At 71.7% G+C, this 56,567-nt stretch carries 49 protein-coding genes and 1 pseudogene (1 of these 50 running past the window's edge); 26 read left to right on the top strand and 24 right to left on the bottom strand.

What is annotated here, in order from left to right; genetic code table 11:
* Positions 1–13 precede the first annotated feature (13 nt).
* Positions 14–550, top strand: coding sequence for an MFS transporter (locus ABGB18_RS03350; RefSeq protein WP_347693803.1), 537 nt, complete (start codon positions 14–16; stop codon positions 548–550).
* 45 nt (positions 551–595) lie between these two features.
* Positions 596–1,321 (top strand): YcnI family protein, encoded by a 726-nt coding sequence (locus ABGB18_RS03345; RefSeq protein WP_347693802.1) that lies wholly within the window; start codon positions 596–598, stop codon positions 1,319–1,321.
* Between the two features lie 30 nt (positions 1,322–1,351).
* Here the strand turns inward: ABGB18_RS03345 and ABGB18_RS03340 are convergent, their stop codons facing one another.
* From ABGB18_RS03340 to ABGB18_RS03330, 3 genes are read right to left on the bottom strand one after another with little or no spacing between them, the layout of a single operon-like run.
* Positions 1,352–2,347, bottom strand: a complete 996-nt coding sequence (locus ABGB18_RS03340) for an ABC transporter permease (RefSeq protein ID WP_347693801.1) — start codon at positions 2,345–2,347, stop codon at positions 1,352–1,354.
* The gene (locus tag ABGB18_RS03335; RefSeq protein WP_347693800.1) at positions 2,334–3,320 is read right to left on the bottom strand and encodes an ABC transporter ATP-binding protein; all 987 of its coding nucleotides are present in this window, start codon (positions 3,318–3,320) and stop codon (positions 2,334–2,336) included. The genes ABGB18_RS03340 and ABGB18_RS03335 overlap by 14 nt, the downstream gene beginning before the upstream one ends.
* Positions 3,317–4,492 carry a DUF2092 domain-containing protein gene (locus tag ABGB18_RS03330; RefSeq protein WP_347693799.1) on the bottom strand — a complete coding sequence of 392 codons (1,176 nt, stop codon included), beginning with the start codon at positions 4,490–4,492 and terminating at the stop codon, positions 3,317–3,319. Before ABGB18_RS03330 ends, ABGB18_RS03335 begins: the two co-directional genes overlap by 4 nt.
* 153 nt (positions 4,493–4,645) lie before the next feature.
* Between ABGB18_RS03330 and ABGB18_RS03325 the strand changes: the two genes are divergently transcribed.
* Positions 4,646–5,320: a response regulator transcription factor gene (locus ABGB18_RS03325; RefSeq protein ID WP_347693798.1), complete on the top strand. Its 675-nt coding sequence runs from the start codon at positions 4,646–4,648 to the stop codon at positions 5,318–5,320.
* Positions 5,313–6,659 carry an ATP-binding protein gene (locus ABGB18_RS03320; RefSeq protein WP_347693797.1) on the top strand — a complete coding sequence of 449 codons (1,347 nt, stop codon included), beginning with the start codon at positions 5,313–5,315 and terminating at the stop codon, positions 6,657–6,659. Before ABGB18_RS03325 ends, ABGB18_RS03320 begins: the two co-directional genes overlap by 8 nt.
* 219 nt (positions 6,660–6,878) lie before the next feature.
* Here the strand turns inward: ABGB18_RS03320 and ABGB18_RS03315 are convergent, their stop codons facing one another.
* Positions 6,879–7,748 (bottom strand): LysR family transcriptional regulator, encoded by an 870-nt coding sequence (locus ABGB18_RS03315; RefSeq protein ID WP_347693796.1) that lies wholly within the window; start codon positions 7,746–7,748, stop codon positions 6,879–6,881.
* Between the two features lie 564 nt (positions 7,749–8,312).
* Here ABGB18_RS03315 and ABGB18_RS03310 point away from each other — a divergent pair.
* Together ABGB18_RS03310 and ABGB18_RS03305 are read left to right on the top strand one after the other, a co-directional pair.
* Positions 8,313–9,371, top strand: a complete 1,059-nt coding sequence (locus ABGB18_RS03310) for a neutral zinc metallopeptidase (protein ID WP_347693795.1) — start codon at positions 8,313–8,315, stop codon at positions 9,369–9,371.
* A gap of 445 nt (positions 9,372–9,816) precedes the next feature.
* Positions 9,817–11,259 carry an LCP family protein gene (locus tag ABGB18_RS03305; RefSeq protein ID WP_347693794.1) on the top strand — a complete coding sequence of 481 codons (1,443 nt, stop codon included), beginning with the start codon at positions 9,817–9,819 and terminating at the stop codon, positions 11,257–11,259.
* Between the two features lie 122 nt (positions 11,260–11,381).
* Here the strand turns inward: ABGB18_RS03305 and ABGB18_RS03300 are convergent, their stop codons facing one another.
* Positions 11,382–13,331: a spermidine synthase gene (locus ABGB18_RS03300; RefSeq protein ID WP_347693793.1), complete on the bottom strand. Its 1,950-nt coding sequence runs from the start codon at positions 13,329–13,331 to the stop codon at positions 11,382–11,384.
* Positions 13,332–13,605: 274 nt separating this feature from the next.
* Between ABGB18_RS03300 and ABGB18_RS03295 the strand changes: the two genes are divergently transcribed.
* On the top strand, positions 13,606–14,964 hold the full coding sequence (locus ABGB18_RS03295) for a S8 family serine peptidase (protein ID WP_347693792.1): 1,359 nt from the start codon (positions 13,606–13,608) through the stop codon (positions 14,962–14,964).
* Between the two features lie 36 nt (positions 14,965–15,000).
* Here the strand turns inward: ABGB18_RS03295 and ABGB18_RS03290 are convergent, their stop codons facing one another.
* Positions 15,001–15,726 carry an ABC transporter permease gene (locus ABGB18_RS03290; protein ID WP_347693791.1) on the bottom strand — a complete coding sequence of 242 codons (726 nt, stop codon included), beginning with the start codon at positions 15,724–15,726 and terminating at the stop codon, positions 15,001–15,003.
* Positions 15,726–16,481: an ATP-binding cassette domain-containing protein gene (locus ABGB18_RS03285; protein WP_347693790.1), complete on the bottom strand. Its 756-nt coding sequence runs from the start codon at positions 16,479–16,481 to the stop codon at positions 15,726–15,728. Before ABGB18_RS03285 ends, ABGB18_RS03290 begins: the two co-directional genes overlap by 1 nt.
* Before the next feature lie 68 nt (positions 16,482–16,549).
* Between ABGB18_RS03285 and ABGB18_RS03280 the strand changes: the two genes are divergently transcribed.
* On the top strand, positions 16,550–17,326 hold the full coding sequence (locus ABGB18_RS03280; RefSeq protein WP_347693789.1) for a TetR/AcrR family transcriptional regulator: 777 nt from the start codon (positions 16,550–16,552) through the stop codon (positions 17,324–17,326).
* Here ABGB18_RS03280 and ABGB18_RS03275 read toward each other — a convergent pair.
* Entirely contained in the window at positions 17,243–17,560 is a 318-nt protein-coding gene (locus ABGB18_RS03275) for a DUF4190 domain-containing protein (RefSeq protein ID WP_347693788.1), read from the bottom strand. The two genes, ABGB18_RS03280 and ABGB18_RS03275, sit on opposite strands and share 84 nt — an antisense overlap.
* Before the next feature lie 117 nt (positions 17,561–17,677).
* Here ABGB18_RS03275 and ABGB18_RS03270 point away from each other — a divergent pair, with 117 nt between their 5' ends.
* From ABGB18_RS03270 to ABGB18_RS03260, 3 genes are all read left to right on the top strand, one after another.
* The gene (locus ABGB18_RS03270; protein ID WP_347693787.1) at positions 17,678–18,478 is read left to right on the top strand and encodes an ion transporter; all 801 of its coding nucleotides are present in this window, start codon (positions 17,678–17,680) and stop codon (positions 18,476–18,478) included.
* Positions 18,479–18,641: 163 nt separating this feature from the next.
* Positions 18,642–19,799, top strand: coding sequence for a galactonate dehydratase (gene dgoD, locus ABGB18_RS03265; protein WP_347693786.1), 1,158 nt, complete (start codon positions 18,642–18,644; stop codon positions 19,797–19,799).
* A gap of 151 nt (positions 19,800–19,950) precedes the next feature.
* Positions 19,951–20,670, top strand: a complete 720-nt coding sequence (locus ABGB18_RS03260; RefSeq protein WP_347693785.1) for a hypothetical protein — start codon at positions 19,951–19,953, stop codon at positions 20,668–20,670.
* Between the two features lie 24 nt (positions 20,671–20,694).
* Here ABGB18_RS03260 and ABGB18_RS03255 read toward each other — a convergent pair whose 3' ends face one another.
* Positions 20,695–21,891, bottom strand: coding sequence for an ROK family transcriptional regulator (locus tag ABGB18_RS03255; RefSeq protein ID WP_347693784.1), 1,197 nt, complete (start codon positions 21,889–21,891; stop codon positions 20,695–20,697).
* Positions 21,892–22,032: 141 nt separating this feature from the next.
* Here ABGB18_RS03255 and zwf point away from each other — a divergent pair, with 141 nt between their 5' ends.
* The 7 genes from zwf (at position 22,033) to ABGB18_RS03220 (ending at position 31,640) form a co-directional block, all read left to right on the top strand.
* Positions 22,033–23,514, top strand: coding sequence for a glucose-6-phosphate dehydrogenase (gene zwf / locus ABGB18_RS03250; RefSeq protein ID WP_347693783.1), 1,482 nt, complete (start codon positions 22,033–22,035; stop codon positions 23,512–23,514).
* Positions 23,511–25,442 carry a phosphogluconate dehydratase gene (gene edd / locus ABGB18_RS03245; RefSeq protein ID WP_347693782.1) on the top strand — a complete coding sequence of 644 codons (1,932 nt, stop codon included), beginning with the start codon at positions 23,511–23,513 and terminating at the stop codon, positions 25,440–25,442. Before zwf ends, edd begins: the two co-directional genes overlap by 4 nt.
* A gap of 113 nt (positions 25,443–25,555) precedes the next feature.
* A complete protein-coding gene (gene glk, locus ABGB18_RS03240; RefSeq protein WP_347693781.1) occupies positions 25,556–26,521 on the top strand; it encodes a glucokinase in 966 nt (321 codons plus the stop codon).
* 65 nt (positions 26,522–26,586) lie between these two features.
* Positions 26,587–27,198 (top strand): bifunctional 4-hydroxy-2-oxoglutarate aldolase/2-dehydro-3-deoxy-phosphogluconate aldolase, encoded by a 612-nt coding sequence (gene eda / locus ABGB18_RS03235; RefSeq protein WP_347693780.1) that lies wholly within the window; start codon positions 26,587–26,589, stop codon positions 27,196–27,198.
* 129 nt (positions 27,199–27,327) lie between these two features.
* The gene (locus ABGB18_RS03230) at positions 27,328–28,113 is read left to right on the top strand and encodes an IclR family transcriptional regulator (RefSeq protein ID WP_347693779.1); all 786 of its coding nucleotides are present in this window, start codon (positions 27,328–27,330) and stop codon (positions 28,111–28,113) included.
* Between the two features lie 171 nt (positions 28,114–28,284).
* Positions 28,285–29,439, top strand: a complete 1,155-nt coding sequence (locus tag ABGB18_RS03225; RefSeq protein WP_347693778.1) for a cytochrome P450 — start codon at positions 28,285–28,287, stop codon at positions 29,437–29,439.
* Positions 29,440–29,618: 179 nt separating this feature from the next.
* Positions 29,619–31,640: a protein kinase gene (locus ABGB18_RS03220; RefSeq protein ID WP_347693777.1), complete on the top strand. Its 2,022-nt coding sequence runs from the start codon at positions 29,619–29,621 to the stop codon at positions 31,638–31,640.
* A 46-nt stretch (positions 31,641–31,686) separates the two neighbouring features.
* On the opposite strand, the gene ABGB18_RS03215 is transcribed toward ABGB18_RS03220, so the two are convergent.
* Together ABGB18_RS03215 and ABGB18_RS03210 are read right to left on the bottom strand one after the other, a co-directional pair.
* Entirely contained in the window at positions 31,687–32,592 is a 906-nt protein-coding gene (locus ABGB18_RS03215; RefSeq protein ID WP_347693776.1) for a D-isomer specific 2-hydroxyacid dehydrogenase family protein, read from the bottom strand.
* A gap of 129 nt (positions 32,593–32,721) precedes the next feature.
* Positions 32,722–33,342, bottom strand: coding sequence for a bifunctional 4-hydroxy-2-oxoglutarate aldolase/2-dehydro-3-deoxy-phosphogluconate aldolase (locus ABGB18_RS03210; RefSeq protein WP_347693775.1), 621 nt, complete (start codon positions 33,340–33,342; stop codon positions 32,722–32,724).
* Between the two features lie 163 nt (positions 33,343–33,505).
* Between ABGB18_RS03210 and ABGB18_RS03205 the strand changes: the two are divergent.
* The 3 genes and pseudogenes from ABGB18_RS03205 to ABGB18_RS03195 all read left to right on the top strand — a co-directional run.
* A pseudogene (locus ABGB18_RS03205) lies at positions 33,506–33,715 on the top strand (transposase); the annotation flags it as partial.
* 181 nt (positions 33,716–33,896) lie between these two features.
* Positions 33,897–34,118, top strand: a complete 222-nt coding sequence (locus ABGB18_RS03200; protein WP_347693774.1) for a hypothetical protein — start codon at positions 33,897–33,899, stop codon at positions 34,116–34,118.
* Positions 34,119–34,169: 51 nt separating this feature from the next.
* Positions 34,170–34,655, top strand: coding sequence for an NUDIX domain-containing protein (locus tag ABGB18_RS03195; RefSeq protein WP_347693773.1), 486 nt, complete (start codon positions 34,170–34,172; stop codon positions 34,653–34,655).
* Positions 34,656–34,955: 300 nt separating this feature from the next.
* Here the strand turns inward: ABGB18_RS03195 and ABGB18_RS03190 are convergent, their stop codons facing one another.
* On the bottom strand, positions 34,956–35,828 hold the full coding sequence (locus ABGB18_RS03190) for a PfkB family carbohydrate kinase (RefSeq protein WP_347693771.1): 873 nt from the start codon (positions 35,826–35,828) through the stop codon (positions 34,956–34,958).
* The gene (locus ABGB18_RS03185) at positions 35,825–36,850 is read right to left on the bottom strand and encodes a LacI family DNA-binding transcriptional regulator (protein ID WP_347693770.1); all 1,026 of its coding nucleotides are present in this window, start codon (positions 36,848–36,850) and stop codon (positions 35,825–35,827) included. The genes ABGB18_RS03190 and ABGB18_RS03185 overlap by 4 nt, the downstream gene beginning before the upstream one ends.
* Positions 36,851–37,517: 667 nt before the next feature.
* On the opposite strand from ABGB18_RS03185, the gene ABGB18_RS03180 reads away from it, so the two are divergent.
* Entirely contained in the window at positions 37,518–38,801 is a 1,284-nt protein-coding gene (locus tag ABGB18_RS03180; protein WP_347693769.1) for an ATP-binding cassette domain-containing protein, read from the top strand.
* 42 nt (positions 38,802–38,843) lie between these two features.
* Here the strand turns inward: ABGB18_RS03180 and ABGB18_RS03175 are convergent, their stop codons facing one another.
* From ABGB18_RS03175 to ABGB18_RS03140, 8 genes are all read right to left on the bottom strand, one after another.
* Positions 38,844–39,488, bottom strand: a complete 645-nt coding sequence (locus tag ABGB18_RS03175) for a Uma2 family endonuclease (RefSeq protein ID WP_347693768.1) — start codon at positions 39,486–39,488, stop codon at positions 38,844–38,846.
* 125 nt (positions 39,489–39,613) lie between these two features.
* Positions 39,614–40,801, bottom strand: coding sequence for a hypothetical protein (locus tag ABGB18_RS03170; RefSeq protein ID WP_347693767.1), 1,188 nt, complete (start codon positions 40,799–40,801; stop codon positions 39,614–39,616).
* A gap of 425 nt (positions 40,802–41,226) precedes the next feature.
* On the bottom strand, positions 41,227–42,522 hold the full coding sequence (locus ABGB18_RS03165; protein WP_347693766.1) for an acyltransferase: 1,296 nt from the start codon (positions 42,520–42,522) through the stop codon (positions 41,227–41,229).
* Between the two features lie 145 nt (positions 42,523–42,667).
* A complete protein-coding gene (locus tag ABGB18_RS03160; protein WP_347693765.1) occupies positions 42,668–42,916 on the bottom strand; it encodes a cation transporter dimerization domain-containing protein in 249 nt (82 codons plus the stop codon).
* A 76-nt stretch (positions 42,917–42,992) separates the two neighbouring features.
* Complete coding sequence (locus tag ABGB18_RS03155) at positions 42,993–44,156, bottom strand: acyl-CoA dehydrogenase family protein (RefSeq protein WP_347693764.1); 1,164 nt, start codon at positions 44,154–44,156, stop codon at positions 42,993–42,995.
* Positions 44,157–44,167: 11 nt separating this feature from the next.
* The gene (locus ABGB18_RS03150) at positions 44,168–44,680 is read right to left on the bottom strand and encodes a MaoC family dehydratase (protein ID WP_347693763.1); all 513 of its coding nucleotides are present in this window, start codon (positions 44,678–44,680) and stop codon (positions 44,168–44,170) included.
* A gap of 65 nt (positions 44,681–44,745) precedes the next feature.
* A complete protein-coding gene (locus ABGB18_RS03145) occupies positions 44,746–45,348 on the bottom strand; it encodes an amino acid-binding protein (protein ID WP_347693762.1) in 603 nt (200 codons plus the stop codon).
* Positions 45,349–45,618: 270 nt separating this feature from the next.
* Positions 45,619–48,729: a cytochrome P450 gene (locus tag ABGB18_RS03140; RefSeq protein ID WP_347693761.1), complete on the bottom strand. Its 3,111-nt coding sequence runs from the start codon at positions 48,727–48,729 to the stop codon at positions 45,619–45,621.
* A 54-nt stretch (positions 48,730–48,783) separates the two neighbouring features.
* On the opposite strand from ABGB18_RS03140, the gene ABGB18_RS03135 reads away from it, so the two are divergent.
* Positions 48,784–49,353, top strand: a complete 570-nt coding sequence (locus ABGB18_RS03135; protein ID WP_347693760.1) for a TetR/AcrR family transcriptional regulator — start codon at positions 48,784–48,786, stop codon at positions 49,351–49,353.
* 101 nt (positions 49,354–49,454) lie between these two features.
* On the opposite strand, the gene ABGB18_RS03130 is transcribed toward ABGB18_RS03135, so the two are convergent.
* Together ABGB18_RS03130 and ABGB18_RS03125 are read right to left on the bottom strand one after the other, a co-directional pair.
* A complete protein-coding gene (locus tag ABGB18_RS03130; RefSeq protein WP_347693759.1) occupies positions 49,455–49,757 on the bottom strand; it encodes a hypothetical protein in 303 nt (100 codons plus the stop codon).
* A 159-nt stretch (positions 49,758–49,916) separates the two neighbouring features.
* The gene (locus ABGB18_RS03125) at positions 49,917–51,167 is read right to left on the bottom strand and encodes a right-handed parallel beta-helix repeat-containing protein (RefSeq protein ID WP_347693758.1); all 1,251 of its coding nucleotides are present in this window, start codon (positions 51,165–51,167) and stop codon (positions 49,917–49,919) included.
* 332 nt (positions 51,168–51,499) lie between these two features.
* Between ABGB18_RS03125 and ABGB18_RS03120 the strand changes: the two genes are divergently transcribed.
* Positions 51,500–52,993, top strand: a complete 1,494-nt coding sequence (locus ABGB18_RS03120) for a glycoside hydrolase family 13 protein (protein ID WP_347693757.1) — start codon at positions 51,500–51,502, stop codon at positions 52,991–52,993.
* Between the two features lie 65 nt (positions 52,994–53,058).
* A complete protein-coding gene (locus tag ABGB18_RS03115; RefSeq protein WP_347693756.1) occupies positions 53,059–54,423 on the top strand; it encodes a HAMP domain-containing sensor histidine kinase in 1,365 nt (454 codons plus the stop codon).
* A 38-nt stretch (positions 54,424–54,461) separates the two neighbouring features.
* Here the strand turns inward: ABGB18_RS03115 and ABGB18_RS03110 are convergent, their stop codons facing one another.
* On the bottom strand, positions 54,462–55,799 hold the full coding sequence (locus tag ABGB18_RS03110) for a cation:dicarboxylase symporter family transporter (RefSeq protein WP_347693755.1): 1,338 nt from the start codon (positions 55,797–55,799) through the stop codon (positions 54,462–54,464).
* Between the two features lie 105 nt (positions 55,800–55,904).
* Here ABGB18_RS03110 and ABGB18_RS03105 point away from each other — a divergent pair, with 105 nt between their 5' ends.
* Positions 55,905–56,567, top strand: partial view of a sensor histidine kinase gene (locus ABGB18_RS03105; RefSeq protein WP_347693754.1) — the beginning only. 918 nt of this gene lie beyond the right edge of the window; 663 of the gene's 1,581 nt are visible here — the first part of the coding sequence; the start codon lies at positions 55,905–55,907; its stop codon lies off the right edge, out of view.

The following is a 56,567-nucleotide window of genomic DNA, read 5'->3' as shown; positions in this document are numbered from 1 at the left end:
CATGAGCACACCCATGCGTGCGCGACTCCCCCTCAGGCTCGCGCGGACGGCCGCCTTCGCCGCTGTCTGCGTGACGCTGGCGGCGCTGGCCCACGTGCTGGGCGGCGGCTCGGCGCCCGAGCCGTGGGTGGCCGGGCTGGGCCTCGCGGCGGTGTCCGGGCTGGGGCTGGCGCTGTCCGGCCGGGAGCGCTCGACGGCGACGATCAACGTGGTGCTGGTCGTGGCGCAGTTGGGGCTGCACGAGTTGTTCGCGGGCGAGGAGACGGCCTACGTCTCGGTGCACACGCACGGCCAGGGCGGCCTGGCCGTCAACCTCGGCATGCTGCTCACGCACCTGACGGCCACCGTGATCACGGGGCTGTGGGTGGCGCGCGGGGAGGCCGCGCTGTGGGCGCTGCTGCGCCGTCTCGGCCGCCGGTTCGAGCTGCTGCCGCCGGTCGTGGTGCCCGCCGTGGGGCCCGTCGCGCCGGTCGTCTTCACCAGGGTGGTCCCGCTGCCGCCGGCCTTCCGGCACAGCCTGGCCAGGCGTGGTCCTCCACTTCCCGCCTGACCACCTGACACCCCTTTTCCTTTTTCACCCAAGTGGAGATTTCGCATGTCCTTCATTCGCCGTGCCGCGACCGTGCTCGCCGCCGCCACCGCCATCACCGCCGGCCTCGCGCTGCCCGCACTGGCCCACGTCACCATCCAGCCGGGGAGCGCCGAGCAGGGCGCCTTCACCAAGGTCGCCTTCCGGGTGCCGAACGAGCGTGACGACGCCTCGACCGTCAAGATCGAGGTCTCCTTCCCCACCGACCACCCGCTGGCCTTCGTCTCCGTCAAGCCCCTGCCCGGATGGGACGTCAAGGTCACCGAGGGCAAGCTGCCCGCGCCGGTCAAGACCGAGTACGGCGAGCTGTCGGAGGCCGTCACCAAGATCGTGTGGTCGGGCGGCAAGATCGCGCCCGGGGAGTTCCAGGAGTTCGAGGTGTCCATGGGGCAGTTGCCCAAGGACACCGACAGCCTGCTGTTCCCCACCAAGCAGGAATACTCCGGCGGCGAGGTGGTCGACTGGGCCGACGCCCCGAAGACGGACGGCACGGAGGCCGAGCACCCGGCCCCGATGCTCAAGCTCGTCCCGGCGGCCGCGGACGGGGCCACCGTCTCCCCCGCCGCCACGACCGCCCCTGCCCAGGCCGCGCCGTCGGTGACACCGGTGGCGGCGTCCTCGTCGTCCTCCTCTGACGGGACGGCCCGGCTGCTGGGCGGCGCGGGCCTGGTGGTGGGCGTCGTCGGCGTCGTGATCGCCGCCCTGGCCCTGCGCCGCCGCCCGGCGGCCTGACCCCGGCGCGGGGAGGGGCGGGCCGCGGCGTCAGGACGTGATGTCCTTGCCGGAGAAGCGGGCCCAGGCGATCGAGCCGAACAGCGCGATGTAGGCCCCGAAGACCACCAGCCCCTCCCTCAGCGCCCCCAGGTCGATCGGGTCCCGCAGCACCGCGTCGAAGTTGGTGAACCAGGTCGGCAGCAGGTACGGAGTGATCGAGCCCAGCTCGGGGATCGCCCGGAGCACCTGGCAGATGATGACCAGCACCACGGTGCCCGCGATGGCCCCGATGGAGACCTCGGTGAACGTCGACAGCGCCAGCCCGATCGCGGCCAGGGCCGCCATGCCCGCGCCGACGTACCCGACGGCGATGAGGATGCGCAGCAGGCCCTCGGCCATCGGGATGGTGCTGCCGGACAGCAGCGTCACCGGGCCCGCAGGGAACAGCACCAGGCCCGTCGCCAGGGCCGACAGCGCCACCACGGCCGTGACCGCGTAGGCGTAGACCGCCGCGTTGAGATATTTGACCAGCAGCAGCCGGGTGCGGCCGGCCGGGGCGGCCAGCAGGTAGCGCAGGGTCCCCGCGCCGGCCTCGCCCGCCAGAGAGTCGCCCGCCACCACGCTGACGGCGACCGGCATCATCAGGAGCACCAGGAAGGAGAACGCGACGAACGTCAGCATCAGGCTGTTGCCCACCACGTCCTGGATGATCCCGCCCATGCCGTCCTGACCGCCCACGATCCGCAGCGTCACGCCGATGATCACCGGCACGGCCGCGATCGCGGCCAGCATCGCGAGGTTGCGCGGGCGGCGGAAGGTCAGGCCCAGCTCCGAGCCCAGCAGCCGCCAGAACGCCCACGGCTGGCGGCCGGGCGGCGCGGCCGGGGACGCGGGAGGCTCCGGCGGCGCGTGGCGTTCGGTGGTCTCGAGCGTCTCGGTCACCGGTACGAGCCCGGGCGTGCGCCGCGCCTCCCGCGCCCGGCCCCCCGCCTCCGAGATCCCGGAGCGCGCGCCGGGCGACGTCGAAGTGTCAACCGTCGACATCGAAGCCCTCCCCTGTCAGTCTCACGAACACGTCCTCCAGGCTCGGCCGCAGCACGGCCAGCCCCCGTACGGCCACGCCCTCCCCCACCAGCGCGGCGTTGATGCGCTCGGGCGCGTGCCCGCCCAGCTCCGCCGTGACCTGCCCGGCCTCGGAGAGCACGTCGGCCAGGCCGAGCGTGCCGAGCACCCGCGCGGCGCCGGCCGTGTCCGGGGTCTCGACCCTGACCCGGGTGGCCAGCCCGCTGCTCAGCGAGGCGATCGTGCCCTGGGCCACCAGAGTGCCGGTCCGCATGATGGCGGCGTGCGTGCACATCTGCTCGACCTCCGCCAGCAGGTGCGAGGAGACGAACACCGTGGTGCCGTCGGCGGCGATCTCCTTCACCAGCGCGCGCACCTCGCGGGTGCCCTGCGGGTCGAGGCCGTTGGTCGGCTCGTCCAGGATGAGCAGCTCGCGCGGCCCGAGCAGGGCGGCGGCGATGGCCAGCCGCTGGCGCATGCCGAGGGAGTAGTTGCGGTAGCGCTTGCCGGCGGCGGCCGACAGGCCCACGCGTTCGAGCGACTCGGCGACGCGCCGCCTGGCGCTGGCGCGCGGGGCGGTCGGGTCGGCGGCGTCGAAGCGCAGCAGGTTGGCCGTGCCCGACAGGTACGGGTAGAAGGCCGGCCCCTCGACCAGCGCCCCCACCCTCGGCAGGGCCTGCGCCGAGGGCAGCCCGAGCACGGAGTAGCCGCCGGCCGTGGGCGTGACCAGGCCGAGCAGCATGCGGATCGTGGTGGTCTTGCCCGAGCCGTTCGGGCCCAGGAAGCCGAACACCGAGCCGCGCGGCACGGCCAGGTCCAGCGCGTCCACGGCGACCTGGCCGCCGCGGAAGCGCTTGGTCAGCCCCTCGGTGACGATAGCGCTCTCCCCGGCGCCGTTCGCCGGGGGCGGGGCCGCCCCGAAGGGCGCCCCCGCTTCCTGCGTGACGGTGGTCACTTGGTGCCCGCCGCCTCGATGATCTCCTCCGGCGTGACCGCGCCGACCAGGAGGCGGCCGTCGTCGGTCACCAGGGCGGTGACGAGCTTGGACTTGATCAGCTTGCCGGAGCCCCACGTGCCGCTCACCGGGGTGGCGGACTTGAGCACGCTGTCCACCAGCGCGCCCGGGTCGGCGCCGCCGCCGCTGAACGGGTCGTCCGGGTCGTGCCCGGCGGGGGCGGACGTGGACGACGACGCGGCCGCCAGGTCGGACGGCGAGAACGGCAGGACCGCCACGCGCGTCCAGCCCTCACCGACCGTCTTCACCCGGGTCGCGACGTCCTTGGCGTGCTCGGCCCGCTCCTCGGCGTGCCGGTCGGCGGTCTCCGGGCCGAGCGTCCTCTCCTCCACCTTGGTGCCCGCGGGTGGGGTGAAGGTGAAGTTCTCCGGCGCCGGCGGCGTGAACGTCACCTGCGTGAAGCCGAGCTGGAACGCCGGCTCCGCCGAGCCCTTGGCATAGACCTGGACCTGCAGCGGGACGTAGTTCTCCCCGTCGAGCGCGATCCGGATCTCCTGCACCAGCGAGCCCGGGTCCTTGGGAGCCAGCACGAGCTGGTAGGCCGGGCGGCCCGCCACCTCCGCCGTGTTGATCACCCGGACGGCGGTGTGCTGGTCGACGTTGGCCAGCAGCCGCTCCGCCACCTGCTGCGGGGTCATGTCGGTCGGCTGCGGCGTGGGCATGTGGTGCTGCCCGCCGGCCTCGTCCTTGACCTTCACCTTGGTGGCGGTGTTGGAGCTGCTGTCGTAGTACCAGGCCTCACCGCCGTTCACGATCAGGTTGGTCTCGTTGAGCTGGGTCGGCATGGCCACCCGCAGCTTGTCGTGGGCGCCGTACCAGACCTTCACCTCGTGCGAGCCGGACAGCAGGCTCAGCGGCGACTCGACGCCGGTCTGCGGCAATGCGGGCAATCCCAGGGAGGCCGTCTGCTGCACGGTGCCGGACATCGGCGGCAGGCCGCCGTCCTTGCTCGTCGCCGCGGCGGCGTCGGCCAGCAACTGCTGGGCCGTGCGCTCCGGCAGTACGGGCTCTCCGCTCACTGCGGCGATGACTGGGCCGGCGCCGATCGCGGCTCCGATCACGGCCGCGGTCGCGATCGGGACACCCCACCTCACGAACGTGCCTTTTCGCATCTCACTCCTTTACGGTATGTCCTCGCCGACTCGGCGAAATTGGAAGTCGATGGTCAGAGCCTGCGTCATGCATCCTGTGGCAAGGCTGAGACTGTCTGAGACGGCTCTCAGGCTCTCAGCGTCGTCTCAGCGCCGGAACGGGAGAATCGCCACATGAGGGTACTTGTCGTCGAGGATGAGCGGCGGATGGCCGCCGCGCTCCAGCGGGGGCTCCAGGCCGAGGGCTTCGCCGTGGATCTCGCCCACGACGGCGAGGAGGGCCTCCACGCGGCCAGGAACGGCGACTACGACGTCGTGGTGCTGGACATCATGCTGCCGAAGCTCTCGGGCTACAACGTGTGCAAGCAGTTGCGCGCGGAGGAGAACTGGGTGCCGATCCTCATGCTCTCCGCCAAGGACGGCGAGTACGACATGGCCGACGGCCTGGATCTGGGGGCCGACGACTATCTGACGAAACCGTTCTCGTACGTGGTGCTGGTGGCCAGGTTGCGGGCGCTGATGAGGCGCGACTCCGGGCGGCGGCCGTCGGTGCTGACGGCGGGGGACCTGTCGCTGGATCCGGCGCGGCGCAGGGTGACCCGCGGCGAGCGGGCGGTGGAGCTGACGCCCAGGGAGTTCGCGCTGCTGGAATACCTGCTGCGGCGGCGTGACGAGGTGGTGTCGAAGTCGGAGATCCTGGAGCACGTCTGGGACACGTTCGACACCGACCCGAATGTGGTCGAGGTGTACGTCGGCTACCTGCGCCGGAAGATCGACGCGCCGTTCGGCCGGAACGCGCTGCAGACGGTGCGCGGCGCCGGATACCGGCTGGCGGGCGACGGTGGCTGACTCCCCGCTGGTCTGGTGGCGGCGGCAGGGGCTGCGGTTCCGGCTGACGGCGGCGGCGTCCGCCGTGCTCGCGCTGGCGCTGGCGCTGTCGGCGTGGGTGCTGCTCAGCGTGCTGGACCGGGCCCTCATGGACACCGTGGACGAGACCACGATCCAGCAGGCGCAGGCCGTGCGGGTGGCGGCCGACGCGAACACGCTGACGAGCCCGATCACCACGCATGACGGCACGATCGTGCAGGTCATCGACGCGCAGGGGCGGATCACGCACGTCACGTACGGCACCGACCGGCTGGTGCCGCTGCTGGACGCGCGGGCCCGGGCCGGGGTGCTGGCGCAGGGGCGGCCGACGACGCTGGACGGGCGGCCGTACGCGATCCCGGGTTTCCTGCGGGTGGTCGTGCTCAGCGCGGACCACGGGCAGACCGTGGTGGCGGCCCGGCCCATCGGCGAGATCCAGACCAGCCTGGCCACGGCGGCGCGCGTGCTGCTGATCGGCACGCCCGCGCTGGTGGTGCTGCTCGCGGTGGCGAGCTGGCTGATGATCGGCCGCACGCTGCGGCCGATCAGCGCGCTGCGCAAGGGCGCCGCGGACATCACGGACACGGCCCGGTCGCGCCGGTTGCCGGTCCCGCAGTCGCACGACGAGGTGCGCTCCCTCGCCACCACCCTCAACGGCATGCTGGCCCGGCTGGAGGAGGCCGAGCAGCGCCAGCGGGCGCTGGTCTCCGACGCCGCGCACGAGCTGCGCAGCCCGCTGGCCAGCATCCGGCTGCAGCTTGAGGTGGCGCTCGGGCATCCCGAGGGGCAGCAGTGGCCCGAGACCGCCGAGGGCGTGCTGGAGGACACGATGCGGCTGTCCCGGCTGGCCGAGGACCTGCTCGCGCTGGCCAGGCTGGACGAGCGCGGCGGCGTGCCGGCCCGGCGCGAGCCGGTCGAGCTGGACGACGTGGTGCGCCAGACCGTCGACCGGTACGGCGAGGCCCGCCTGACGGTCTGCGACCCGGTGGTGGTCCGCGGCGACGCGCTGGACCTGAGCCGGGTCCTGACGAACCTGATGGACAACGCGGTACGCCACACCTCCTCCAAGGTCGAGGTGGCCCTGACCGCCGACGGCGTCCTGACCGTCACAGACGACGGCCCCGGCATCCCCGAGCGGGACCGCGAGCGGGTGTTCAACCGCTTCACCCGGCTCGACTCCGGCCGCAGCCGCGACGAGGGCGGCGCCGGGCTGGGGCTGGCCATCGTGCGGGAGACCGTGCACGCCCACGGCGGCACGGTCGCGCTGGAGGACGCCGCGCCGGGGCTGCGGGTCGTGGTGAGTCTTCCGGTGTCCCGCTAGGGGACACAGGCTCCGATCCGGGTTCCTCGTCACGCCGAGGGGGTGACGGCGGTCCCTACGTGTCCGGCAGGAGGCACCGGCCGGTACGGGCGAGGTGGTGTGGATCAGGAGCCGAGGGTGGCCCTCAGGGGCACGGCGGCGTCGCCGGGCCCCCAGGGCGCGGTCATTTCCGGGCCCTGTGTGTGCGGTGGTGGTTGGACATGGAGCGTTCCGAGGAGGTCAGGCGGCGGTGCCCTTCTCGGCGGTGGCCAGGAAGTCCTGGGCGATGAGCGGCAGACGGCGACGGGCGTGCACAACGGCGATGACCCGGCGCACGGCCGGTTCGAGCGAGCGCACCACCAGGCCCGCGCGCGCGGCCTGCTCGGCCATGCCGCGGTACCACAACAGTGACGCCTGGCCCGCGCGGACCGCGTTGAGCCAGCCGTTGCGCTCGTCGGTCTCGAGTACGACGACGGGGGTGACCGCGTACTTGCCGAACATAGCGTCGAGCTCCCTGCGCCGCATGCTGCCACGGGCGGGCAGTGCCAGGCGCATGCCGTGCAGCTTGCCCATCGGCACGGGACTGGGCAGGTCGAGCCCGGGCGGGGAGATCAGCACGATCTCCTGGCGCTCGAGCGGGTGGGTGATGAGGTCGGTGGGCACGGGCAGATCGGTCAACCCGAGATCGGCTCGCTGATCCCGGATCGCGCTGACGACGCCGTCTCTGCCGTCGCAGCGCACGATGTGCACACGTACCCCCGGATGTTCGGCCGTGTAGGCGGGCAGAAGCCGCCCGGCCAGGCCGGGTTCGAGGCTGGGGGTGGAGGCTATGCGGAGCTCGGCCTCGGTGACGGGACCATGATTGGCCAGACCCTCGATCTCGTGAACCGCGTCGAGTGCCTCCCTTGCCAGCTTGACCACCCGGCGGCCCTGTGCGGTGACGACCACGCCACGGCCTGAACGAGCGAAGAGCGTCATGCCGAGCTCCCGCTCCAGATCACGGATCGCGCGTGACAGCGCAGGCTGCGCGATGTATAGCGATCTTGCCGCGTCGGTCATGGTGCGGTGCTCCGCAGTCGCGACCACATAGCGGAGCTGCTGGAGATTCATGCCAACGAAGCTAGGACACAGCCCGCCGCGCGGACCGGAAGATAGCGGAGATCACCTCGAATGATTTCGGACTGTAACCGAGCACCGCTACATCCGTGACGGGTGATAAATCAGTATGCTTTTGCCCCAAATTTGGCAAGGGTCCGGCAAGTCCTTCGACAAAGCCCCCAATGCCGACATTCGGGTGAACGGGGATACACGGTGACAGGGAACGGTCAATTTCCACCGCCGCCACAGGGGCCGGGGCAGCCTCACAGGCCACCCTCGTTGCCGTGGCCGCCGCCTGGCTACCGCCAGCCGCAGGCGCCGCCGGGGGGCGGGCCGGGGAACCCGCACCCGCCGCAGCCGTCGCCCGGCCACCCCCAGGCTCCCCCGCCGCAGAGCCGGCCGCCGTACGGCCCGCCGCCCCAGGCGCCACCACCCCAGGCACCGCAACAGGGACCACCACCCCAGGGACCACCGCCCCAGGGACCACCGCCGCAAGGGCGGCCCTACCCTCAGGGTGGGCCACCGCCGCCGCCTTTCGGGCAGCAGCAGTACCGGCAGCCGCCTCCGCCGCCTCCCATGCCGACGCGGCAGTGGCCGCAGCCGCCGCAGCGCAGGAAGTCCGGGGCCGGCGTCATCGGGGTGATCGGGGGCGTGCTCGGTGGCGTGGCGGCGCTGTTCGTGCTGCTCGTCATCGGGTCCGCGATGCTCAAGAGCTCGCCCAGATCGGACACGACCACGCCGGTCGCGATCCCGACGTACGAGCCGTCGGAGCGTGCCACCAGCGACACCGAGCCCTTCCCCACGGAGACCGGCACCCAGGAGCCGACGCGGGAGCCGACGAGCGAGCCGACCCAGGAGGACGAACCGGACACGAACGTGAACCCGCCCGCCCAGGTCAAGCTCAACACGTCGCTGAAGAGCAACACCATGTACCGGGCGGGAGTGCTGCCGAGGCTCAGCTGCCGCGCCGGCAACGCCAGCATCTTCAGCCACAGCCAGCTCAAGGCGCTGATCCTGAAGACCGGCCGGTGCATGGACCAGGCGTGGCGGCCGATCCTGGAGAAGCAGGGCATCCAGTTCAGCCCGCCCCACTACGCCATCGTGGCCTCCCGGGGCAGGGGCGCGTGCGGGGACTACCCGTCGGCGGGGAGCATGGTGCCGTACTATTGCCCGCAGAACAACACGATCTACGCCTCCACCGGGGCCATGGCCAGGGGCAACGGCAACGCCCGCGGGTACGGCCAGATCCTGTCCTGGCACGGCGGGATCATCAGTATGCTGGCCCACGAGTACGGTCACCACGTCCAGAACATCACCGGATTGATGGACTCCTGGTGGAGGTCCAGCCTGGACGCCTCCAGCCAGAGCGGCAAGCTGGCACTCAGCAGAAAGCTGGAGCTCCAGGCAACCTGCTTCGGCGGCATGTGGATGCGCTCGGTTGCGGCCTCCTATCCGGTGAGCACGTCGAACCGCAGCCGGCTGTTCTGGTTCTACGGCCAGGTGGGCGACTACCCGGGCTATCCGCGCGACCACGGCTCGCGGGCCAACAACAACCGGTGGTTCCGGCAGGGGTGGGAGCGGAACGCGGCCTATCAGTGCAATACGTGGATGGCGCCGTCCTCAACCACCTCGTGACGGACATACGGCGTTCATCTCAGGTTGGGCACATGTCTTTGATGTCCAGATAAGGGCACTAGAATCCTGGCAATCTTGTGCCCCGTCGGGGGCAAAATCCAGTTTGGCCTGGTAGGCGGGTAAGGAGCCGGGTGTGAGTGAGCGCGATGGGGTCGAGGCCGTTCCGGAAGGCAGGAAACGGGGCCCCATTCGCCGTCGCCCACGCCCCGGCTCCGGATCGGCCTCCGGCTCCGGATCGGCCTCCGGCTCGGGCTCCAGGTCCGGCTCGCGCTCAGGCGCCGGGTCCGGCTCGCGCTCAGGGTCCGGGTCCGGGTCCGGCTCGCGCTCCGGCTCCGGGTCCGGCTCAGCTCCCGGATCCGGCTCCGGCTCTGGCTCCGGGACACCGCGCTCCGCCGTACCACGCTCCGGCGCGCCACGCTTCGCCAAGCCGCTGACCACCGCCTCCGTGCTCGGCTGGACCGCCCTGTCCGCCGTCCTGCCCGGCGCCGCCCACCTGCGGGCCGGGCAGCGCCGTACCGGGCTGGCCCTCGTCGGGACGTACGCCGTGCTGCTGCTCGCGGTCCTGGCCTTCGTGCTGATCAACAGCGGCGACCTGCTGGCGAGCGCCACCTCGTTCGTCAGCGACGGGATGATGGTCGCGGTGGTCGTCGTCGCCTCGGTCCTCGCCCTGGCGTGGTTCGCGCTGCTGGTGAGCTCGTACGTGGCGCTCGGCCCCAACCGGCTGAACCAGCAGGGCCAGGTGGTGACCGGCATCGTGGTCGGAGTGCTGTGCGTGGCGGTGATGTCGCCGTTCGCCTTCGTCGGCAACACCGTGCTGACCGTGCGGGACACGATCCAGGACATCTTCCCCTCGGCGGCCGACCCGGACCTGCCCGCCGCGGCCGCGGACGGCGAGGACCCGTGGCACGGCAAGACCCGGGTGAACTTCCTGCTGATCGGCGGCGACGCGGCGGGCAACCGTACCGGCGTACGGACCGACAGCATGAACGTGGCCAGTATCGACCTCAAGACCGGCAGCACGGTCCTGTTCAGCCTCCCACGCAACCTGCAGCACGTGCGCTTCCCGCCGGCCTCGCCGCTGCACAAGCAGTTCCCCCATGGCTACATGGCCGAGCTGCCCAACGGCGGCCTGCTCAACGAGGTCTGGCAGTACGCCAACGACAACCCGCAGATCATGGGCGGCAAGAACAAGGGCCCCCGGGCGCTGATGGACGCCATCGGCTACACCCTGAACCTGAAGATCGACTACTACATGCTCATGAACATGTACGGATTCGCCGACCTCGTCGACGCCATCGGCGGGCTCAGGATCCGGGTCGAGCAGGACGTCAAGTGGGGCGGCCACTACGGCACGGCGGGCACCATCAAGGCGGGCTTCCGCAAGCTGACCGGCGAGCAGGCCCTCTGGTACGGCCGCTCCCGGGTCAACAGCGACGACTTCTCCCGGATGGCCCGGCAGCGCTGCGTCATCGGCGCCTTCGCCCAGCAGGCCACGCCCGCCAAGGTCCTGGCCAACTTCACCAAGATCGCCGGTGCGGCCAGGCGGCTGGCCGAGACGAACATCCCGCAGCACCTCGTGCAGCCGCTGGTGGAGCTGGCCGTCAAGGTCAAGGACGCCAAGATCACCAGCCTGCAGTTCGTGCCGCCGGACTTCTACTCGGGCCGCCCGGACTGGGCCAAGATCCGCCAGGCCACGCGGAAGGCGATCGCCAACTCGACCCGGCCGGTCCAGGCCAAGGCCGCCAACGTGAGCGCCGCGCCCAGCACCCCCGCCCGCCCGACGGCGTCCCCGACGCTGAAACTGCCCGTGACACCGACGCAGACGCCGACCAGGAACACGCAGAAGAACGACGACGCCAAGTCCCTCGACGAACTCTGCGGCCTCTGACCCCCGGGGGGCCCTGCCGGACCGGGGCAGCCCGGGGCCGGTCGGCGCGGCGCGGGGTCGGCGCGCATCGGTTAAGAAGGCTCGCTTATTCGGCCGCCGGAATTTCCGTTATCGGCCGCGATTCACATCGGCGCGACGGACTTGCGGGGCAGCAGCGCCAGCGCGCCGACGTAGAGCACCGCCGCCACGATGAGCAGTCCCTTGTAGCCGATCACCAGCGCCGCGTACTCCAGGCACCCGCCGACCATCGCGCCGAGCAGGTTGGCGCCGAAGGACGTGGTCGCGTCCGCCGTGTCGGCGAAACGCTTGGCGAAGACCACGTTGGCCACGAAGATCGGCAGGAACGCCACCGTCACGGCCGCCACGGCGCGCAGCGGCACGGGCAGCGACAGCAGCCACTCGTTGGGCACCAGCCAGGCCAGCAGCAGGCCCGCCAGCAGCACCGCGTACATGACCGGTAGTGGCGGCATCCTGAAGCGGCGGGTCACCTCGACGGCGGCGAGCACCGCGACCAGGACGCCCGCGAAGACGATCGCGTTGACCACCCAGGTGGTGCCGAACAGCAGCGCGAACCCGGTCACGCTCTTCGTCTCCAGCAGCATGAACCCCACGCCCAGCAGGAACAGGTCCGCGTAGGGGCGCATGCGGTCGTAGGGGCCTGCGACGACGCGGACGGCGAGCAGGCTGACGATGAGGATCAGGCCGAGCGTGATGATGTAGATCGGCGGGATCGTCGCGTCCTTGAGGTAGAGGAAGGGCCGGTCGTCGTCGGCGGGCGCCGGCGTGCCGGGGGCGGCGCCGGGCCATTCGCTCGCGCAGCGCTGGTCCGCGGCGGTCAGGCCCGCGGTTATCACGGCCTGCTGGCCCGCGGTGCTGACCACGTCGACACACGGCTTGTGGCCGAAGGCCCGCTGCATGGTCGAGGCCAGCCGGTCGACGAGCCAGCTCTCGCGGTAGTAGTTGTACATCGAGAAGGTGCCACCCGGATTGAGATGGGCGCGGGCGGCCCGCATGGCCTCCTCGGTGAACAGGTAGCTCTCCAGGCGCAGCGAGCTGGCTCCGGAGACGAGGGTGAGCGAGTCGGGCAGGGCGAAGAGGATCAGGTCGTACTTGTCGCCGGTGCGCTCCAGGAAGGCGCGGCCGTCGGTGATGTGGGTGACGACGCGCGGGTCGTCATAGGGCCGGTCGGGGTGGATCGAGGCGCCGAGCTCGTGCAGCTTGGGGTCGATCTCCACGGCGTCGACGCGGCCGGCGCCCTTGGACAGCGCGATGGCCACGTCGGTGCCGCTGCCCGCGCCGACGATGAGCACGTTCTTCGGCGGTTTCGTGGTCCGCTCGTACGGCAGGCCGTACTGGGCCTCCCACTGCAGCCGGGCGGCGGCGGGCACGGCCTGCTGGTGCGGGATGCCGTTGACCGCGATGTCGGTGACGGGGACGCCGAGCTGCGTGAGGTGCCGGAAGGTGACCTTGTAGTACGGCGACCAGATCGCCCCCGCCCCGAGCGTCTCGGTCAGCAGCAGCGCCACGACCGCGAGCGAGGGCACCGTCACCAGAGCCACGTACAGCGACTTCGGCCGGGGCATCAGCAGCAGTCCGTAGCAGACGGCGACGATCGCGCCCCAGAACACCGGCGGCGCGCTCAGGAACGACAGCGCCGTGAACGCCGCGATCCCACTGAGGCTGCCGATCAGGTCGTAGCGGTAGGCCTCCAGCCGCGGCAGCTCGGGGAAGCACCGGCCGACGAGCTCGGCGGGCCCCATGAGCACCAGCGCGGCGGCGCAGAAGATCACCGGCAGGATGAGCCAGGCGGGCGGGCCGGTGGTGCCGAGGCTCGTCCAGTACAGGATGCCCTCGGTGTTGCGGTCGACGGTCACCGGGAAGGTCAGCACGACGGCGACCAGGACGGCGAGCACGACGGGCGAGTAGTACGGTTGCCGCCGCGAGCGCCCCACCCGCAGAAAGCCGAGCCCGATGCCGAGGAACGAGCCGAGCAGCACGAAGTTCGTGAAATAGCTGAGATGGACGATGTTCGACCCGGTCCACCGGATCAGCGCCAGCTCGAGAAAGAGCATGAAAGCACTGGCGAGAACGAGCCTCGGCCGCACCGCCAGCCAATGGTCCTTCTCTCCGCCAGCGACCGGCGTCTGCGCCTGGAGCGTCATAAAGAATCACCGTAGTGAACTGATCGAAAACAAGGAAGTACGGGCACCCAGAACAAATGTCGTCCGCTTCGCCTGGATTGCGGCATTTTTGCAGGTCAAACCCTTAAAGAGGCCCTGGACGAGCACGCGTTGATGAGTGAATGTTGTGGCATTCGTTTTCCCTCCGATCCACCGGTGGTGACTCATGCGGGTCCTGATCCAGCTCCGTCCCTCCCCCGAACTCGTCGCGGCCGTCGCCGATCCCGGCCAGACCGCCACCACGGCCGACGTCGCCGACGGATTGCCCGGGGTCGAGCTCGACACGGCGTTTATCCCCGTGGCCGTGCCGCGGCCCCTTCCCCCGCCGGGCGGCGACCCGCTCTCCCTCAACCAGCCGCTCGACTTCTCGCTGGCCGCCGAGGACGCCTCCGTGCTGGTGCGCGGCACGATCTCGGACGACGAACTGGCCGCCAGGGTGACACTGCTGCCGGCGCTCAGGCCCGACGTGGTCGGCGTCTTCGCCGACCCGGTCATCCAGTCCACGCCGACGTGCGGCGGCGATCCGCCGGTCGGCACCTGGCACGACGTGGAGCGCCTGCTCAACGTGCCGGGGCTGCACGCGCAGGGCCTGGACGGCGCCGGGGTGGCGCTGGCGGTGCTCGACACCGGGATCAACACCGCCCACACGGCCCGGCAACTCGGCCGGGGCGTCACGCTCGACGCCGCGCGCTGCTGGAGCCCGGCGGGCGTGGCGGGCAAACCGGGCGAGTTCGAGGTGAACCATGGGACGATGTGCGCCTTCGACGCGCTCATCGCCGCTCCCCAGGCGACGCTGATCGACATCCCGCTGCTGCTGTCCACCCGGCCGGGCGGCTCGGTGATGGACGGGCTGCTGTCGGACGCGGTGTCGGCTTTCGCCCACCTGCGCACCGTGCTCGCCGCCCAGCCCGCCGAGTCCAGGGCGCTGGTGGTGAACAACTCCTGGGGGTCGTTCTCCCCCGAGTGGGACTTCCCGGTCGGGCACCCGGGCAACTACTCCGACAACGCGGCGCACCCGTTCAACCTGATGGTGGCCGAGCTCGACAAGGCGGGTGCCGACGTCCTGTTCGCGGCGGGCAACTGCGGGACCGAGTGCCCGGACGGCCGCTGCGCCTACCCCGACCGGCCCCTCCTGGGCGCCAACTCCCATCCCAAGGCCCTGTCGATCGGCGGCGTCGACGTCAACGGCGCGCGGGTGGGCTACTCCTCGCAGGGGCCGGGGCGGCTGACCGCGCGCAAGCCCGATCTGTGCGCCTACACGCACTTCTCCGGGTCCAGGGCGTTCGGGAGCCGGTCGCCGGACTCCGGCACCTCCGCGGCGACGCCGGTGGCCGCCGGGCTGGTGGCCGCCGTGCGCACCCGCTGGCCGGCCACCCGGCTGTCGCCGACGCAGTTGCGGGCACTGCTGCGGCGCACCGCGGAGGACCGCAGCGACGTGGGGTTCGACTACGACTACGGCTACGGGATCGTGGACCCCGCGGGCATCATCGCCGCGCTCCAGCGCCGGGCCAGGAGCGCGGCGTGAGTGGCCGCCTGCCCGGTCGACCGCCGAGCGGGTTTGTCAGGCGTTCTCCCGGTCGAACACCCGGGCCCCGATGGTGAGGGCGACCGCGGCGAAGACCACGGTCACCACCACGCCGGCCCCCACGGTGCTCGTCAGGTAGCGCCCCTGGAAAAGCTCGCGCAGCGCCTCCAGGACGTATCTGAACGGGCTGATGTGCGAGATGGCGTCGAGCCAGCCCGGCGCCATCGACATCGGCAGGAACGAGCCGGACAGCAGGATGAGCGGGACCACGGCCGTGCTCATCACCGGTGCGAAGAGGTGCTCGTTGATCGTCAGCGCGATGGCGTAGGACAGCGCGGCCAGGCTGATCCCGAGCACCACGACCAGCACGAACCCGGCCGCCAGCCCGGGCGCCGGAGCACGCAGGCCGAGGGCGAAGGCGACGGCCAGCAGCAGCACCGTCTGGACCACCAGCGTGACCGCGTTGTTGAGCACCCGGCCGAGCAGCAGTGCCAGCCGGCTGGCCGGGGTGACGCGCATCCGCTCCAGCGCGCCGGAGCGTTTCTCGAACACCACACCGAACCCGGCCAGCCCCATGCTCAGCAGCCCGAGCTGGACGATCAGCCCCGGCACCAGCGTCTCCCAGGTGCCGAACGTGGTGAAGATGGGCCCGAACAGCACCAGGAACAGCAGCGGCTGGACCGCGCCGAAGACGATGCCGACCTTCTGCCGCACGGTGGCGCGCACGCCGTGGCGGAACAGCACCCAGGTGTCGCGCAGCATCAGGCCCCCTTCCCGGAAAGCTCGCTCTCCTCGCGCAGTGACCTGCCGGTGATGTCGAGGAACACGTCGTCGAGCGTGCGGCCGCCGGTCTTGAGCTCGGCCGGGGCACCCTCGGCCACGATCCGGCCGTGGTCGATGATCAGCACCCGGTCGCAGAGCGCGTCGGCCTCGTCGAGGTAGTGGGTGGTGAGGAAGACCGTGATCCCCTTCTCCGCGCGCAGCGTGCGGATGTGGTCCCACAGGTTGGCCCGGCTCTGCGGGTCGAGGCCGGTCGTCGGCTCGTCGAGGAAGAGCAGGACCGGGTCGTGCAGCAGCGCGAAGGCCATGTCGAAGCGGCGGCGCTGACCGCCCGAGAGCGTCTCGCCGGATCGGGTGTCGAGCCCGGCGAGCCCCAGCCCGGCCACGACCTCGGCCGCCTTGGCCACGGCCGGCCCGCGGCCCAGGCCGTAGAGCATGCCCTGGAGCTCTAGCTCGTCCTTCAGCGGCGTCCCGAACGGGATCCCGCCGCTCTGGGAGACGTAGCCGATGCGGCGCCGGACCTCCCTGGCGTCGCCGAGCAGATCGCGGCCCGCCACCGTGGCGGTGCCCGCCGTGGGGCGGAGCAGGGTCGTCAGCATGCGCATGGTGGTGGTCTTGCCCGCGCCGTTGGGGCCGAGGAAGCCGACGATCTCGCCGGACTCGACCGTGATGTCCACGCCTTGGACGGCTTCCACACCGCCCTCGAAGGTCTTGCCCAGACCTGTGGTCTTGATCATTTTTCATCGCCTCCAAACTTAAAGTAGCTACAAACTTGGAGTCACTGCAAGTTTGGTAACATTAAAGCATGGAAGAGGGGCTCCGGGAGCGGAAGAAGCGGGAGACCAGGCAGCGCATCGCGGACATCGCGATGGGACTGTTCATGGCCAAGGGGTTCGACAACGTGACGGTGGCCGAGGTCGCGCGGACCGCCGACGTGTCGGTCAACACGGTCTTCAACTACTTCAGCACCAAGGAGGACCTGTTCGCCGACCGGCAGGACCTGGCCGTGGACTATCCCGTGCAGGTGGTGCGGGGACGCGCACCCGGCGAGAGCGTGGCCGCGGTCTTCCGCCGCGATGTCCTCGACGCGCTCGAGACGCGTCACTGGCGTTACGGCTTCAACGTGGGCGCCGACCTGTTCGCCAAGATCGTCGATGACAGCCCCTCGCTGGTGGCCCGGCTGCGCGAGGTCCACGAGTTGCGCCAGCAGTCGCTGGCGCGGGCGCTCGCCGACGAGGTCCGGGCCGAGCCGGACGACCTCACGCCGCTGCTGGTCGCCTCGCAGGTGCTCAACACGACGCGGCTGCTGAGCCACTCCTCGGTGCGCCGGGTGCTGGCGGGCGAGCCCTGGGAGAGCATCGGGCCCGACCTCAGGGCACAGGCGGAGCGGGCCTTCGACCTGCTGGAGTCGGGCATCGGCGACTACGGCGCGCGGCCACCCCTGGCAGACGGCGAGACCGGCCGCGCGGCCGGCACAGCCGGGAGCGCGCGGCCGCCGCTAGTAGCCGCTGGTGGTGGTGCTGAGACCGGAGAGCAGTCCGAACCCGAGCCCCAGGACCATGAATCCGGCGGTGATGATTAGCAGGACGGTGCCGATGATGCCGCAGATGCGACCGGCCTGCACGCTGCCGCGGTTGTCGAAGTAATAGCCGCTCTCGTCGATCTCACGCAGCGCCTTGTTGCCCATCGACCAGGCGAAGGGAGCGATGAAGGAGCAGACCACCAGGCCGAGGATGCCCAGCACGAGGATCGTGGTGCCGTTGGGGTGGCTCTGTGGCGGACCATAGGAAGAGGGACCGTAATTCGGATAGGACATGGCCGCTCCAACCCCCGTCGCCCGCTGATGTCAGGAGGGATTTATACCACAGACTGCGCGTTGATCACGTTGCGCCATCATGGGACCGCAGATGATCGACCTTAGGAGCCTGCCCCCGTGCGTGAACGCACTCGCGCCTTCCTCGCCCACCCGCGATTCCACCGCTTCATCATCGGTGTCATCCTGGTCAACTCGGGCGCCCTCGGCCTCGAGACGATGCCGGCCGTGGCCGAGCGGTACGACCACCTGCTCACCACGATCGACCATGTGGCGCTCTACATCTTCGTCGCCGAACTGCTGGCCAAGATCTACGCCGAGCGCGCGGCCTTCCTCCGCGACCCCTGGAACATCTTCGACACCGCCATCGTCGCCATCGCCCTCGCGCCGATGACGGGCAGCCTGTCGGTGCTGCGCTCGCTGCGCATCCTGCGCGCGCTGCGGCTGCTGTCGGTGGTGCCGAGCCTGCGCCGGGTGATCTCGGCGCTGCTGCGCGCGATGCCGGGGATGAGCTCGATCGTGGTGCTGCTCTCCCTGGTCCTGTACGTGGCCGCCGTCATGGCCACCAAGCTCTACGGCGGGACCGCCCCGGAACGCTTCGGCAGCCTGCCGACCTCGCTGTTCACCCTCTACCAGACGATGACGGGCGACGACTGGGGAAACATCGCCCGGGACGTGATGCGAACCCACCCAACGGCCTGGGTCTTCTTCACGATCTTCATCCTGGTGTGCACCTTCGTCGTGCTCAATCTCTTCATGGCCGTGGTCGTGAGCGCCATGGACGAGGAGAACGCCGAGGAGCGGGCCGCGCTGGAGGACACCTCGGCGCACACCCAGCAGATCCTCGACGAGCTCGCCGCGGTGCGCGAGGAGCTCGCCGAGCTGCGCCGCCAGGCACCCACCGGGCTGACCCCCCGCTGAGGGGAAGCGCCCCGGGGGCCCCGCTGACGGGAGTAGAACTCCACGACGAGCTGCTCGTCCACTTGTGCCTGGAGACGGCGCTGCGCGGCCTGCTGTGCACGTGCTGATCATCGGTGCCCCCCGCTGACGGAGCGGCCGTGACCGGGCTTTTATGCTGGACCGCATGCCCTCAAGCCTGAAGATCGTGGGATTCGACACCTTCCTCGTCCAGCCCCGCTGGTTGTTCCTGCGGATAGAGACCGACGAGGGGATCACCGGATGGGGCGAGCCGATCGTCGAAGGCCGCGCGGAGACCGTCAGGGAATGCGTGCACACCCTGATGGAGCGCCTCGTCGGCGCCGACCCCGCCCCGATCGAGGACCACTGGCAGCGCATGACCAAGGGCGGCTTCTACCGGGGCGGCCCCGTGCTGTCGAGCGCGGTGGCGGGGATCGACCAGGCGCTCTGGGACATCAAGGGCAAGGCGCTCGGTGTGCCGGTGCACGAGCTGCTCGGCGGCCCCATGCGGGATCGGGCGCGGGTCTACACCTGGATCGCCGGCGACTCCGCCGCGGAGCTGGCGGACGCGGCGGTGGCCAGGAAGGAGGCCGGGTTCACGGCGATGAAGTTCACGCCGTTCCAGGCCACGCCGCACGTGCCCAGCGCGGCGCACGTCAAGGAGGCCGTGGGCCGGGTCGCGGCGGTGCGCGCGGCCGTGGGCGACGACGTGGACCTGGCGATGGACTTCCACGGCCGGCTCTCGCCCGCGGCGGCGCGGCGGGTGCTGCCGCTGCTGGAGCCGTACCTGCCGATGTTCGTGGAGGAGCCGGTGGTGCCGGAGCTCTCGCGCGACCTGCGTACCGTGGTGGAGTCGACGTCCGTGCCGATCGCCACGGGCGAGCGGCTCTACTCCCGCTGGGACTTCCGCGAGGTGCTGGCCACCGGCATCGCCGTGGCCCAGCCGGACGTGTCGCACGCGGGGGGCATCTCCGAGCTGCGCAGGATCGCCGCGATGGCGGAGGCGCACGGGGTCGCGGTGGCGCCGCACTGCCCGCTCGGGCCGATCTCGCTGGCGGCGTCGCTGCAAATCGACTTCGCCACCCCGAACTTCCTCATCCAGGAGCAGTCCCTCGGGATCGGCTACCACGCGGGGACGCCGTTGCTGGACTATCTGGTGGATCCGTCGGTGTTCGCCTTCTCCGAGGGGTACGTCGAGCGTCCGGTGGCGCCGGGGCTGGGGATCGAGGTGGACGAGCGGGCCATACGGGAGGCGGCGGAGCGCGGGCACGCCTGGCGCAACGAGGTGTGGGAGCACCCGGACGGGTCGTTCGCCGAATGGTGATTATTCGGACATACCTTTACATCGGCCCATGGAGTGCGCGCGCATCCCTAACATGTGACTGGTGACTGGGACGCACCGACCCTCAGATCCGCCCTTACCTCATGACCCCGGCGCCCCGCCCCGGCAGAGGCCGGCGGCGGCCGATCACGAGGTGCCGCCTCGGCAGGCGCTGACGGCCGAGCGGGGGGAGCGGTGCCGGCGGGTGCTGATGGCGGGCGGGGTGGTGACCGGGACGCTGATGCTCGTCATGGCCGGGGTGCTGATGACCGGCGCGTTCGGCACGCGAACGCTGGACGCGGCCCACTGGCCGGGCCGCGAGGCGCCCACTTCCTGGCATTCCGGCCCGTTCGCCTTCGAACCGCTCGCCACCGCCCGCCGCAACACCCCGCCATCGACCTCCACCCCGCCGGCCTCGAACCCATCGGCGCCGGACCCCACGGCCTCCGGCCCACCGGCCTCGAACCCGTCGGCGTCAGGTGCGGCGACGTCGCCCGGCCGATCGATCCCGCCGTCCGGCTCGGTGCGGGCCGGCGGGGACGGGCCGGCCGCCTCCGGCGTGCCAGGCGGCGGTGGTGCGGGCAAGTATCACCCGCGCGGCCCCGCCGGTGCGCTGCCGGGCCGCGGGCCCGCCACGTCCCGAGCGCCCGTCGTCTCGCGCGGGCCCTCCGCCGGGGGTGGCCGCCTGCCGATCACCCGGACCCCGTCCGCCGGCACCCGCCCCGGCACCAGGCCCGGGGTCGGCGCCACGGCGTACGACTCGGCCTCCGCCACCGCGGAACCGGGCCGCACCCGGCCCGCCGGCACCCCGATCAGAGTCCTGGAGGCCGTGCCCGACCCCACCCCGGCCCGCACCCCCGAAGCCACCCGCTAGCCGAGCGCCTCACCGGAGCCACCTCTAGCCGGAGACCCCGCGCAGGACGGAGACCGTCATGGCCTCGTCCACCGTCTCGGGTGAGAGCACGTGGTCGAGCACCATCACCGCGCAGCCGCTGATGCCCGCCCCGGCGCCCAGCCGGCTCGGCTCGACGCGCAGCCGCCGGGTGGCCAGGGCCGTCGAGCGGCGGTAGACGACCTCGCGGATGCTCGACATCAGCGGCCCGAACGCCTCGGCCACGTCTCCCCCGAGCACCACCACGGACGGGTTGAGGATGTTGACCGCCCCGGCCAGCACCTCGCCGATCCTGCGCCCCGCCTCGCGCACGGTGGCCATCGTCTCGGCGTCGCCCGCCCGCACCAGCGCCGTCACGTCCGCGATGGTCTTGACGTCCTTGCCGTGCGCCCGCAGCTCGCGAAGGAGCGCGGTGCCGCTGGCCACGGAGTCCACGCAGCCGGTGTTGCCGCAGCGGCACAGCACGTCGCCGCCGTCCAGCACCGGGATGTGCCCGATCTCGCCCGCCGCGCCGAGCGCGCCGCGCAGGATCTCGCCGCCGGCGATCACGCCCGCGCCGATCCGCGTCGAGATCTTCACGAACATCAGGTCCTTGAGCTCGGGATAGATCCCCCGGTGCTCGCCGATGGCCAGCACGTTCACGTCGTTGTCGACGAGCACGGGGACGGGGAAGCGCTCCTGGATGATCGGCGGGATCACCACGCCGGTCCACGACGCCATCACACGGGCGCTCTCCGTACGGCCGTGCGCGAACTCCACCGTGGCCGGCACGCCCATCCCGACGCCCCTGATCATCGAGTGCGGCCGGTCGCCGAGCAGCTCGTCCCAGGTGTCCATGAGCAGCGGCAGCACCGTGTCGGGGCCCTGCTCCACGTCCATCGCGAACTCGCGGCCGGCCAGCTCCCGCCCGGCCAGGTCGCACACGGCCACCCTGGTGCGGCTGGCACCGAGCGCCGCCACCAGCACCACGCCGCCCGCGGCGTTGAACTCCAGCCGGACCGGCGGCCGCCCGCCGGTGGACGGGGCGTCGTCACGCTCCACGACCAGGCCGCGTTCCAGCAGCTCACCGACGCGCAACTGCACCGCGGGGCGCGACAGGCCGGTCACCCGGCCGAGGTCGGCCCGCGTCACGGCCTCTCCGGTGCGGATGAGGCGAAGGATCTCGCCACTCGTGGCGAGAGTCGCGGCGGTACGTCGTGGCATCGGCTAAGTGAACCACATGGGGTTAGGTAATGAAAAGTCCAGACTTTTTCATCTCGAATGCCAAAACTCGGCTTGTGTGCGACCCAAACTCCGGTTAGTGTCCGTTCTGTCCCTCTTGGCAGATCATCGGAGCGCTCAGCCGTGTCCCTCCCCACGACCTCACCCGACCCTGGCGTCCAGACCGCCGACCTCGTCGTCTTCGGCGGCACCGGCGACCTGTCCATGCGCAAGCTGCTGCCGGCGCTCTACCACAGCGACAGGGACGGCCGCCTTTCCCCGGAGACCCGGGTCATCGCCCTGTCCCGGGGCGGGCTGACCGACGACGACTTCCGCGGCAAGGTGGACGCCGAGGTACGCGACCGGGTCCCGGCCGGCGACCCCGCCGGATGGCGGCGCTTCCTGGAGCGGCTGCACCACGTGTCGGTCGACGTGGGCGGCGAGGACCGGGCCGGCTGGCACGCCCTGGCGGAGCTGCTGGCCGGATACGAGACGCGCGACCGGGTGTTCTACCTGGCCAGCCCGCCGCGTACGTTCGGGCCCTTCTGCCGGGAGCTGGAGCAGGCCGGGCTGGTGACGCCGCGCTCGCGGGTGGTGCTGGAGAAGCCGCTGGGCCACGACCTGCCGAGCGCGCAGCGGATCAACGACGAGGTCGGCGCCATCTTCGACGAGCGCCAGATCTTCCGCATCGACCACTACCTGGGCAAGGAGACCGTGCAGAACCTGCTGGTCCTGCGCTTCGCCAACGCCTTCCTGGAGCCGATCTGGAACTCCCTCTGGATCGACCACGTGCAGATCACGGCCGCCGAGACCGTCGGCACGCCCGGCCGGCGCGGCTACTACGACCACGCCGGCGCGCTGCGCGACATGGTGCAGAACCACCTGCTCCAGTTGCTCACCCTGACCGCGATGGAGCCGCCGGCCCGCAACGACCGCGAGGCCATCCGGGACGAGAAGGTCAAGGTGCTGCAGGCGCTGCGGCCGATCTCCGGCACCGAGGTGGACCGCTTCACCGTGCGCGGCCAGTACGTCGAGGCCGCCGGCATGCCCGGCTACCTGGACGAGCCCGCCTCCACGCCGCCGACCGAGGCCTCCCGGCGGGTGGAGACCTTCACCGCGATCCGGGCCGAGATCAGAAACTGGCGGTGGGCGGGGGTGCCGTTCTACCTGCGTACCGGCAAGCGCATGCCGCACCGGCGCTCGGAGATCGTGGTGCAGTTCAAGGACGTGCCGCACTCCATCTACCCCGGCGGCACGCCGAACCGCCTGGTGCTGCGGCTGCAGCCGGAGGAGGGCATCGAGCTGCACATCATGGCCAAGGAGCCGGGCGCCGGCGAGGTGGCGCTGAAGCCGGTGCCGCTGTCGCTGAGTTTCGGCAAGACGTTCACGGCGCGGGTGCCGGAGGCGTACGAGCGGCTGCTGACGGACGTGCTGGCCGGGAACCCGACCCTGTTCATGCGCCGCGACGAGGTGGAGGCGGCCTGGCGCTGGATCGACCCGATCCTGTCGGCCTGGGAGTCGTCCGGCGACCTGCCCGAGCCCTACCCCGCGGGCACCACCGGCCCCGTCGGGGCCCACGAGCTGCTCGGCCGCAGCGGTCGTGCCTGGCACGAGGAGGAAGTGTGAATTCGCTCATTCAGGACATCACCGATCGCATCGCCGAGCGCAGCGTGGCCAGCCGGGCCACGTACCTGGCGCGGATCCGCCGCGACGGCGAGGCCGCGCGGGCGAACGGCCCGGCGCGCTCCCACCTGGGGTGCGCGAACCTGGCGCACGGCTTCGCCGCCTCCGGCGCGGACAAGCCCGCCCTGATGGGCTCGGCCAAGCCGGGCGTGGCCATCGTGACGAGCTACAACGACATGCTGTCGGCCCACCAGCCCTTCGAGACCTACCCGGCCGAGCTGAAGACGGCCGTGCGCCGGGCCGGGGGCGTGGCGCAGGTCGCCGGCGGCGTGCCCGCGATGTGCGACGGCATCACGCAGGGGCGGGCCGGCATGGAGCTGTCGCTCTACAGCCGCGACGTGATCGCCATGTCAACCGCGATCGCGCTCTCGCACGACATGTTCGACGCGACGCTGCTGCTGGGCGTGTGCGACAAGATCGTGCCGGGGCTGTTCATCGGGGCGCTGCACTTCGGGCACCTGCCCGCGGTCTTCGTGCCCGCCGGCCCGATGACCTCCGGGCTGCCGAACAAGGTCAAGGCCCGCACCCGGCAGCTCTTCGCCGAGGGCAAGGTGGGCCGGGGCGAGCTGCTGGAGGCGGAGTCCAAGTCGTACCACTCCCCCGGCACCTGCACCTTCTACGGCACCGCGAACTCCAACCAGGCGCTGATGGAGGTCATGGGCCTGCACCTGCCCGGCTCGACGTTCGTCAACCCGCACACCGAGCTGCGCCACGCCCTGACCGGGGCGGCCGGGCGCCGGGCGGTGGAGATCACCGCGCACGGTGCCGAGTACACGCCGATCGGCGAGGTGGTGGACGAGAAGGCCATCGTGAACGCGTGCGTGGCGCTGCTGGCCACCGGCGGCTCCACCAATCACACGCTGCACCTGGTGGCCATGGCGGCGGCCGCGGGCATCGTGCTGACCTGGGACGACTTCGCCGCCCTGTCGCGGGTCGTGCCGTCGCTCACCAAGATCTACCCCAACGGCCAGGCGGACGTGAACCACTTCCGCGACGCCGGCGGCATGCAGGTGCTCATCGGCGACCTGCTCGACGCGGGGCTGCTGCACGGCGACGTGCTCACCGTGGCCGGGCCCGGCCTCGACCGCTACCGCGAGGCGCCCGCCCTGGTGGACGGCGAGCCGGTCTGGTCGCCGGTCACCGGCGGCAGCGGCGACCTGGACGTGCTGCGGCCGGTCGCGCGGCCGTTCTCGGCCGACGGCGGGATCCACATGGTCGAGGGCAACCTGGGCCGGGCCGTCAGCAAGGTCTCGGCGGTCAAGCCGGAGCACCTGGTGATCGAGGCGCCGGCGAAGGTGTTCGACGACCAGCTCGACCTGCTGCGCGCGTTCGAGGCGGGCGAGCTGGACGGGCAGGACTTCGTGGCGGTCATCCGCTACCAGGGGCCGAGCGCGAACGGCATGCCGGAGCTGCACAAGCTCACCCCGCCGCTGGCGGTGCTGCTGGACCGGGGTCAGCGGGTGGCGATCGTCACCGACGGGCGCATGTCCGGGGCGTCCGGAAAGGTGCCCGCGGCCATCCACCTGTCGCCGGAGGCGGCCGACGGCGGGCCGATCGCGCTGGTGCGCGAGGGCGACGTGATCAGGCTGGACTCGGCGGCCGGGACGCTGGAGCTGCTGGTGCCCGCGCCGGAGCTGGCCGCGCGCACGCCCGAGGGGCGCCCGCTCAGCGACGCGCAGTGGGTCGGGACGGGCCGCGAGCTGTTCGCGGCGTTCCGCCGGATGGCGGGCCACGCGGAGCAGGGCGCCGGGATCTTCGGGGTGAGCGGCGCCGAGTCGCCGGAGCACGGCCCGGGGCTCGGCTTCCCGGCCGAGGCCGGCTCCTCGCACCTGGAGACGGGCGGCACACCGGTCGCCGCGCTGGCCCGATGATCTGTTTTGAGGTCGTACGCGGCTTACGGGCCTGTATGGGATGGCGTGTTGGCCCATGGGATCCTTTGTACGGCGATCGATCTTGACGCCGTCCTGGACGCCGGAGGTGCGCCGTGAATGCCTTTGACCTTCCCTGGCTCGTCGCCGACATCGGCGGGACCAACGCCAGATTCGGCCTGGTCACCTCGCCGGGAGCGCGGCCGTCGAACGTCGCGGTCCTGCACGGGGCCGACTACGCGACCCTCCCCGAAGCCGTAGCCGCCTATCTCGCGGACCACGCGGGCGGAGTGCGACCGGGGGCGGCCTGCCTGGCCCTGGCGGGGCCGATCGACGGCGACCGATACCGGCTCACGAACTCGACGTGGGCCGGGTCCGTACGCGATCTCGACGTGCCGTACGCGGTGCTGCTCAACGACTTCGCCGCGCTGGCGGTGTCCCTGCCCCACCTGCACGCCGGCGACCTGGTGTCCCTCGGCGGCCCCGAGCCGGGCCATGGGGTGAAGGCCGTGCTGGGCCCGGGGACCGGGCTCGGCGTGGGCGGCCTGATGCCGACCGAGCACGGCTGGACGCCGATCCCGGGCGAGGGCGGGCACGTCACGATCCCGGCGGTGGAGCCGCGGGAGCGGGAGGTCGTCCGGGTCCTGCGGGAGCGGGGGCCCGGGCACGTGGTGGCCGAGCACGTGCTGTCCGGGCCCGGCCTGGTACGGCTGCACCGGGCGCTGGCCCTGGTGAACGGCGTCACCGCGCCCGACCTGACAGCCTCGGACATCGTGGCCAGGCTCGACGACTCGCTGTGCGCGGAGACGGTCGAGATGTTCTGCGGGATGCTGGGGTGTTTCGCCGGCAACGTCGCGCTCACCCTCGGCGCCCGGGGTGGGGTCTACCTGGGCGGCGGAGTGCTGCCCCGTATCGTGGAACGCGTGCGTACCAGCGGCTTCCGCGCCCGGTTCGCCGCCAACCCTGACATGCCCGCATACCTGGCGGCCATCGGCACCGCCCTGATCGTGGCGCCGCAACCGGCCCTGACCGGCGCGGCCGCCTGGCTGAGCCAGCTCGCCCGGACGAAACTGGTGGGCTGAAACCGGATAATCCTGAAGTGTTCAGGACAAGACGGCCCCTCGTGGGCCGGCGAGGAGACAGACCGATGAGCTTGCTCGATCTCGCTCCAGTGATCCCCGTCGTGGTGGTCGAGGACGTGGAGAGCGCCGTACCGATGGCCCGGGCGCTGGTCGCCGGGGGACTGCCGGTGATCGAGGTGACCCTGCGCACCCCGGCCGCCCGGGAGGCCATCGCCAGGATCGCGGCCGAGGTGCCGGAGGCGACCGTGGGGGCGGGGACCGTCCGCACCAGTGATGACATCGCGGCCGCGGTCTCGGCCGGGGCGGGGTTCCTGGTGTCCCCGGGGACGACCCTGGCGCTGGTCGAGGCGCTGGATTCGAGCGGGGTCCCGTACCTGCCGGGCGCGGGCACCGTGTCCGAGATCATGGCGCTGGCCGAGCGGGGCGTCAAGGAGCTCAAGTTCTTCCCCGCCGAGGCGGCGGGCGGCGTGCCCTACCTCAAGTCCCTGTACGGGCCGCTCCCCGACGTGCGGTTCTGCCCGACCGGCGGGATCAGGGCGGAGACCACGCCCGCCTATCTGGCGCTGCCCAACGTGGGGTGCGTCGGCGGCAGCTGGCTGACCCCCGCCGACGCGCTCGCCGCCGGCGACTGGGACCGGGTGGAGAAGCTCGCAGCCGAGGCCGCCGCACTCCGATAGGGGGCCGGCTCACGGGGAGATCATCGCTCTGCGCCGAGCATCGGAAACGCGCGGGCGGGTAGGCAAGGAACTGTAAAGCCGCAGTCCCGGGAGACCCCCTTCGCTCCCTGGAGAGGGAAAGGGGCGTGCATGCCGGGCACAACGGAGAGTCAGCAGGAGTCGCCCGACCGGGTCCGCGCGGTGGCGCAGCCGGGCAGCCTGGAGCGGGGCATCGACATCATGCTCGCGCTGGGCGCGGCCACCCGCCCGCTCACGCTGTCCCAGCTGTGCCGGAGCACGGGCCTGCCCAAGTCGACCGGGCACCGGATCCTGGGCGTGCTGTGCTCGCGCGAGCTGGCCCGGCGGGTGGGCAACGGCTACCTGCCGGGCGAGCTGCTGGAGACGATGGCCGGGGTCACCCGCGTGCCGGGCACCCGCCGTACGGTGCTGCCCTTCCTGCTCTACCTGCACGAGACCACCAGGCAGACGGTCAACCTGGCGGTGCCCTCGGGTCTGGAGGCGCGTTACGTCGAGCGGCTCTACGGCCACAACCGCGTCGTCTCCCGCTCCGACGACCTGGACCGGGCGCCGCTGCACTGCACGGCGACCGGCAAGGCGCTGCTGGCCTTCGATCCCTGGCTGCGCCAGGGGTTGCTGGCGCGCGGCACGTTCGAGCGCGCCACCCATCGCACGATCACCAACGCGGCCGCGCTGGAGCGGGAGCTGGCGCAGGTCCGCCGCAACGGCGTGGCCTACGCGCGGGACGAGTACACCGAGGGCGTGGCCTGCGTGGCCGCCCCCGTGTTCGGGCCGGGCGGCCGCGTCTGCATGTCGCTGGGGGTGGCCGCGCCCGCCGCCTCGGCGCCGCTGGCGAAGCTGGGCATCTCGGTACGCGGCGCCGCCCAGGCCATCTCGATGGCCCTGGCCTCCACCTAGCTGTTCCGGTCACCGGAACGCCGGGAGATCATGGGTCCGAAAACGTTCCATTGGCCGAAACCTCGATTGCGCCCACGGGCCCGCGGCGATCACATCGACCTATGACCTTCCCTCGCCGTCCGGCTTTCGTGAACCCCTACCGGGCGACGGCTGGATCGTGGACGGCCGCGCGTGCCTAGGGGGCTGCCCAGGGCCACCGTGCTGGAAAGCCTGCGACTGGCGGCCCTGCTCGCCCCGCAGGGCCCGCCGCACCTGCTGCGGCGGCGCGACCCGCTGCGTTCCCGCAGCCTGCTGGCCGACCTCGAGTCCCGCTACGGCGGCCGCCCCGTCCTGGTCCGCGGGCTGCGCGGCCCGGCGCTGCTGATCCTGTCCAAACGCGACGCGCTGCGGGTGGTGTCCGGGGACGACGACGCCTACGCGCCCGCCGTCGAGCCCCACCCCTCCGGCCTGACCTCGGACGTGCTGCGCCCGGCGTTCATCGAGATCGCCCGGGAGGAGGCCGGGCATCTCACCACCGGCGTGGTGGACCACGCGCGGCTGAGCGCCCGCTGGGAGCGGGTGGCCCGGCGCTGCGTCTACGGCGACGGCGCCGCCTCCGACAAGGAGCTCACCCGGCTGCTGACGGCCCTCACGCGGGCGGGCGGGCGGCGCCGGGGACGGCGGGCCCTGCGGCGCCAGGAGATCCTCTCGGGCCGCTACGACGCGCGGATCATCGACCACCTGCGCCGCGCCGAGCCCGGCAGCCTGGCCGGCCTGATCGCGGAGACACCGGAGGCCGAGTCGCGCAGGCTCATGCAGGCGGCCTTCTGGCTGATGGGGTTCGACGTGGCGGGGGCGGCGCTGACGCACACCCTGGCCCTGGTCGCCGCCCACCCCCGGCAGCGCAAGACGGCCCGCGCCGACCCCGGCTACCTGCGGGCGTGCCTGCGCGAGGGCCTGCGCCTGTGGCCGCCGGTGCCGGTGCTGGCCCGCGTCACCACCGCCGAGACCTCCTGGTACGGCACCACCCTGCCCGCCGGCCGTACCGTGCTCGTGCCGGTCGCGGCGCACCAGCGCAACCCGCGCCTGCCGTACGCGAACTCGTTCGCACCCGAGATCTGGCTGGACGGGACCGCGGCCGAGGAGTGGTGGGCCCGGCCGGGCTGCGACGGCGTGCACCTCACGCTCGCGATCGGCACGGCCTTCCTCGGCACCATCCTGCGTGAAGCCCGGCCCCGGCCGGTCGGGCGGGTGCTCTCGCCGCACCGACCGCTGCCCCACTCGCTCAACCTCTCGCGGCTGCGCGTCACCATGCGTCCCGTCCGGCGCAAGCCCTCCTCCGGTTGACCGCGAAGCATGCCTGCTCAAGCCTTGTGGCCAACGGGAAGTCCCGTCCTCCGTTAGAGTCTGGGGGTACAAACGGGATGCCGGGCGGCGGAAACGGTTCGGGTTGCTGCAGGCCGACGAGCCGGGTGGAGGAACGGTTCGGGTTGAGACAGGATCAGGACGGCGAGAGGACGGCGACGTTGGGGCGCTCCGCAGGCACTCCGCTCCAGCCGGATGATCCGCCGGCGATCGGCCCCTACGAGCTGATCAGCCGTCTCGGTTCCGGTGGCATGGGAGTGGTCTACCTCGCCAAGGCCGCCGACGGGCCGCGGGTGGCGCTCAAGGCGATCCGGCGCGACTTCACGGCCGACCCGGTCTACCGGGCGCGCTTCCACGAGGAGGTCTCCAACGCCCGCAAGGTGGCCTCGTTCTGCACGGCGCGGGTGCTCGACCACGGCGAGGACCGCGGGCGGCTCTACCTCGTCACCGAATACATCGACGGCATCTCACTGGAAGACCACCTGATCGAGCACGGGGCGCTGTCGCCGTCCGTGCTGCACGCGGCGGCCGTGGGCGTGGCCGCCGCGCTGACCGCGATCCACGCGGTGGGTCTGGTGCACCGCGACCTCAAGCCCGCGAACGTGATGCTGACACTGGCCGGGCCCAGAGTGATCGACTTCGGGCTGGCGCGGTCCACGCGGCACGTCGACTCCCGGCACACCAACGCCGGCATGGTGATGGGCACGCCCGGCTGGATCGCTCCCGAGCAGGTCTTCGAGGGTCGCACCAGCCCGGCCGGTGACGTGTTCGCGTGGGGGTCGCTGATCGCGTACGCGGGGCTCGGGGGGCATCCCTTCGGGGAGGGCGACGCCTACGTGATGGCGGCCAGGGCCCGCACCGCGCCGCCCGACCTGCGTGGGCTGCCGGCGCCGCTGGACCGGCTGGTCGCGGCGGCCATCCACCCCGACCCGGCGCGCCGGCCGGCCGCCCGGCAGCTCCTGCTGGAGCTGGTGGGAGCGGCCGACGAGCCGGCGGCGCAGCTCGCCGCCACCAAACACCTCACCAACGCGTGGAACCCGTCGGAGTTCGGGCCGCTGATGCCCGGGGCGCCGCACCCGGTGCCGTCTCCCGACCGCGCCGGCCCCGTCCCCGGCGCCGGCCACCCCCAGCCGCCCCGCCCGCCGGAGGGCCGCGGCCCCCAGCCACACCCCGAAACCTCGGGCCGCATCCCGCGACAGCCTCCGCACGCCGAGACCTCCGGCCGCATCCCCCCGCACGCGGAAACCTCCGGCCGCATCCCCCCGCACCCGGAGACCTCCGGGCGCGTCCCGCAGCAACCACCACACGCCGACGGCACCGCCGCGGCCCATGCTCCCGGCCCGGGCTCCGCTCCCGGCCCCGGCCATGCCCCTGGCCCGCCCCCAGCTCCCGGCTCGGGCCATGGTCCTGCTCCCGCTCCGGCTCCCGGCTCGGGTCACGTGCCTGGCCCCAACCCTGGTCCCGCTGCCGGAGCCGGGAGGGTGCCGCACGCCGAGCGCACGGGTCCGGCCAACCGGGGGCCGCAGCCGCCGCCGCTCGTGGAGCGGACCGGTCCGATGCCCGCCGTGCAGATGCCGCTGCCGCACCAGACGGGGCCGATGCCGGCCGTGCGCGCGCCGCTCCCGCACCAGACGGGGCAGGGGCCGCTGCCGCACCACTCGACCACCGGCCAGGGCCCTCTGCCCGGGCCCGGCTACCAGCGTTCCCGGCCCAGGCGGAGCGTGGTGACGGGCTGCCTGACCGCGCTGGTCATCGTCATCGTGCTGCTGGTGATCCTGATGGCCGCACTGATGTGGATCTTCCGCACCCCGCCTGCCGGGGCGGACGGGCCCGTGCAGGACGGCAGGCTGAAGTTCGCCGTCACGAGTACGAAGTGCCCCACACCCTCCAAGGCCGCCACCAACCGCACCTGCCGGATCGGGGTGCGGGTGGACAACCTGGGCCCCGAGGCCAGGGTGCTCTACCCGGGCCAGCAGAAGCTCATCGACGAGGACGACGACCCGCACAGCGGCACCGGTCTGCTGGACGGCGGCGGCAAGCAGATCACGCCGATCCGCATCGAGGCGGGCCGGTCGTTCGCCGGCACGCTGGTGTTCGAGTTCCCGAAGAACCGAGTGCCGTCCGGGCTGGAGGTCCACGACTCGGGGCTGAGCAATGGAGCCCGGCTCAATCTGGAGAGCTGAGGACGGCCCAGGACCCGGACAGGCGACCACCCCGCGGGAGTACCGGTCAGAAGCCCTGGGATGGGGAGACCAGGCCCTCCAGCGGGGTGCCGGTGCGGAAGTGGCGGACGTTCGAGGTGACGCGTTCGGCCAGGCCGCGCCAGTAGGCGGCGCGCGGGTTGGCGCAGTGTGGTGTGATCAGCACGTTGTCCAGCTCCCACAGCGGGTGGCCGGTCGGCAGCGGCTCGGGGTCGGTGACGTCCAGTGCCGCGCCGCCGATGCGGTCCGCGCGCAGGGCCGCCACCAGGTCGTCGGTCACGACGAGGCCGCCCCTGGCGACGTTCACCAGCCAGGCGTCCTCGCGCATGAGAGCGAACTCACCTGCGCCGAACATGCCCCGCGTCCCCGGCGTGGCGGGCGCGGAGACGACCACGTAGTCCGCCTCCGGCAGCGCCTCCCGATAGCGGGCGCGCGGGACGACCCGGGTCGCGCCCGGCACCCCGCCGCTGCCGGTGACCGCCACGATCGAGCACCCGAACGGCTCCAGCATCCGGATCAGCTCCCGCCCGATGCCACCGCAGCCCACGATGGCCACCGTCGAGCCCGCGAACTCCCGGGACTTGTTGGGCCCCCAGGAGGTGGCTCTGGCCAGCCGGTGCAGCCCGCGCGCCGCCGCCAGCATCAGGGCCAGCGCGTGTTCGGCCACGGGCGCGCCGTACGCGCCGGCGGCGGCGGTGAAGACCGGGCGCTCGGAGACGACCCCGGCGTCGGCCCACCGCTCGACGCCCGCGTGCGGGAGCTGCACCCAGCGGATGCCGCCGTGCAGCATCGACCGGATCTCCTCGGGGTCGTCGTTGCCGAAGTAGACGATGGCCTCGGCTTCCTCCAGCGGCACGACCTGCCCGCCGCCCCGGCGTACGGCGTCGATGAGGGCGGGGACCGGCTCGGGGCCCACGTGGATGGGGACGGTCATCGTTGGTTCTCCTGAAGGTCCGAGGTGCTGGGGGTGCCACACGCGGGGGCGATGGCGAGAGGCGTGCGGGGGCTGCCGCGCGCGGGCTGGAGGGCCGGCCGGTGGGCCGCGTCGACTCCTTCGCGGGTGTCAGCGCGCCTGCGCGAGCTTGGCGAGCAGGGCGGTGACCCGCTCGCCCGCCGCGCGAGGCCCGCCGGAGGTCAGCGCGGAGCCCATGCCGCAGGCCACGGCGCCGGCCGCGATCCAGTCCGGCGCGTTGTCGATCGTCACGCCTCCGGTGGGGATCGCGGGCACCTGCGGCAGCGCCGCCCGCACGTCCCGCAGCCAGGACGGCGACACCGCCGCCGCCGGGAAGATCTTCACCGCGTCCGCGCCCTCCTCCAGGGCCCGGACGATCTCGGTCGGGGTCGCCACGCCGGGGAAGACGGGCACGCCGTGGCGATGCCCGGTGCGGATCACCTCGGGGTGCAGGCTGGGCGAGACGAGGAAGCGCGCGCCCGCCTCGACCGCGGCGCGAGCGGCCGCCGCGTCGAGCACGGTGCCGGCCCCCACGAGCGCCCGCGGCCGGCTCTCGCTGAGCCGCGCGACAGCGGTGAGGGCGCGCGGCGTGGTGAGCGCCACCTCCACGGCCCTCAGCCCGGCCTCCAGCACGGCCTCGGCGGCGGCCACCGCCTCCTCCGGCCCTGTGCTCCTGACGATCCCGAACACCCGCTGCTCGGTGACGGCCTGGACGATCTCCCAGCGGTACATGACTCCCCTTCTGCCGGCGGATGCTCCTGCCCGGCCTCGGTGAACGCGTCCCCCGCGTTCGGGGTCGGTGTCCGACTGAGACATCCAATCATCTCCGTACGGCGCCCGAACTCAAGGCCGTCGCGGCCGGGCATGCGGATGTCGGCGAGGACCACGTCACAAGGAGATCCGCCGGCGCCCCGACGTGGTCGGCATCTTCCCCGGCCGCCCCTCGATCATCCGGCTGGTCGGTGCGGTGCTGGCCGAGCAGACCGACGAATGGGCCGAAGCCCGCCGCTACCTGGGCCTGGACGTGCCGGCCGAGACCCGTCTCCGGCTGATCGCCGGCGACCCACCGGCCCCGAACCCGCTCCAGCAGACATTTACCGCTTAACCCGCCGAAAAGGGATGACTCGGAGATCGATTCATACACCACGTCCGTGGACGTGACCGTTGCCGGCCCTGCGGTGCGGGATCCATGCGGGATGGTAAAAAGGGGCATGAGCGAATCCGCCGGGTATCCCTCGCGGCCGAACATGCCGTCGGCCCGGCGTGTCCACAGTCGGAGGTACCGTGTGTGGGCCCACGTGCTGCTGTGGACGCCGATCGCGCTCACGGTGGCCGGTGTCGTCCTCGGCCTGGGGCTGTTCGCGGCCGCCGACTCCGACCCGACGTACAGTTCGTCCGCGCTCGGCTATCTCGGCCTCGTCGTGTGGGGCGGCCTCGCGGTCCTTTCGCCGGTCCTGCTTGGGTCGTTCATCGCCGGGCTGGTCATGCTGATCCGCACGCGCAGCTGAGGTCACGGTGGGACATGGTGGCCACCTACACCGGCGAGTAGGCTCCTGGTCATGAGTTCCAGGATCGACTTCGACGACGACCCCAACGCCCCCAAGGTCAACAGCCTCGCCCCATCGGTCGCCGTCGTCGTCACCAACGACGACGGGGATATCCTGATGATCCGCCGCTCCGACGACGGCAAGTGGGTCATCCCCGGCGGCGACATCGGTCTCGGCGAGACGATCCCCGACGCAGCGATGAAAAGAACCTTGGAACAGACCGGGCACTGGTCCCAGATCACCGGCATCGTCGGCACCTACAGCGACTTTCGTCGCATCACTCTCTACACCAGCACTGGCGAGGTCCGGCGAGAATTCTCCATTGTCCTCCAGGCGTACGTCAACGGCGAGGCGACGCCGGCTGATGAGTCAGGCGATGTGCGCTGGATCGACTTCGGTGATCTCGACGACTACGACGTGGACCCCCGGATGCTCACGTGGATCGGGCAGGCTCACTTGCTCTCCCGCTTCCGCGAGGAGAAGCCGCACATCGGATAAGCCGTCACGATGACCTTGTTCGTCCACATCACCACAGGCCAAGAACCGGAGAGGAAACCGGACGTGGACCGCGCCAACTCCCCGCCGGCCGGGCGGGGGTGGGGGGTCGAGCGTTCGCCCAGTCGGCCAGGCGACCGAAGTTCCGGTCGCTGAACCACCGGTGTTGACGCGCTCCCCGGGCTGAACCGGCCGCTCTGCCTGCTCGGCGGCCTGCTGTGAACGGGCACGGCGCCGGCGTGGCAGCGGCGCACGGGCGGGGCGTGCGAGAGCTGCGGCCGCCCGGCCCGAGTGCCGCCGGTGTCAGGTGGCGGACCGGCTCAGCAGCAGGGCCTCGGTGATCGGGGACTCGTGAGTGCCGGCGACCGTGCAGGCGTGCGCCCCGGCCGTCGCCCCCAGGCGTACGCGCTCCTCCAGCGGCCTGCCGCGCAGGGTCCCGTACAGGAAGCCGGAGACGAACGCGTCGCCCGCGCCGTTGCTGTCGGCCACCGGTCCGGGCAGCGGCGCGGCCGGGAAGGCTCGTACGCCGGAGTCGCGCGTCAGGACGAGGCACCCATCGGCGCCGCGCGTGCACACGACCGTGTGGGCGCGGCCGCCGGACAGGATGCCGCGCATGGTGGCGACCGGGTCCGCGAGCCCGGCGGCCGACAGGAACACCAGGTCGGAGCGGTGGGCGAAGTCGCGGTGGTAGTCGGAGACACCGTCCCAGTCGTGCAGGTCGGTGGAGACGGGCACGCCGTCGAGGTCGGGGTAGACGTGGCGGCAGAAGTCCATGATCGACACGTGGACGTGCCGGGCGCGGACGCCCGCGTACAGCTCCCTGGGCAGGCGCTCGCCGGGCGTGGCCCTGGCATCGTGCAGCGAGGTGCGGCGGCCGTCGGGGCCGACGAGCAGGACGCTGCGCCGGGTGCCCGCCGCCGCGAGCCCCCAGGCGCAGTGCACGTCGCGCAGCGCGTGGCGGACGAGCGCGCCCTGCGGATCGTCACCGACCAGGTCGGCGAAGGCGACGTCCAGCCCGAGCGCGTGGCAGCCGAGCGCCACACCCGCGCCCGTGTTGCCGAGCCGGTCGGCGACCGGCGGCACGTGGTAGGTGTCGCGGTAGGCCAGCGGGAGCGCCGGAACGTAGACCGTCGTGTCCACCCCGGCGCCGCCGAGGACCAGGATGTCGCGGGTCACCGGTTGACCAGCGGGCCCGAGCCGGTGGAGCCGCGGACGACCAGCTCCGGCTGGAAGATCAGCTCGACGTGTTTGGCGGGGACGCCGTTGACCTCTTCGAGCAGCGTCTGCACGGCCGCCGAGGCCATCGCGCCGATCGGCTTGCGTACGGTGGTCAGGGGCGGGTCGGTGAACGCGATCAGCGGCGAGTCGTCGAACCCGACCACGGACACCTCCCCCGGCACCGACATGCCCTTCTGCCGGCAGGCGCGGATCGCGCCCAGCGCCATCAGGTCACTCGCGCACACGATGCCGGTGCAGCCGAGGGCCAGCAGTTGCGCGGCGGCGGCCTGCCCGCCCTCGACGGAGAACAGCGAGTGGGAGATCAGCTCGTCCACGTCCGTCGCGCCGAGCAACTGCGCCATCGCCTGCTTGTAGCCCTCGATCTTCCTGATCACCGGCACGAATCTGCGCGGCCCCAGCGCGATCCCGATCCGCTCGTGCCCGAGGTCGACCAGGTGCTGCACGGCCAGCCGCGCGGCCAGCCGGTCGTCGGGCGAGATGAACGGCGCGTCGATGTGCTCGCTGTAGCCGTCGACCAGCACGATCGGCAGCCCGCGGTCGGTGAGCCGGGTGTAGCGGTCCATGCGCGCCGTCGTGTCGGCGTGCAGGCCCGACACGAACACGATGCCGCTCACCCCGCGATCGACGAGCAGCTCGGTGAACTCGTCCTCCGGCGCGCCGCCGGGCAGTTGCGTGCACAGCACCGGCGTGTAGCCGTGCTGCGTCAGCGCCTTCTCGATGGCCTGGGCGAACGCCGGGAAGATCGGGTTGTCCAGCTCCGGCGTCACCAGGCCGACCAGCCCGTTGCTGCGCTGCCGCAGCCGGGGCGGGCGCTCGTAGCCCATCAGGTCGAGCGCGGTCATGACCGCCTGCCGGGTGGCGGCCGAGACGCCGGGTTTGCCGTTGAGAACCCGGCTGACCGTGGCCTCACTCACCCCGGCCTGGGCGGCGATGTCGGCAAGGCGAGCGTGACCGTTCATGCCACCCACTTTACTTTCCGCCGGCCCGCCGAATCCGCTGCTCCAGGGACATCCGAGACCGCCGCCGGCACCCCTTCGGCACCGGACCCGGCGGCTCCTTCCGCGTCTTCCGCGAACCCCACGGCTCGTTCCGCGAACCCGGTGGCACCCCGGCCCTCACCCACCCGCACCGGCACACGACCGGGCCGGGGCCGCGGTGCGCAGCCGGACCCACGCCCTGGCCGGGGCCGCGTCGCGGAGCCGGGCTCAGGCCCTGAGCCTGGCGCGCGGGCGGACCGGCGCCGAGGAGCGCGGGCGGGCACGCGCCGTAGTGCCCGTGCGGCCGTCTCCGCCGGGCGATCGCGATCGCCGATCGTCCCTCGGGCGCCGCCGCCGTCCCGGTCGCCGGACCCTCCGGCGCAGACCTGCCCCATCACGCTCCCGCCTACGTCGTCGTCATGTCCTCCCCGAGCGTCCCGAACCATGGAAGCTCTTGCTGCAACTTTACGCAAGCCCTTCCACAGATCCCATATCCGGAAATTTCGGCGTACGGATGCCCAAAAACCCCGACCGAAACAACCGCGAAAGAGATTCTTTATGGCAAGGGTGGACATGTAGCGTTACGGCGCGATGTACTACCTCTTCAATCAGCCTCGTCACTGGTGACACGCGCGCAAGGTGTGGGCCCATGAGCTCGGTCGTTCTCGATAAAGTGACCAAGGTGTATCCGGGCGACTACCTCGCAGTCGACCGGCTGAGCCTGCGGGCGGAAGACGGCGAGTTCCTCGTCCTCCTCGGCCCTTCAGGATGCGGGAAATCCACCTTGCTCCGCATGATCGCGGGATTGGAGGAGATCACCGAGGGTGATCTCTGGCTGGACGGCCAGATGGCCAACCATCTCGCCCCCCGCGACCGCGACGTCGCCATGGTGTTCCAGAACGGCGCCCTGTATCCGCACAGGACCGTACGCGGGAACATCGCCTTCCCCTTGGAGATCGCCAAATCCGACCCCGCACTGGTGCGTGAACGCGTCACCGAATTGTCCAAGGCGCTGCACATCGACGAGACGCTGGACCGCCGCCCCGGCACCCTGTCCGGCGGCCAGCGGCAGCGCGTCGCGATGGGGCGGGCGATCGTCCGGCAGCCCAAGTTGTTCCTCATGGACGAGCCGCTGTCCAATCTGGACGCCGGGATGCGTACCGAACTGCGCATGGAGATCTCGGCCCTGGTCAGGTCGCTCGGCGTCACCACGATCTACGTGACGCACGACCAGGTCGAGGCGCTGACCCTGGCCGACCGGATCGCCATTCTGAATCGCGGGGTCCTGCAGGACGTCGGAACTCCGGCCCAGATTTACAACGATCCAGCGACGGCGTTCGTGGCGGCGTTCCTCAACTCACAACAGTTGAACCTGTTGGCGGCCCAAGTCAGGACGCCGCAGAACCAGTACGTCATGCTCGATTTCGGCCCGCACCGGGTCATGCTGCCCTGGAGCGATCCCAGGGCGTACGCGATTTCTCAGCACACGGGCGGGCAGGTGCTGGTGGGGTTGCGGCCGGACGGGCTGGCGCCGGTGCCGGAGTCGTACGAGGGACCGTCGTTCTACGGGCGGGTGCGGACGCTGGAATACCACGGGCACGAGTGGCTGGCTTACCTGGAGTGCGGGATGCCCGCCGTGCCGGTGCCGGAGCCGCCGGACCCGCGCGGGCGGGTCAACGGGAAGGCGAACGGGTCGGGCAGGGTGACGGGCCTGATGCGGCGGCTCTTCGCAGGTCACCGCGAGGAGCGGCCGGAGCAGGAGCAGGTGGGCCAGAACCCGAACAGCGGCATCCACCGCCGCTCGGACCTGATCATCCGGCTGGGCAACCGCCCGGTCTGGCGCGCCGGCGACGCCGCCAAGGTGGCGGTGGACCTCTCCCGCGTCATGATCTTCACCCTCGACGGCGCCCGCATCGACGCCCCACGCCGCTAACCGCCCTCCCTCCTACCCGGCAGAGGCCGCCGGACGAGGCGGTCAGCGGGGGCCGGTGAGCACAGCGGGGTCGAAGGAGACAGGGAAGGGCCGGTCGAACGTAAGGACGCTGCCCGCCTTGCCGACCGCGACGAGTCCGTAACCCTGCTCCCCCAAGCTGAATACTTCGACCTGGGGCGTGTCATCGCCTTCCAGGTCCACCCGGATGAAAACGGGGATGCCCGCCGCAGCGTATTTGGGCGGCTTGATGGTGTAATCGCGGTCCCGATTCACCTTGCCGGGACTGACGACCTCAGCCACACACACGACGTCGAACGAGGAGAGCACAACTGGCCCCTTGTGCATCGCCTCGGCGTATCCGACCACCACGTCGGGAATCAATCCGTCGTCCCCGACTCGGAGGTTTCCCGTCTCGACCACCTCGAACTCCGCCGGTGCCGCGTCGAGCAGGATCCTCACGAGCCTCCCCGCGCAGAGCGCGTGATCGTATGCGGGCATGGGACTCACGACGAAGCTCCCGTCGATCAACTCGATCCGCTCCCCGGTTTCGGGCAGCTTGAGCCAGTCCTCGACGGTGTAGCCATCCGTGGTGGGCGGCATGGCGAAAAGCCTGGCACGCCGCGGTGGCGGATGAGCAACCAGCCAGCCGTCAGCCGACAGCGCAGACATCGCCTCATCGCCTTCCATGGATTCAAGTCTTGCACGCACATCAACGCATAGCCAAGCGTTGCCGAATAAACACGAATAGTGACGACTTCACGTTACCGTGTCTTTGCTCAACGTGCACGCCTGATCGCCAGGGACCCCCGAGCTCAAGGGGCGGGTGTCCAGCGAGGGCCGTCCGGGGTGTCCTCCACGACCACCCCGCCCGTCTGCATCGCCGCACGCAGGGCGTCCGCCACGTCGTAGCGGCCCTGCTCGCGCAGTTGTGCGCGGAGCTCCAGCAGTGGTTGGACCAGGACGGTCAGGCCCTGGGCGCGCAGGCCGGCCGTCGAGCCCAGCTCGCCGAGGCGGGCGATCAGCAGCCGTAGCAGCTCCCTGGCCTGGTCGACCCCGCCGGCGTCCTCCTCCGTGTCGGCGGCCCACTTGACGATCTCCGCCTCCAGGTCGAGCACGGTCTGCGCGGCCGCCACCAGGTCCGGCTTGGCCGCCGCCGCCTTGAACAGCTCCTCGCAGGAGTGGATCGCCTCCTCCAGGGTGACCTCGGCGGCGGGCGGCTCCGGCGCGGCCTGTGAGGGCGCGACCGGGCCCGTGCCGCCCTCGGCCAGGCGGCGCATGCCGGCGAGGTCGGTCACCGTGCCCGCGGGCAGGACCGTCACCGCGCCCGGCCGGCGCACGGTCAGGCCACCCCGGCCGGCCACCCGCACCGACTCGCTCTCCAGGTCGATGAGCAGGGCGGTGTGCTCGTCGAGCCCGAGGACCGTCGTGTCGGGCGGCAGCTCACGCTCCATGCGCGACAGCCGGCGCTCGCCGAGGTAGCAGAAGCGGGTGTCATGGGTGCCGCCCTCGGCGTTGTCGAAATGGGGGATCAGCACGGCCCGCAGGCCGAGCGGCTCCAGCACGTCGATGCCCTCGCGCCAGTGCGGCTCCGCGCCCACCTTGTAGATCTCGTAGACGGGCACGGTGGCCAGCCCCGCCGTGCAGGCCGCCGCCGAGGCCAGCACCGTCACCCCCGCGCGGGCGCGCACGCGGGCCCGCAGGTCACCGGCCACGCCCGAGCCGGCCCAGCGGTCGAGCGCGTAGGTGGGGCTGCCGGGGCCGGAGAACACCCAGTCGGCGCCCGCGATCCCCGAGGCCACCTCGACGTCCAGGCCGACGCTGTGGGCGAAATAGCGGCGGGCGCGGGCGGAGATGTCGGCGGAGTTTTCCTGGAAGGCGTAGGGAGTGTCGAGCAACACGGCACGCGCTCCGGGACGCAACGTCCGCGCCACGGCACGGTGGATCTCGACCATGGTCGGGCTCGTCTCCCCCGACCCCATCAGAACCAGCAAACCGGGCATGGCTGTGGGCCTCTCTCTCGCACGCCATCGACTACGGCTCTGCCCGCCGCGCCGTTCAAGAGCGAAGACAATGTGCGTGGGGCACGCACTTGCATACGATGGGCAGTAGGTTGTTGGCGGTGACGGGAAGACACGTGGTCTCGGTTGAGACGCTCATGCTACGGGTGGGGACCGACAATCGCTGGTCATACCGGCATGCCATGACCGAGCCAAGACGCGGCGAGAGCCCCGACGCGGCCGCGCGGCGGCTCAGCGGGGTCGCGACCGCCGACGAGGACACCGTCGTGCACTCCACGAGCTGGCGATCCGAGCCGGACGGGAAAGTCGTACTGACCTATGCGGTGTGTCCTGATCCGGCGCCGTGGCTGCCCGCGGTCGAGGTGCCCGTGCTGGAGATCGCCCGCGGCGAGGCGCCCGCCACGCCCTCACCCGACCACGTCGCCCTCGCGAACGTGGTCGCGCATGCCGTCCGGCACCTGGCGTTCCTGATGGCCGAGGATCCCGTCGTGGCGCGGGCGCTCGCCCGCCATCCCGGCCTCGCCCCGGCGTTGGAGCCCACGGGCGCTCCGGCCTGAGAGCCGGCGGCCCAGCTCCTGCATGGGCCGCTCGACGTACCGGTAGGTGAGCGCGCTGACGGCGAGGATCGCGGTCACGGCGAGTGCGGTCATCGCGATCTGGTACGGCACCGCCGACCACCGCAGGTCACCGCTGATCTCGACGAAGTACTTCAGCAGCGGATGATGCACCAGGTAGAGCGAGTAACTGATCAGCCCCAGCCAGACGAGCATCTTGGGCACCCGCCGCCCGCGCAACGCCATCCCGGCCGCGAACGTGGCACCCGCCAGCGCGATCGTCGTCCACCAGACGTCGGCCCGCACCCACCACCAGCCGCCCTCGATCGCCCACAGGGGCGCGATCCCGACCAGCGCCGTCGTGACCGCCACCGGCCACAACCGCCCGGTCCCGCGCTCCCACCGGTGGATCGCCGTGCCCGCGAACATCACCGCCACCACCGCCGTCCCCAGCCACGGCACCCGGCTGCTGAACAGCAGCGCCACCACCGCCATCAGGCCGAGCACGCAGGCCGCCGCCCCGCGGAACCGCCCCCACATCACGCAGATCATGCCGGCCACGAAGACCGCGCAGGTCACGTAGGCGGTCCAGCCGCCCACCAGCAGCGCCCCCGGCACCACCAGCCCGATGGCCACCGCCGCGACCCCGAACCCCATCGACAGCCACCCGCTCCGATCGTGCCACCCGGCCAGGAACAGCGTGGTGACCAGCAGGTAGAACACCATCTCGTACGACAGCGTCCACATCGTGTCGGCCACGCCGCCGACGCTCACGACGTCGAGCAGCATGGTCGCGTGCGCCGCCACCGCGCTTCCGTCGCGCGGCACCTGCACCCGCACCGGCACCCACCAGGCCACCGCCAGCATCGCGACGATCACGGTCAGGTAGAGCGGGTAGAGGCGGAAGAACCGGCTGATCCAGAACTTGCGCACGTCGCCGTGCCGCTCCAGAGAGGTGGGGATGATGTAGCCGCTGACCAGGAAGAAGACCAGGATGCCGTAGATACCCAGGTTGAACCAGTGCGGTCTGAGCGCGGGCAGGAACCACGGCAGGAGGTGCTCGCCCACCACCGCCATCGCGCCGATCCCCCTGAGGGCGTCCAGCCAGGCGAGCCTGGTGAGAGGTGCGGAATCCGGGGTCGCTGGCACTGCGGCGGCGGCTGACACTCGGCACAACTTACCCTTATCGCGGCAGGTAATGCGATGTATTACCAAGGATGGCCCGTGACCTGCCATGACGGCCTCGACCACCACGGACGCCGCGTCTGAGGCCGGGGCGTGTGGGGGTGCGGGGTCAGGTGGGGCGATGGGAAGCGAGGGTGGCGAGGGTGGCGTGGTGGCCGGCGCCGGCCGGGCCGTGCGGATCGGTGTGCACGGTGGCCGCCCGCGGCCGCGGAAGGTCTTGGATGAGGCGGTGCTCCGCTTCCACCGCCACCGCGTGGGCGTCCACGACCGACAGGTCATGATCGACCAGGATCTCCACCTCGGCATGGAGGGCGTGACCGATCCAGCGCGCACGGGACTCACCTGTGCGCGCGCTCATCGCCGAGGCCCTGTTCCACGCCGATCACGAGGTCTCGGGCCTCCCCCGCCACGACTGACGAGCTCCCGGGCCGCGGTTACCAGCCCACCTTGCCCTTGCCCGTGATGAGGGACCGGGCGATCACCATACGCTGCACGTCGTTGGTGCCCTCCCCGATCGCCATCAGGGGCGCGTCCCGGTAGAGCCGCTCCACCACGAACTCCTGCGAGTAGCCGTACCCCCCGTGGATCCGCATCGACTCCAGCGAAGCCTTCAGCGCCACCTCCGAGGCGAAGTACTTGGCCATCCCCGCCTCCATGTCCACCCGCTTGCCCTCGTCCGCCTGGGCGGCGGACCAGTACGTGAGCAGCCGGGCCGCCTGGATCTCGGTGGCCATGTCGGCGAGCTTGAGCTGGATGGCCTGGAATTCGGCGATCGCCTGGCCGAAGGCCGTGCGCTCGCGGGCGTAGGCGAGCGCGGCGTCGTACGCGGCCTGGGCGACCCCGACGGCTCGGGCGGCGATGTTGATGCGGCCGATCTCCAATCCGCCGAGCACCTGCTGCATGCCGCGCCCCTCGACGCCCCCGAGCAGGGCGGACACCGGCACCCGTACGTGGTCCAGCACCACCTCGCACGTCTCGGTGCCCTTGTAGCCGAGCTTGGGCAGGTCGCGGCTGACGCTGAAGCCCTCCGTGGCCGGATCCACGAGCAGCACCGACATGCCCCGGTGCGCGGGCTCGGTGATCGAGGTCTTGACGAGCACGGGCAGCGGGTCGGCGTGGCGGGCGTTGGTGATCCAGGTCTTGGTGCCGGTCACCACGTAGAAGTCGCCGTCGCGTTCCGCCCGCGTCTGGATGCCCTGCAGGTCGGTGCCCGCGCCGGGCTCGGTGAGCGCGATCGCGGTCCGGCGGATGCCGCCGGCCAGGTCCTCCAGGTGGAGCCGCTTCTGCTCCTCGGTGCCGTGCCGGGCGATCATCCAGCAGGCCAGCGAGTGGGACCCGATCGTGCCCGCGACCCCCATCCAGCCGCGCGAGATCTCCTCGAAGACCAGGGCGAACGACACCATGTCGGCCCCGAGTCCCCCGTACTCCTCGGGCACCGACAGGCCGAACAGCCCCATCTGCTTCATCTTGTCGATGATCTCCGCCGGGTATCTGCCGGAGTGCTCCCATTCGGTGGCCACCGGCATGATCTCTTTGTCGACGAACGCGCGCAGCGTCTCCCTGAAGGCCTTCTGCTCGGTGGTCAGTTCGAAGTCCATGTGCCTCATCCTCAGAGCGGGCCGGTCTTGGCCCGCGGGAAGTAACCCTTGTCGTGCGGGGCGTCGCGCTTGTACACCATGACGGTCCTGGTCCACGACATGATCTCGTCGCCGTCCTGGTTGAGCCCGCGGGTGCGGCAGGTGACGATCCCCGCGTACGGCCGGGACTTCGACTCCCGCTTGGCGGTCACCTTCGACTCGGCGTACAGGGTGTCGCCCACGAACACCGGGTGGGTGAGCTTGATGTCCTCCCAGCCGAGGTTCACGATCGCCTTCTGGCTCACGTCGATCACGGACAGGCCGAGCACGATGGCCACGCTCAGCCCCGAGTTCACGATGATCTTGCCGACCGGGGTCCTGCCGGCGAAGTGGGCGTTGAAGTGGCTCTGGTTCGTGTTCATGGTCAGGAGCGTGAACCAGGTGTTGTCGGCCTCGCTGATCGTGCGCCCCATCGGGTGCTGGTAGACGTCCCCGACCGTGAAGTCCTCGTAGTAACGGCCGATCTCGGGCTCGTGGACGGTCACTCAGCGGCTCCTGTTCACCAACGATCAGAGCGCTCACGTTAATCGTCTGACATTTTCCTGGTCAATCAGGCACGGGCGGCCATCTTGGCGACCACGTCGACGATGCGGGCGGCGCGTTCCACCTCGGCGCGGTGGAACACCGGCCCCTCCGCGCGGGCCACGACCACGTGCATGCTCTGCGCCAGCACGGGCAGCAGCATCAGCCGCAGCTTGTCGGCGTCCCTGGTGATCGCCCGGGGCGGCGGCTCCGCCAGGAAGAACTCGGCAGGGGCGGCCAGCGAGGCGTGCCGTACCGCGCCGTCGGCCAGCGCCAGCGACCACTCGGCGCCGCACAGTCCCGGCAGGGCGTCCACCAGCGTGGCGAACCCCCGCGCGGGCTCCACCGCGACGTGCATGAGCAGGTCATAGTCCGGGGCGGAGCCCGGCACCTCCCTGGTCACCCAGACGCCTTCGACGCGTACGCCGGGCATGGCGGACAGTCGCTCGCGCGCGTCGGAGGCGGTGACCGGGCCCGGCCAGGAGACGGTGAAGTCGTCCACGGCCCGTCCGGCCTCCCGTTCGAGCACCGTGACCTGCAGGATGTCGGCTCCGAGCGCTCCCAGGGACTTGGCGACCTGGCCGAGGCCACCCGGCCGGTCCGGTAGCGACACCCTCAGTCGCAGCAGCATTGCCCGCCCCCTTCCAGAGGCTCCACAGTGCCGTGGAAACATTTCAAGCATGTTCCACGGATATGTCGCACATGCTGCGGTTATATCCCAGGATCCAGTGTTAAGTCCGGATTGTCGAAACTTGAGACGCCATGTGCCAAGGGCGGGCCACCACCTCCAAAGCCTCCCGGAGCGCCCCCCGAGGTGCCGCCTCCGGTGTGCCCCGGAGGCGGGCCCCGGAGGCGGGCCCCGGAGGCGGGCCCGTCAGGGGCGCGGCGGCCCGCCCTCAGGTCATGCGAACACGTCCTGCTGGTAACGCCCGCCCGACTCCAGCCCGGCCAGCCAGCCGGTCCCGTCGGCGCCGGTCTTGAGGCGGTGCAGGTCGAGCAGGGCCTGCCGGACGGCCGGCGCCATCCGCAGGCCGTCGCCGCAGACGTACACGTGGGCGCCGCCCTCCAGCAGCTCCCACACCTCGTCGGCGTGCGCGGCGACGGCGTCCTGGACGAACCGGTAGGGATGCCCGGCCACGGCCGAGTACGCGGCACGCACCGTCACCGGCCCGGCATCGGCCCAGGCGGCCACCTCGCCGGCGTACAGCTCGTCGTGCCCGGGATGGCGGCAGCCGGTGAACACCAGGGCCCGCCCGCTCGCCCCCGTCAGCGCGCGCTCCTCGAGGAAGCCGCGCAGCGGCGCGAACCCGGTGCCGGGGCCGACGAGGATCACCGGCGTGGCCGGGTCGTCCGGCAGCCGGAACGGCGGCGCGGGGACGCGGACGTAGCCGTAGAACACCTCGCCCGGCGCCAGCCCGGCCAGGTAGGCCGAGCACATGCCCTGGTAGGTGCCGGTCCCGGACCAGGCGGGGCCTTCGACCAGGCCGACGGTGAGCCGTACGAGGCCGGGGTCGGACAGCGGCGAGGAGGACACCGAGTAGTAACGCGGCCGGATCGGCCCGGCCATCTCCAGGAACACCGGCAGCGGCAGCTCGACCGCCGGGAACCGCTCCAGCAGGGCCAGCGGGGAGACACGCTTGGCCAGGATCTCCTCGGCGTAGTTCGCGGTCAGCTCGGCGAGCTGGCCCCGGGTCCAGGGGCACTGCGTGTGCGCGGACAGCGCCTCCAGGTCGGAGCGGGTGGCCACCTCCTGCAGCTCGGCGAACTCGGTGAGCAGCAGGCCCGCCGTCACCGGGGTGTCCACGGGCAGGTGGGTGGTGCCGGCGGCGCGCAGCCGTACCACCTGCTCGCGGGGGACGCGCAGAGAGCGCAGCGCCCACTCCGCCAGCTCGGGGTCGTTCTTGGCGAAGACGGCCACGTGGTCGCCCGCCGAGTAGGTGACGCCCTCGGGCAGCCGGGCCACGATGGAGCGCACACCGGGGCGCGGCGCCTCGATCGAGAAGTCCCACAGCCCGGCCGGGTCGCCGGTCAGCTCCTCGTTGGAGACGACGGTCAGCGGGAAGGCCCGCTCCGAGACGACGGCGGGCCTGATCTCGGCCTCGCTGAGCACCTCCATCTCGTAGCGCGGCCCGGCACCGTCGGCCGAGGCGCTGTACTCGGCGGCCAGCGCCGCCCACAGCCGGGCCGTCCACGCGGACACGTCGCCGTCGAAGTCGCCGTCCGTGTCGGCCTCGCCACGCTCGATCAGCGGCACCGCCCCGGCGGCCGTCAGCTTGTCGAAGGCGCGCCGGGGGAAGTCCTGGTACGTCGGCCACTGCGTGTTCCCGCAGCCCAGCACCGCGAGGCGGACGTCGGACAGGTCGGGCAGGCCGTCCAGGGCGTCGAAGCGCTGGGCGTTGTCGGGGGCCTTGCCGTTGTAGGAGGAGGCGACCACGACGAGCAGGCCGGACCGCGGCGGCTCCAGCTCGTCCAGCGTGGTCAGCGTGGTGGCGAACCCCGCCCGCCCGGCCCGCTCGGCCAGGCGCTCGGCGAGGTCGGCGCTGGTGCCGAGGTTGGAGCCGTAGGCGACGGTGAGCGGCACGCCGGTGACGGTGACGTCCTGCTGCTCGCCCTCCTGGACCGCCGGTTCGGCCACGGCGGCGCGCTCGTGGGCGCGGCGCTCGCGGACCCGGAGGGTGAACCCCTCCGGCTTGAGGGTGAGCGTCTGCTTGATCTTCATGCGGTAGGCGTTCTGGTCCGACAGGGCGAATCGCTGAAGGATCATCGCCAGCGCCATCCGGGCCTCGGTGAGCGCGAACTGGCGGCCGATGCAGGCCCGCTCGCCGTTGCCGAACGGCTTGTAGGCGCCCGGGTGGTGGGCGGCCTTGTTCTCCGGCAGCCAGCGGTCGATGTCGAACTCGTCGGGGCGCTCCCACGCCTTGGGGTTGCGGTGCAACGTCGGCAGCAGCACGGCGATCTGCTCGCCCTCGGGCACGGGGTAGCCGCCGAGCGTGGTGTCGGCCACCGGGGACACCGCGAAGATCGGGATCGGCGACCAGAACCGCAACGTCTCCTCCAGGACGCGGGGGATGACGTCGAGCCTCATGATCGTCTCGTAGCTGGGCGGCTCGTCGCCCGGCAGCAGCCTGTCGACCTCGTCGTAGGCGCGGGCCAGGGTGTGCGGCTCGCGCAGCAGGTTGTACAGGGCGAAGGCGAGCAGGCCGCTGGTGGTCTCGTGCCCGGCGATGAGGAAGGTGAGGACCTGGTTGCGGATGTTCTCGTCGGACAGGCGGGCGCCGGTGTGCGGGTCGGACGCCTCCAGCATGAGGCCCAGCAGGTCCTTCGCGCCGATCCCGCCGCCGCCGCGGCGCTCCTTGATCACGTCGTCGACCAGCGCCTGCATGGTGGCGATGTCGCGCCGGTAGGCCTCATCGCTCTTGCGCATGAGCTTGTTGACGAACGGCAGCCGCTGGTTGCGCAGCATGGCATGGGTGAGGGCGCCACCCATGGCCTGCAGGAACGGGTGCAGCTCGGGCGACTCGAACGACCTGAACCGGTAGCCGAACCCGGTGAGCGAGATGATGTCCAGGGTCAGCCGGGTCATGTCGTCGGAGACGGGCAGGTCCTCCCCCTGGCGACCGGCCCACGACTCGATGAGCCGCTCGGCGACCTCGAGCATCTGCGGGTAGTACGCCTTCATCGAGCGCTGACTGAAGGCGGGCATGAGGATGCGGTGGGCGTGCCCCCACACCGGCTCGTGCAGTTCGGCCGTGAATAATCCGTCGCCGCCGAAGTCGCGGACGATGGACAGCGGTGGGTTGATGCGCTTGATGAACCGTGTCTCGTCGCACACCTCGGCGACGAGGTCGGGGTCGTACACCAGCACCACTGAGCGCCCGGCGATGTCCAGGCGGTAGATGCCCTCCTCGTAGTCCGCGGCCACCCGGACGAAATGCTCCACCGGGGAGTGCGAAGGGATTTGCAGGGTGTTGCCCACGATCGGCAGGCCCTGCGGGGCGGGGATCCGAGCCATGAGTTGCTCCCTCACGTAGCCATACGCTGTATGGCGGACGCTACCATACGGCGTATGGCAGCGAGCGCGCGCAGGGGCACTCCCCTGACTCTCCAAGAAATCAGCGCCACGGCCGTGCGGATGGTGGACGAGGGCGGAGTGGAGGCGCTGTCCATGCGCAAGCTGGCGGCGGAGCTGGACGTCAACCCGATGTCCCTCTACCACCACGTGGAGAGCAAGGACGCGCTGCTCGAACTGCTCTGCGACACGGTGGCCGACCGCATGCGCATGCCGCCGGACGACGGCTCGCCCTGGCAGGAGCAGCTCAGGGCGCTGGCGGTGGCCTACTACCAGCACGCGCAGGATCATCGGGCCATGTGGGGATACATCCACGAGCATCCGGAGCTCGTCGCGGACCGCCGGCAGGTGGTCTGGCAGACGCTCTACCGGATCATGCGGCTGGCCGGGGTGCCGGAGCCGGAGTTGCGGCGGACGAGCGACGTGCTGCACGCCTTCGTCTCGGGCTTCATCTACGCGGAGGTCCAGGGCCACTTCTCGGACGACCCCGAGGAGATCGCCCGGATGTTCGACACGGCCATCGACGTGATCATCCACGGCCTCCAGGGCGGCTCCCGGACGGGGTGAGGGGGCCGTGGCCCCCACACCGCGGGTTTCCAGTCCACCGCCCGCGTCCTGCCATCAACGCGGCGACCGCGCGGAATCGACGCCCGGGGGGCCGGCCGCGGTCAGCCCGACGCCTCCCAGACCGCCTCGAACGCCTCCCGCGTGATCTCGGTCAGCTCCCAGATCTCCAGGGGCTGGTCGGTGAGGAAGCCGCGCTCGTCCTGCAGGTGCCGCCACCAGTAGCGCCGGGCGCCCCGATCGGTGCCGACCTCGACCTGCCGCACCGCCCAGTGCTCCGCGTCGCCCTCGACACTCTCGAACAACCACGCCCGCCCGTCCTCGTCGCCGAGGTGCCAGTAGTGGCGCGGGGCGTCGGACTCGGCGAGCTGCCGCACCAGCGGCCGCCGGAGATCGTCTGAAAGCACGCGGCCCACTTTAGGGCCCGGACGGGCGTTACCGGGCGCAGGCGCCGGTCCTCCCCGGACGGGCGTTACCGGGCGCAGGCGCCGGTTCTCACTGATCCGCCGCGGCGCGGCCCTGGCCTGGTGATCGGCGCCGCCGACGCGGCCGCCCGCCCGGCGAGGTCAGCCCTGGTGGGCCCCCGCGTTCGGCGTGGCGGGCAGGGGCCTGCCGGCGATGTCCTTGATGAGGGCCGCACCGCCGTACCAGGACGGGGGGAGCCTGACGCCGCGGCCGAGCGCCGGGGAGCCGGGGCGCAGGCGCAGGTTCGTCCTGGAGACGAACATCGGGTCGGCCATGACGGACCTCGGCCCCAGCTTGAACCTGGCCTTGCGGCCCTGGTAGACGCCGGCGTCCTCGTCGGCGCCCGTACCGTCCTCCCAGCCCGCCTCGCCGCCGACGGCGATCGCGTTGTTGCGCAGCTTCAGGATCGACGGCGAGCAGCCGTCGTGGCAGGACCAGCCGATGGTGTCCCTGGCCGGCAGGTAGACGGAGTTGTGCACGGCGATCGTGCCCTTGACCGGGCCGACGGGGTGGCGGGCGCCGCGGGTGATGAGGAACGAGCCACGACCGCGGGCGGAGGTCACCACGTTGAAGGCGAAGACGTTGCCGGTGGCGGTCCTGCCCTTCTCCGCGCCGAGCTCGGCGAAGGTCTCGTTGTCCTGGGTGGTGTTGTGGGTGACGCGGTTGCGGTCGCCGTTGAAGATCTCGACGGCGGCCCCGTCGGTGCCGTAGTCCCTGCTCCTGGCGAAGCTGCCGGTGATGGTGTTGCCGGTCACCAGGTTGTCGTCGCCGTTGAGGAGCACGCCGAAGGCGCCGGAGTCGTTGTCACCGCCGGCGTCGTTGACGCTCATGCGGTTGTTGTCGGCCAGGACGCTGTCGCGGATGGTGTTGTGCGAGCCGGCGGGCGTGACGAAGACGCCGGCGACGTTGCCGTCGGCCCGCACGCCGGACAGCTCGATGTGGTCGCCGTCGAGCGCGAACCCGGCCCAGCGGCAGCCGGAGGCCCACAGATCGCTGATGCGCCAGTGGTCGCCCTTGACCGCGACGCAGTCGGCGCCGCTGCCGCTGATCCTGGCGAGCGGGCCCGAGCCGTAGGAGCTGACGACGATGGGCCGGGCCGCGGTGCCGCTGGCGGACAGGACGAGGCCGCTGGTGAAGCCGCTGCCGCGCTTGAGGCGGACGGAGTCGCCCGGCTTGAGGCCGGCGGAGCCGATCTTGCCGAGCGACTTCCACGCCGTCGAGGCGCTGGTGCCCGCCGCCGCGTCGTTCCCCGCTCTGGAGTCCACGTAGTACGTGGTGCCGGCACGGGTGGAGGCCGCCTCGGGAAGCGCGGGCAGCAGGGAGGCCATGACGGCTACGGAGAGCAACCTCATACGTGCACACCACTATCTAGTTCGAGTTGGAACGAGCCAATGATGGCAACCGTAGCCCGCCATCGCCTGTCCCGCTACACGATCAGTGCATGACTCGTCACTCTGTGTATTGGCGGCGCCGACCGTCCCATTGCAAGGACCGGAAGAAACTTGCGGCAGGGTGATTCCGGACTGATCCCCTTGCACACCGTTCCGACCTCGACAAAGGCCCCGGAGTCAGGCGCGGCGAGATTTGCAACTTTCCGAAAGTTGCACTTGACCCTGGTCAACGATCGCGACATCCTTCACCAGAACATCACCCGACATCTCGGGCATCCGGGGGAAGGACGTTCATGTTCGGCAACGACGACTGGTGGCGTGACGCCGTCGTATACCAGGTCTACCCCCGCAGCTTCGCCGATGCCGACGGCGACGGCATGGGAGACCTCGCGGGCGTCCGCTCCCGCCTGGGCTACCTCGCCGACCTCGGCGTGGACGCCATCTGGCTCAGCCCCTTCTACACCTCGCCGATGGCCGACGGCGGCTACGACGTGGCCGACTACCGCGACGTGGACCCCATGTTCGGCACGCTCGGCGACTTCGACGCGCTCGTCGCCGACGCCCACGGGCTGGGCCTGCGGGTGATCGTGGACCTGGTGCCGAACCACTCCTCCGACCGGCACCCGTGGTTCCAGGCCGGGCTGCGCGACCGCTACATCTTCCGCGACCGGCCGAACGACTGGGAGTCCGTCTTCGGCGGCTCCGCCTGGACGCAGGTCGAGGACGGGCAGTGGTACCTGCACCTGTTCGCGCCCGAGCAGCCCGACCTCAACTGGGACAACCCGGCCGTACGCGCCGAGTTCCGCGACATCCTGCGCTTCTGGCTCGACCGCGGGGTGGACGGCTTCCGGGTCGACGTGGCACACGGCATGATCAAGGCCGACGGGCTGCCCGACGTGGGCCCCAAGGACGGCCGCCAGGCCGAGATGCTGGGCGGCGAGCAGGTCCCCTACTTCGACCAGGACGGCGTGCACGACATCTACCGCGAGTGGCGGCCGATCCTCGACTCCTACCCGGGCGGGCGGATGGCCGTCGCCGAGGCGTGGGTGTCCTCGCCGGAGCGGCTGGCCCGCTACATCGGGCCCGACCAGTTGCACCAGGCGTTCAACTTCGAGTTCATGATGGCCGACTTCCACGCCAAGTCGTTCCGTACCGTGATCGAGAAGTCCCTCAAGGAGGCGGAGCTGGTGGGCGCGCCCACCACCTGGGTGCTGTCGAACCATGACAAGCCCCGGCACGTCACCCGGCACGGCAGCCTGGCCCGCGCCCGGGCGGCCACGCTGCTCATGCTGGCCCTGCCCGGCTCGGCCTACCTCTACAACGGCGAGGAGCTGGGCCTGCCCGAGGTGCTCGACCTGCCGGACGAGCTGCGTCAGGACCCGGCCTTCCGGCGCCGCGGCGAGAGCCGTGACGGCTGCCGGGTGCCGATCCCGTGGACGAGCACCGGCGGCTTCGGCTGGCACGACCCGTGGCTGCCGATGCCCGCCTCCTGGGGCGCGCTGTCGGCCGAGGCGCAGGAGCCCGACCCCGCCTCCACGCTGAACCTCTACCGGGCCGCGCTGAAGCTGCGCAGGACGCATCCCGCGCTCGGCGGCGGCACGCTGACGTGGCTCGACTCCCCCGAGGACGTGCTGGCCATCGAGCGCGAGCCAGGGTTCGTCGCGGCGCTCAACACCGGCGAGCAGCCGGCGCGCCTCGACCTGGCCGGCGAGGTGCTGCTGGCCAGCGGCCCGCTGGGCGCCGACGGCACGATCCCGCCGGACACCGCGGTCTGGCTGCAACGCTGACGGTTGGCGGAATCTTTCCCTCCACCGGACACTATGCCGAGGATCACGCTCGGTAGCCTCGTGAGGTGGCACGCTGGTGGGCCAGATCCTTGCGCGGACGCGTGACCCTCATCGCGACGGCGATCGCCGCCCTCGTGTTCGTCCCCGTGGCCGTGGCCGGGGTCGCCGTGGCCAAGTCGGTGGTCGCCGCCGCCGTGGCCAAGGACACCCGGGACACGGCCGAGCGCATCGCGTACGAGATGCGCAGCGGCGCGCTGCCCATGGGCGCCGCCATCCCCGTGCCCAACCCGTCGGTCGACCTCATCCAGATCGTCGCCGCCAACGGGCAGGTGCTGGCCGCGAGCGACGGGGCCAGGAACCTGCCGCCGCTCAGCGGCGTACGCCCCACGGTCGAGACGCGGGTGGTCAGCACCACGAACTGCCTGCCGACCGAGTGCGTGCACCTGTCGGCGGTCCGGGTCACCATGTACGCCGACTCCCCCGTCGTCTACGCCGGCCGCCGCACGCCGGACGTGCTGGCCAGCCGTACCCTCGAAATCGTGGTGTTCTCCGAGGTCGCCGTGGTGATCACGCTGACGGCGTGGGCCACCTGGCTGATCACGGGGCGGGCGCTGCGGCCGGTGGCGACCATGCGCGCCGAGCTGGACGAGGTCCACGCCGGCGATCTGAGCCGCCGTGTCACCCAGCCGAGCGGTGACGACGAGGTGTCCCAGCTCGCCAGGTCCGTCAACGCCACGCTGAGCCGGTTGGAACGTTCCGCTCTGCAGCAGCGCCAGTTCGCCTCCGACGCCTCGCACGAGCTGCGCACCCCGATCGCCGGGCTGCGCGCCCAGCTTGAGAGCGCGCAGCTCTATCCGGACGACACCGACGTCGAGTCGCTGGTGGACTGCGCGCTGCGCGACACCGACCGGCTGGAGGCCATCATCACCGACCTGCTCCTGCTGGCCAGGATCGGTTCCAGGGTGGACATCGTCAGGGAGCGGGTGGACCTGGCCGAGCTGGTCCGGCAGGAGCTGATCGCCCGCAGCGACAAGGTCCCCGTACAGGTGGACCTGGAGCCCGGGGTGAGCGTCGACGGCGTGCGGCTGCAGCTCGCCCGGCTGCTCACCAACCTGCTGGACAACGCCCAGCGGCACGCCGAGAGCCTGGTCCGGGTCGCGGTGCGCGGGGAGGGCTCCGTAGCGACGGTGGCGATCGAGAACGACGGCGTGGAAATCGCCACGGAGGACCGCGAGCGCATCTTCGAGCGTTTCACCCGCCTGGACGCCGCCCGCAGCAGGGACGCGGGCGGCACCGGGCTGGGCCTGGCCATCGCCAAGGACGTGGCGATGGCCCACCGCGGCCGGATCGGCGTCGAGGAGTGCCGGGGCGGGGCACGCTTCGTGCTCCGCCTGCCCCTCGCCCCACCGCCACGATGCCCGGGCGGCTAGACCGGCGACAGCCCCCCGCCGCCGTGGTGCCCGGGTGGCTAGACCGGGGAAAGCTCCCTGTCGCCGCCGGTGCCGGGCCCCGGCTCCGGGCGTTCCGCGTCCTCGTCCAGCAGTGTGGCCTCGTCGAACGGCAGCCGCCCGGCCAGCACCACCTCGGCCCGCTCCCGGTCGAACTCGCCCGTCCAGGTGCCGACGAGCACGGTGGCGACGGCGTTGCCGGCGAAGTTCGTCAGCGCCCGGGCCTCGGACATGAACCGGTCGATGCCCACGATGAGGCCGACGCCGTCCACCAGCTCGGGCCGGTGCGCCCGCAGGCCGCCCGCGAGGGTGGCCAGCCCGGCGCCCGTCACCCCCGCCGCGCCCTTGGAGGCGACCATCATGAACAGCAGCAGCCCCACCTGCTCGCCGAGCCCCAGCGGCGACCCGGTGGCCGTGGCGATGAACAGCGTGGCCATCGTCAGGTAGATCGCGGTGCCGTCCAGGTTGAAGGAGTAGCCGGTCGGCACCGTGATGCCGGCCACGGCCCGGCTCACGCCCAGGTGCTCCATCTTGGCGATGAGCCGGGGCAGGGCCGTCTCGGACGACGAGGTGGACAGGATCAGCAGGAACTCGCGGGCCAGGTAGCGCAGCAGCGCCAACAGGTTGATCCGGGCGACCAGCCACAGGACCGTGCCCAGCACCACGCCGACGAACAGCACGCACGTCACGTAGAAGGCGACCATGATGATGGCCAGGCTCTTGAGCGCCTCGACCCCGGTGGCGCCCACGACGGCCGCCATCGCGCCGAACGCCCCCACCGGCGCGGCCCACATGACCATGGCGAGGATGCGGAACACCAGCCTTTGCAGGTGCTCGATGCCGCGCAGGATCGGCGCGCCCTTCTCGCCCATGGCCTGCAGCGCGAACCCGGCCAGCAGCGCCACCAGCAGCGCCTGCAGCACCGAGCCGCTGGTGATGGCCGACAGCAGCGTGTCGGGCACGATGCCGAGCAGGAAGTCGACCGTGCTGGCGGCGCCCTTGGCCGCCTCCTCCTGGACGGTCTGCCTGGCGGCGTCGGTGATCCGCAGCCCCGTACCCGGGTGGATGACGTTGCCGACCACCAGGCCGATGACCAGCGCGACCGTGGACATCACCAGGAAATAGCCCAGCGCCAGGCCGCCGACCTTGCCGACCTTGGCCGCCTTCCGGACCGAGCCGATGCCGAGCACGATCGTGCAGAAGATGATCGGCCCGATCACCATCTGGATCAGCGCCACGAAGCCGGTGCCGATGGGTTTGAGCTCCTTGCCCACGTCCGGCCAGATGAGTCCGACCAGGATCCCGAGCACTACCGCCACGATGACGGCCAGGTAGAGATAACGAGTGCGATCACGCATGGGGAGCTCTCCAGCGTAGATGACATACCTTCTGGAAGTCCGACTATGCGGTTCGCAGTGACGCAGGTCACCATTGAGTAAGTTACGTTCACGGGAGAATGTCAGATGCGGCGCTGGAGCCTGGCAGGCCAGATGCTGGTCCTGCACCTGCTCGTGGTCGCCGTCACGGTGTCGGGCGGCGCGCTGCTCGCGCTCGTGCAGGCGCACGATCTGCTCACCGAGGAGGCGGGCAGCACCGCCACGGCGGTGGCGGTGAGCGTGGCGGCCGCGCCCGACGTGCTCGCCGCGCTGGACACGGCCGACCCGAGCGCGCGGCTGCAGCCGTTCGCCGAGGAGGTACGCCGCAGGACCGGTGTCGACTTCGTCACCATCATGCGGCCGGACGGCACCCGCTACACCCACCCGAACCGGGCCGAGATCGGCCATCCCTTCCTCGGCCACATCGACCGGGCGCTGGCGGGCGAGACCTTCACCGAGACCTACACGGGCACGCTCGGCCCGTCCAAACGGGCGGTCACCCCCGTCATGGCGGGTGGCCGGGTGCGGGCGCTGGTCAGCGCGGGCATCACGATCGACAGGATCAGTGCCAGGGCGCGCGACCAGTTCGCCTGGGGCGCGCTCGTCGGCGCGCTGGCGCTCGCCGTGGGCGCGGTGGGGACGTGGCTGGTCACCGTACGGCTGCGCCGCCAGACGCACGGGCTCGGCCCGGTGGAGCTGGGCCGCATCCACGAGCACCACGACGCGGTCCTGCACGCCGTCAGGGAGGGC

Source organism: Nonomuraea sp. B12E4 (genome assembly GCF_039871825.1).
Taxonomy (GTDB): Bacteria; Actinomycetota; Actinomycetes; order Streptosporangiales; family Streptosporangiaceae; genus Nonomuraea.
Note: the sequence above shows the minus strand (reverse complement) of the source record. Positions and strands in the feature narration are given on the sequence as shown.

What these genes read in the sequence shown, in the direction of transcription:
- ABGB18_RS03295 (WP_347693792.1), top strand. Translation starts at nt 13,606, where the DNA reads ATGCGGGTCCTGATCCAGCTCCGTCCCTCCCCCGAACTCGTCGCGGCC.
- ABGB18_RS03325 (WP_347693798.1), top strand. Translation starts at nt 4,646, where the DNA reads ATGAGGGTACTTGTCGTCGAGGATGAGCGGCGGATGGCCGCCGCGCTC.
- ABGB18_RS03210 (WP_347693775.1), bottom strand. Translation starts at nt 33,342, where the DNA reads ATGTACCGCTGGGAGATCGTCCAGGCCGTCACCGAGCAGCGGGTGTTC.
- ABGB18_RS03345 (WP_347693802.1), top strand. Translation starts at nt 596, where the DNA reads ATGTCCTTCATTCGCCGTGCCGCGACCGTGCTCGCCGCCGCCACCGCC.
- ABGB18_RS03110 (WP_347693755.1), bottom strand. Translation starts at nt 55,799, where the DNA reads ATGCGTGATCGCACTCGTTATCTCTACCTGGCCGTCATCGTGGCGGTA.
- ABGB18_RS03160 (WP_347693765.1), bottom strand. Translation starts at nt 42,916, where the DNA reads ATGAGCGCGCGCACAGGTGAGTCCCGTGCGCGCTGGATCGGTCACGCC.
- ABGB18_RS03180 (WP_347693769.1), top strand. Translation starts at nt 37,518, where the DNA reads ATGAGCTCGGTCGTTCTCGATAAAGTGACCAAGGTGTATCCGGGCGAC.
- dgoD (WP_347693786.1), top strand. Translation starts at nt 18,642, where the DNA reads ATGCCCTCAAGCCTGAAGATCGTGGGATTCGACACCTTCCTCGTCCAG.
- ABGB18_RS03330 (WP_347693799.1), bottom strand. Translation starts at nt 4,492, where the DNA reads ATGCGAAAAGGCACGTTCGTGAGGTGGGGTGTCCCGATCGCGACCGCG.
- ABGB18_RS03315 (WP_347693796.1), bottom strand. Translation starts at nt 7,748, where the DNA reads ATGAATCTCCAGCAGCTCCGCTATGTGGTCGCGACTGCGGAGCACCGC.
- ABGB18_RS03170 (WP_347693767.1), bottom strand. Translation starts at nt 40,801, where the DNA reads ATGCCCGGTTTGCTGGTTCTGATGGGGTCGGGGGAGACGAGCCCGACC.
- ABGB18_RS03140 (WP_347693761.1), bottom strand. Translation starts at nt 48,729, where the DNA reads ATGGCTCGGATCCCCGCCCCGCAGGGCCTGCCGATCGTGGGCAACACC.
- ABGB18_RS03230 (WP_347693779.1), top strand. Translation starts at nt 27,328, where the DNA reads ATGCCGGGCACAACGGAGAGTCAGCAGGAGTCGCCCGACCGGGTCCGC.
- ABGB18_RS03145 (WP_347693762.1), bottom strand. Translation starts at nt 45,348, where the DNA reads ATGCTGCTGCGACTGAGGGTGTCGCTACCGGACCGGCCGGGTGGCCTC.
- ABGB18_RS03195 (WP_347693773.1), top strand. Translation starts at nt 34,170, where the DNA reads ATGAGTTCCAGGATCGACTTCGACGACGACCCCAACGCCCCCAAGGTC.
- ABGB18_RS03120 (WP_347693757.1), top strand. Translation starts at nt 51,500, where the DNA reads ATGTTCGGCAACGACGACTGGTGGCGTGACGCCGTCGTATACCAGGTC.
- ABGB18_RS03275 (WP_347693788.1), bottom strand. Translation starts at nt 17,560, where the DNA reads ATGTCCTATCCGAATTACGGTCCCTCTTCCTATGGTCCGCCACAGAGC.
- ABGB18_RS03300 (WP_347693793.1), bottom strand. Translation starts at nt 13,331, where the DNA reads ATGCTCTTTCTCGAGCTGGCGCTGATCCGGTGGACCGGGTCGAACATC.
- ABGB18_RS03175 (WP_347693768.1), bottom strand. Translation starts at nt 39,488, where the DNA reads ATGGAAGGCGATGAGGCGATGTCTGCGCTGTCGGCTGACGGCTGGCTG.
- ABGB18_RS03310 (WP_347693795.1), top strand. Translation starts at nt 8,313, where the DNA reads ATGCCGACGCGGCAGTGGCCGCAGCCGCCGCAGCGCAGGAAGTCCGGG.
- ABGB18_RS03285 (WP_347693790.1), bottom strand. Translation starts at nt 16,481, where the DNA reads ATGATCAAGACCACAGGTCTGGGCAAGACCTTCGAGGGCGGTGTGGAA.
- ABGB18_RS03350 (WP_347693803.1), top strand. Translation starts at nt 14, where the DNA reads ATGCGTGCGCGACTCCCCCTCAGGCTCGCGCGGACGGCCGCCTTCGCC.
- ABGB18_RS03255 (WP_347693784.1), bottom strand. Translation starts at nt 21,891, where the DNA reads ATGCCACGACGTACCGCCGCGACTCTCGCCACGAGTGGCGAGATCCTT.
- ABGB18_RS03155 (WP_347693764.1), bottom strand. Translation starts at nt 44,156, where the DNA reads ATGGACTTCGAACTGACCACCGAGCAGAAGGCCTTCAGGGAGACGCTG.
- eda (WP_347693780.1), top strand. Translation starts at nt 26,587, where the DNA reads ATGAGCTTGCTCGATCTCGCTCCAGTGATCCCCGTCGTGGTGGTCGAG.
- ABGB18_RS03340 (WP_347693801.1), bottom strand. Translation starts at nt 2,347, where the DNA reads ATGTCGACGGTTGACACTTCGACGTCGCCCGGCGCGCGCTCCGGGATC.
- ABGB18_RS03135 (WP_347693760.1), top strand. Translation starts at nt 48,784, where the DNA reads ATGGCAGCGAGCGCGCGCAGGGGCACTCCCCTGACTCTCCAAGAAATC.
- ABGB18_RS03125 (WP_347693758.1), bottom strand. Translation starts at nt 51,167, where the DNA reads ATGAGGTTGCTCTCCGTAGCCGTCATGGCCTCCCTGCTGCCCGCGCTT.
- ABGB18_RS03280 (WP_347693789.1), top strand. Translation starts at nt 16,550, where the DNA reads ATGGAAGAGGGGCTCCGGGAGCGGAAGAAGCGGGAGACCAGGCAGCGC.
- ABGB18_RS03185 (WP_347693770.1), bottom strand. Translation starts at nt 36,850, where the DNA reads ATGAACGGTCACGCTCGCCTTGCCGACATCGCCGCCCAGGCCGGGGTG.
- ABGB18_RS03290 (WP_347693791.1), bottom strand. Translation starts at nt 15,726, where the DNA reads ATGCTGCGCGACACCTGGGTGCTGTTCCGCCACGGCGTGCGCGCCACC.
- ABGB18_RS03215 (WP_347693776.1), bottom strand. Translation starts at nt 32,592, where the DNA reads ATGACCGTCCCCATCCACGTGGGCCCCGAGCCGGTCCCCGCCCTCATC.